This window comes from Streptomyces sp. NPDC028910, from assembly GCF_055564955.1.
This window is the reverse complement of record NZ_JBVHVF010000039.1, coordinates 1-47,041: the sequence shown is the minus strand read 5'-3', so window position 1 is coordinate 47,041 and position 47,041 is coordinate 1. Positions and strand designations below refer to the sequence as shown.

Annotated in this window: 38 protein-coding genes; 14 read left to right on the top strand and 24 right to left on the bottom strand. The window is 71.8% G+C overall.

The features are described from left to right. Positions 1 to 159: 159 nt before the first annotated feature. Positions 160 to 561 carry a cobalamin B12-binding domain-containing protein gene (locus ACZ4TV_RS31905; protein ID WP_362394998.1) on the bottom strand — a complete coding sequence of 134 codons (402 nt, stop codon included), beginning with the start codon at positions 559 to 561 and terminating at the stop codon, positions 160 to 162. A 173-nt stretch (positions 562 to 734) separates the two neighbouring features. Here ACZ4TV_RS31905 and ACZ4TV_RS31900 point away from each other — a divergent pair, with 173 nt between their 5' ends. Together ACZ4TV_RS31900 and ACZ4TV_RS31895 are read left to right on the top strand one after the other, a co-directional pair. Next, the gene (locus ACZ4TV_RS31900; protein WP_468138677.1) at positions 735 to 1,517 is read left to right on the top strand and encodes an esterase/lipase family protein; all 783 of its coding nucleotides are present in this window, start codon (positions 735 to 737) and stop codon (positions 1,515 to 1,517) included. A 220-nt stretch (positions 1,518 to 1,737) separates the two neighbouring features. Further along, the gene (locus tag ACZ4TV_RS31895) at positions 1,738 to 3,246 is read left to right on the top strand and encodes a M23 family metallopeptidase (protein ID WP_468138675.1); all 1,509 of its coding nucleotides are present in this window, start codon (positions 1,738 to 1,740) and stop codon (positions 3,244 to 3,246) included. A gap of 80 nt (positions 3,247 to 3,326) precedes the next feature. Here ACZ4TV_RS31895 and pcrA read toward each other — a convergent pair whose 3' ends face one another. Together pcrA and ACZ4TV_RS31885 are read right to left on the bottom strand one after the other, a co-directional pair. Then, entirely contained in the window at positions 3,327 to 5,861 is a 2,535-nt protein-coding gene (pcrA, locus tag ACZ4TV_RS31890) for a DNA helicase PcrA (RefSeq protein WP_468138674.1), read from the bottom strand. Beyond that, the gene (locus ACZ4TV_RS31885) at positions 5,845 to 6,192 is read right to left on the bottom strand and encodes an ArsR/SmtB family transcription factor (RefSeq protein ID WP_468138673.1); all 348 of its coding nucleotides are present in this window, start codon (positions 6,190 to 6,192) and stop codon (positions 5,845 to 5,847) included. Before ACZ4TV_RS31885 ends, pcrA begins: the two co-directional genes overlap by 17 nt. A 128-nt stretch (positions 6,193 to 6,320) precedes the next feature. On the opposite strand from ACZ4TV_RS31885, the gene ACZ4TV_RS31880 reads away from it, so the two are divergent. Together ACZ4TV_RS31880 and ACZ4TV_RS31875 are read left to right on the top strand one after the other, a co-directional pair. Beyond that, entirely contained in the window at positions 6,321 to 6,674 is a 354-nt protein-coding gene (locus ACZ4TV_RS31880) for a hypothetical protein (protein WP_468138672.1), read from the top strand. Positions 6,675 to 6,816: 142 nt separating this feature from the next. Beyond that, entirely contained in the window at positions 6,817 to 7,866 is a 1,050-nt protein-coding gene (locus ACZ4TV_RS31875) for a C40 family peptidase (protein WP_468138671.1), read from the top strand. A gap of 9 nt (positions 7,867 to 7,875) precedes the next feature. Here the strand turns inward: ACZ4TV_RS31875 and ACZ4TV_RS31870 are convergent, their stop codons facing one another. From ACZ4TV_RS31870 to ACZ4TV_RS31860, 3 genes are all read right to left on the bottom strand, one after another. Further along, entirely contained in the window at positions 7,876 to 8,979 is a 1,104-nt protein-coding gene (locus ACZ4TV_RS31870; protein ID WP_468138670.1) for an alpha/beta hydrolase, read from the bottom strand. 68 nt (positions 8,980 to 9,047) lie between these two features. Beyond that, positions 9,048 to 9,743, bottom strand: a complete 696-nt coding sequence (locus tag ACZ4TV_RS31865) for a LuxR C-terminal-related transcriptional regulator (protein ID WP_468138669.1) — start codon at positions 9,741 to 9,743, stop codon at positions 9,048 to 9,050. Continuing rightward, positions 9,740 to 11,044, bottom strand: coding sequence for an ATP-binding protein (locus ACZ4TV_RS31860; RefSeq protein WP_468138668.1), 1,305 nt, complete (start codon positions 11,042 to 11,044; stop codon positions 9,740 to 9,742). The genes ACZ4TV_RS31865 and ACZ4TV_RS31860 overlap by 4 nt, the downstream gene beginning before the upstream one ends. A 131-nt stretch (positions 11,045 to 11,175) precedes the next feature. On the opposite strand from ACZ4TV_RS31860, the gene ACZ4TV_RS31855 reads away from it, so the two are divergent. Together ACZ4TV_RS31855 and ACZ4TV_RS31850 are read left to right on the top strand one after the other, a co-directional pair. Beyond that, positions 11,176 to 12,528: a PspC domain-containing protein gene (locus ACZ4TV_RS31855; RefSeq protein ID WP_468138666.1), complete on the top strand. Its 1,353-nt coding sequence runs from the start codon at positions 11,176 to 11,178 to the stop codon at positions 12,526 to 12,528. Then, positions 12,515 to 12,739, top strand: coding sequence for a hypothetical protein (locus tag ACZ4TV_RS31850; RefSeq protein ID WP_468138665.1), 225 nt, complete (start codon positions 12,515 to 12,517; stop codon positions 12,737 to 12,739). Before ACZ4TV_RS31855 ends, ACZ4TV_RS31850 begins: the two co-directional genes overlap by 14 nt. Here the strand turns inward: ACZ4TV_RS31850 and ACZ4TV_RS31845 are convergent. The 4 genes from ACZ4TV_RS31845 to guaA form a co-directional block, all read right to left on the bottom strand. Further along, a complete protein-coding gene (locus ACZ4TV_RS31845) occupies positions 12,685 to 13,200 on the bottom strand; it encodes a TQO small subunit DoxD (RefSeq protein WP_468138663.1) in 516 nt (171 codons plus the stop codon). The genes ACZ4TV_RS31850 and ACZ4TV_RS31845 overlap by 55 nt on opposite strands. Positions 13,201 to 13,218: 18 nt before the next feature. Next, entirely contained in the window at positions 13,219 to 14,475 is a 1,257-nt protein-coding gene (locus ACZ4TV_RS31840) for a hypothetical protein (RefSeq protein ID WP_468138661.1), read from the bottom strand. Between the two features lie 128 nt (positions 14,476 to 14,603). Further along, positions 14,604 to 15,380: a class II aldolase/adducin family protein gene (locus tag ACZ4TV_RS31835; RefSeq protein ID WP_468138659.1), complete on the bottom strand. Its 777-nt coding sequence runs from the start codon at positions 15,378 to 15,380 to the stop codon at positions 14,604 to 14,606. A gap of 125 nt (positions 15,381 to 15,505) precedes the next feature. Beyond that, positions 15,506 to 17,092 carry a glutamine-hydrolyzing GMP synthase gene (guaA, locus tag ACZ4TV_RS31830; RefSeq protein ID WP_468138658.1) on the bottom strand — a complete coding sequence of 529 codons (1,587 nt, stop codon included), beginning with the start codon at positions 17,090 to 17,092 and terminating at the stop codon, positions 15,506 to 15,508. 295 nt (positions 17,093 to 17,387) lie between these two features. Between guaA and ACZ4TV_RS31825 the strand changes: the two genes are divergently transcribed. Beyond that, entirely contained in the window at positions 17,388 to 17,651 is a 264-nt protein-coding gene (locus ACZ4TV_RS31825) for a chorismate mutase (RefSeq protein ID WP_468138656.1), read from the top strand. A gap of 313 nt (positions 17,652 to 17,964) precedes the next feature. Here ACZ4TV_RS31825 and ACZ4TV_RS31820 read toward each other — a convergent pair whose 3' ends face one another. The 7 genes from ACZ4TV_RS31820 to ACZ4TV_RS31790 all read right to left on the bottom strand — a co-directional run bounded on the left by ACZ4TV_RS31820 (position 17,965) and on the right by ACZ4TV_RS31790 (position 32,047). After that, positions 17,965 to 19,602 (bottom strand): peptidase, encoded by a 1,638-nt coding sequence (locus ACZ4TV_RS31820; RefSeq protein WP_468138655.1) that lies wholly within the window; start codon positions 19,600 to 19,602, stop codon positions 17,965 to 17,967. A 167-nt stretch (positions 19,603 to 19,769) separates the two neighbouring features. Next, positions 19,770 to 21,602: a GMC oxidoreductase gene (locus ACZ4TV_RS31815; RefSeq protein WP_468138654.1), complete on the bottom strand. Its 1,833-nt coding sequence runs from the start codon at positions 21,600 to 21,602 to the stop codon at positions 19,770 to 19,772. A 9-nt stretch (positions 21,603 to 21,611) separates the two neighbouring features. Beyond that, complete coding sequence (locus tag ACZ4TV_RS31810; protein ID WP_468138653.1) at positions 21,612 to 23,240, bottom strand: succinic semialdehyde dehydrogenase; 1,629 nt, start codon at positions 23,238 to 23,240, stop codon at positions 21,612 to 21,614. Between the two features lie 93 nt (positions 23,241 to 23,333). Next, on the bottom strand, positions 23,334 to 24,968 hold the full coding sequence (locus tag ACZ4TV_RS31805) for a serine/threonine-protein kinase (RefSeq protein ID WP_468138652.1): 1,635 nt from the start codon (positions 24,966 to 24,968) through the stop codon (positions 23,334 to 23,336). 125 nt (positions 24,969 to 25,093) lie between these two features. Further along, positions 25,094 to 27,607, bottom strand: a complete 2,514-nt coding sequence (locus tag ACZ4TV_RS31800) for a protein kinase (protein WP_468138651.1) — start codon at positions 27,605 to 27,607, stop codon at positions 25,094 to 25,096. 79 nt (positions 27,608 to 27,686) lie between these two features. After that, complete coding sequence (locus tag ACZ4TV_RS31795) at positions 27,687 to 29,618, bottom strand: serine/threonine-protein kinase (RefSeq protein WP_468138679.1); 1,932 nt, start codon at positions 29,616 to 29,618, stop codon at positions 27,687 to 27,689. A gap of 722 nt (positions 29,619 to 30,340) precedes the next feature. Then, on the bottom strand, positions 30,341 to 32,047 hold the full coding sequence (locus tag ACZ4TV_RS31790) for a glycerol-3-phosphate dehydrogenase/oxidase (RefSeq protein ID WP_468138649.1): 1,707 nt from the start codon (positions 32,045 to 32,047) through the stop codon (positions 30,341 to 30,343). Positions 32,048 to 32,277: 230 nt separating this feature from the next. Between ACZ4TV_RS31790 and ACZ4TV_RS31785 the strand changes: the two genes are divergently transcribed. Both ACZ4TV_RS31785 and ACZ4TV_RS31780 read left to right on the top strand, forming a co-directional pair. After that, positions 32,278 to 33,507, top strand: a complete 1,230-nt coding sequence (locus ACZ4TV_RS31785) for a nucleotide sugar dehydrogenase (RefSeq protein WP_468138648.1) — start codon at positions 32,278 to 32,280, stop codon at positions 33,505 to 33,507. Positions 33,508 to 33,623: 116 nt separating this feature from the next. After that, the gene (locus ACZ4TV_RS31780) at positions 33,624 to 34,097 is read left to right on the top strand and encodes a hypothetical protein (protein WP_468138647.1); all 474 of its coding nucleotides are present in this window, start codon (positions 33,624 to 33,626) and stop codon (positions 34,095 to 34,097) included. A 92-nt stretch (positions 34,098 to 34,189) separates the two neighbouring features. Here ACZ4TV_RS31780 and ACZ4TV_RS31775 read toward each other — a convergent pair whose 3' ends face one another. The 4 genes from ACZ4TV_RS31775 to ACZ4TV_RS31760 all read right to left on the bottom strand — a co-directional run bounded on the left by ACZ4TV_RS31775 (position 34,190) and on the right by ACZ4TV_RS31760 (position 38,846). Next, the gene (locus tag ACZ4TV_RS31775; RefSeq protein ID WP_468138646.1) at positions 34,190 to 35,314 is read right to left on the bottom strand and encodes a GuaB3 family IMP dehydrogenase-related protein; all 1,125 of its coding nucleotides are present in this window, start codon (positions 35,312 to 35,314) and stop codon (positions 34,190 to 34,192) included. Between the two features lie 240 nt (positions 35,315 to 35,554). Further along, positions 35,555 to 37,063: an IMP dehydrogenase gene (guaB, locus tag ACZ4TV_RS31770; protein WP_468138645.1), complete on the bottom strand. Its 1,509-nt coding sequence runs from the start codon at positions 37,061 to 37,063 to the stop codon at positions 35,555 to 35,557. 181 nt (positions 37,064 to 37,244) lie between these two features. Further along, on the bottom strand, positions 37,245 to 37,874 hold the full coding sequence (locus ACZ4TV_RS31765) for a sigma-70 family RNA polymerase sigma factor (protein WP_030389108.1): 630 nt from the start codon (positions 37,872 to 37,874) through the stop codon (positions 37,245 to 37,247). 360 nt (positions 37,875 to 38,234) lie between these two features. Beyond that, positions 38,235 to 38,846, bottom strand: coding sequence for a response regulator transcription factor (locus ACZ4TV_RS31760; RefSeq protein ID WP_003948568.1), 612 nt, complete (start codon positions 38,844 to 38,846; stop codon positions 38,235 to 38,237). Between the two features lie 378 nt (positions 38,847 to 39,224). Between ACZ4TV_RS31760 and ACZ4TV_RS31755 the strand changes: the two genes are divergently transcribed. Continuing rightward, on the top strand, positions 39,225 to 39,551 hold the full coding sequence (locus tag ACZ4TV_RS31755; protein WP_468138644.1) for a WhiB family transcriptional regulator: 327 nt from the start codon (positions 39,225 to 39,227) through the stop codon (positions 39,549 to 39,551). Between the two features lie 127 nt (positions 39,552 to 39,678). Here ACZ4TV_RS31755 and ACZ4TV_RS31750 read toward each other — a convergent pair whose 3' ends face one another. After that, entirely contained in the window at positions 39,679 to 40,578 is a 900-nt protein-coding gene (locus ACZ4TV_RS31750; RefSeq protein WP_468138643.1) for a LysR family transcriptional regulator, read from the bottom strand. An 89-nt stretch (positions 40,579 to 40,667) separates the two neighbouring features. On the opposite strand from ACZ4TV_RS31750, the gene ACZ4TV_RS31745 reads away from it, so the two are divergent. The 3 genes from ACZ4TV_RS31745 to ACZ4TV_RS31735 all read left to right on the top strand — a co-directional run bounded on the left by ACZ4TV_RS31745 (position 40,668) and on the right by ACZ4TV_RS31735 (position 42,940). Beyond that, positions 40,668 to 41,354: an MOSC domain-containing protein gene (locus tag ACZ4TV_RS31745; RefSeq protein ID WP_468138678.1), complete on the top strand. Its 687-nt coding sequence runs from the start codon at positions 40,668 to 40,670 to the stop codon at positions 41,352 to 41,354. A 31-nt stretch (positions 41,355 to 41,385) separates the two neighbouring features. Beyond that, on the top strand, positions 41,386 to 42,159 hold the full coding sequence (locus tag ACZ4TV_RS31740) for an SDR family NAD(P)-dependent oxidoreductase (RefSeq protein ID WP_468138642.1): 774 nt from the start codon (positions 41,386 to 41,388) through the stop codon (positions 42,157 to 42,159). Between the two features lie 73 nt (positions 42,160 to 42,232). Next, on the top strand, positions 42,233 to 42,940 hold the full coding sequence (locus ACZ4TV_RS31735) for an ester cyclase (protein WP_468138641.1): 708 nt from the start codon (positions 42,233 to 42,235) through the stop codon (positions 42,938 to 42,940). Between the two features lie 88 nt (positions 42,941 to 43,028). Here the strand turns inward: ACZ4TV_RS31735 and groL are convergent, their stop codons facing one another. Next, positions 43,029 to 44,657: a chaperonin GroEL gene (gene groL, locus ACZ4TV_RS31730; RefSeq protein WP_468138640.1), complete on the bottom strand. Its 1,629-nt coding sequence runs from the start codon at positions 44,655 to 44,657 to the stop codon at positions 43,029 to 43,031. A 136-nt stretch (positions 44,658 to 44,793) separates the two neighbouring features. Next, a complete protein-coding gene (gene groES, locus ACZ4TV_RS31725; RefSeq protein WP_007265952.1) occupies positions 44,794 to 45,102 on the bottom strand; it encodes a co-chaperone GroES in 309 nt (102 codons plus the stop codon). 395 nt (positions 45,103 to 45,497) lie between these two features. Here groES and ACZ4TV_RS31720 point away from each other — a divergent pair, with 395 nt between their 5' ends. After that, a complete protein-coding gene (locus ACZ4TV_RS31720) occupies positions 45,498 to 46,892 on the top strand; it encodes an FtsW/RodA/SpoVE family cell cycle protein (RefSeq protein ID WP_468138638.1) in 1,395 nt (464 codons plus the stop codon). Positions 46,893 to 47,041 lie beyond the last annotated feature (149 nt).

The window sequence follows — 47,041 nt, the reverse complement described above, 5'->3', positions numbered from 1 at the left end:
AGCTGGATGGCCCGGGCGGGGCCGAATGTGCCGCCTGCGGCTCAAAGACCTGGGGCTCCGCCCCAGACCCCGCGCCTCAAACGCCGGCGGGGCTGGATGTGCCGCCGCGCGGCAACCAGCCCGCCAAGGGATCCGCGGGCGGAGCCCCGGTGGCGCGGCCTACTGGCGGACGTTGCCGCGGACCCAGTCCACGATGGCTGTCGTCGTCGCGCCCGGGGTGAAGATTTCGGCCACGCCCTTCTCCTTGAGGGGGGCGATGTCGTCCTCCGGGATGATGCCGCCACCGAAGACCTTGATGTCCTCCGCGTCGCGCTCCTTGAGGAGTTCCAGCACGCGCACGAAGAGCGTGTTGTGGGCGCCGGAGAGGATCGAGAGGCCGATCGCGTCGGCGTCCTCCTGGATCGCGGTGTCCACGATCTGCTCGGGGGTCTGGTGGAGGCCGGTGTAGATGACCTCCATGCCCGCGTCCCGCAGCGCCCGCGCGATCACCTTGGCCCCGCGGTCGTGGCCGTCGAGACCCGGCTTGGCCACCACCACACGGATCGGACCGGTCACACCCATCGCACTGCCTCCCGAGTGAACGAACGTTAAGTACAGCATCGCGCACGCCGCCGTTTCGCGGTTGACCACGAGGGGGAAATCACACGTGGGACGGCATTGCGCCACCGTGCCGACAGCCGCACGGCACGGTGGCGCGACTGCCGCGGTCCCCAGAGGCTCAGGGGAGGCCGTCGATGGGGCTGTCCATACCGATGTCCATGCCCTTGTCCGGCGCCGCGCTGCGGGCCGGCGCTCTTGAGGTGGTGGTGCTCGGCGGGCACCTCCTCCTCTATCCCACCGGAGTGTGCCAGGAGAAGGTCACGGCCCGCACGCCCGCGACCCGCCCACCCGTCCTCCTCCTCCACGGGTTCACCGACAACCGGTCGGTCTTCGTCCTGCTGCGCCGCGCCCTCGGGGCTGGCGGCCGGCGGCACGTGGAGGCGTACAACTACTCGCTCCTCACCCTCGACCTGCGCGTCACCGCCCGTCATCTCGCCCGGCGCGTAGAGGAGCTGTGCGAGCGCACGGGCCAGGAGCGGGTGGATCTGGTCGGGCACAGCCTGGGCGGACTGGTCGGCCGGTACTACGTCCAGCGCCTCGGCGGCGACGCCCGCGTGCGGACCCTCGTCACGCTCGGCACCCCGCATTCCGGCACGCGCGTCGCCCCCTTCATGAACGCGCACCCGCTGGTGCGGCAGATGCGCCCGGACTCCGAGGTACTGGCCGAACTGGCCGCGCCCGCGCCCGGCTGCGCCACTCGATGCGTGGCGTTCTGGAGCGAGTTCGACGCGCTGATGACTCCGGTCAGGGCCGCGCGGATCGAGCATCCGGATCTACGCGTGGAGAACGTGCAGGTCACCGGCATCGGGCACCTTGCGCTACCCGCTCACCCCGCGGTGATCGCGGCCGTCCGGCGCGCCCTCGACGGGCCCGGCCTCACCGCCGTCGCGAGCTCGGACGCCGCCTCCGTGGCCTAGCCGTCCGACGGCCGACAGTCGAACGAATTTCGAACTCAAGGCCAAGGGTGCGTCTTTAGGCGACCGAAAGGCGGCCGAATGCCCGGTTCCGGGGATCTGGAAACCCGTCGAAGATTGTCGTTGCGAGTAACCGCCGGGTACAGTCACGCCACTGCTCTCCTCCGGTGAACTTCGAGTTCCCGGCCACCCAGGCCCCACTGCCGAGGCGAAAGAGAAGTTGGTGAACGACCGCCCCTCGTCGGGCCAGTACCCGGATCCCGGGTATGACGGCCTTGCCACCACCACTTTCGCTGGTGACTCGACCTACGTTTCCTATGAAACGCAGGGCCAAGGGGTCAATTACGCCGCCTACGGCTCCTACGAGACCGGCGCGTACGACACCACCGCGTGGACCTCGCAGGACAGTTATCTGTCCACGATCCCGGCCCAGCCCGTCCCCGAGGACACCACGGGGACCTGGGACGCGAGCGCCTGGAACACGCCGAGCACGGACTACTCCGGTTACACCGAGTACCAGCCGGCCTCCTTCGGCTACGACGCGTCCGCCGAGCAGACCGGGCACTGGGCGATGCCTGGCTACGGCACCACCGGCACCGAGACCGGCGCCTACGACGCCACCGCCTGGAACACCGTCACGCAGACCCCGGCCGCCCAGCCCGAGGCCGCTTACTCGTACGAGTACCAGCCCGCGCAGGAGCAGTACGCGTACGAGGCGCCCTCCGCCGGCTATGCCTACGAGGCCCCGGCCGTCGTCATCGACCCTTCGGTCCAGACCGACACCTACGGCGAGACCGCCGTCTTCGAGGTGCTCTCCGACGAGACGCCCGATTCGCCCGAGGCGTCTGAGGCAGCCGAGGTGCACGGGGCTCACGAGGTGCACGAGGTCCACGACCTCCCCACCCAGGCCATGCCCGTGACCTCCACTCCGCGCTCCGCGCGCCGGACCGCCGCCAAGGCCGGCGCCAAGGGCAACGCCAAGGCGGGCAACAGCCGGCGCCGCAGCCCGGCGAAGCGTTCCGCCCTGCTGACCGTGGCCGTGCCCTCGGCCTGCGTGATGGGCGTCGCGGGCGTCGCGGCCGCCTCCGTCGGCGGACTCACCGGCACGGAGAAGTCCTCCGAGGACACCACGACGATGGCCGCGCCCGACCCGGCCTCGGTGAAGCCGGTCGCGGCGAACACCAAACTCGACACCCAACTGGTCGCGCTCAGCGCCGACGCGGGCGATTTCGCGGACCGCGCGAGCCGCACGCAGGAGCGCATCGACCTGCGCCAGCGCCAGGAAGAAGAAAAGAAGAAGAAGGCGGAGGAGGCCGCGGCCAAGGAGGCCGCCCGTCCCAAGTTCGCGCTCCCCGTCGCGCAGCAGGGCCTCAGCGCCAGCTTCGGACAGTCCGGCGGCATGTGGATGTCCGTGCACACCGGCATCGACTTCCCGGTCTCCTACGGAACCCCGGTCATGGCCGCCACCGACGGCACCGTGCGCACCCAGTACAACAGCGCCTACGGGAACATGGCCATAGTGACCGCGCCCGACGGCACCGAGACCTGGTACTGCCACCTCAGCTCGACCAAGATCCGCGGCGGCAAGGTCAAGGCGGGCGACGTCATCGCGTACTCCGGCAACTCCGGCAACTCCACCGGACCGCACCTCCACTTCGAGGTCCGGCCCGGCGGCGGGTCCGCGATCGACCCCCTGGCGTGGTTCCGCAACCACGGCCTGGACCCGAGGTAACGCGCCGCCCGGCAACGCGAACGGCCGGGCAACCGCCCGGCCCCACGGCCGCCCGGCCCCACGGCCGCCCCGCCTCCGCCCTACAGCTTCTGCACCGGCGCGTAACGCAGCAGCAGCCGCTTGGGCTTGTCGTCGCCGAAGTCGATGGTGGCCTGCGCGTCCGCGCCCGCTCCCTTGACCTCCATGACGGTGCCGAGCCCGAACTGGTCGTGCGTGACCCGGTCCCCGACCAGCAGGGCGATGACCGGCTTGTCGGCGGCCCGTCGCGTCGCGAATCCGGACGGCCCCGACTTCGTACGCGACGAGGACAGGAACGACTCCGGGGAGGTGCCGAACGTCGCCTTCCCCGCACCGGACGACCCGTACGACCCGGACGACCCGTACCCCGAGCCCCGCATCGGCCCGGCCGGCTTCTGGGACGCGCCCGTCCGCTTCCACTGGAGGTACTCCACCGGAATCTCCTCCAGGAACCGCGACGGCGGGTTGTACGAGGGCGTGCCCCACGCACTGCGCATGCTCGACCGGGTCAGGTACAGCCGCTCGCGCGCCCGCGTGATGCCCACGTACGCCAGGCGGCGCTCCTCCTCCAGCTCCTTGGTCTGGCCCAGCGCCCGCATGTGCGGGAAGACCCCGTCCTCCATGCCGGTCAGGAAGACCACCGGGAACTCCAGGCCCTTGGCTGTGTGCAGGGTCATGAGCGTGATGACGCCCGTGCCCTCCGTGTCCTCGTCCGGGATCTGGTCGGAGTCGGCGACGAGCGCGACCTGCTCCAGGAACTCGGCCAGGGTGCCCGAACCGGGAGCCGGGGCGCCGGTCTCGGCCGCCTCGACGACCGCGGCCTCCCGCGCCTGCTCGAACTCCAGCGCCACCGCCGCCAGCTCCTGGAGGTTCTCGATCCGCGTCTCGTCCTGCGGGTCGGTCGAGGCCTGCAGTTCGGCGAGGTAGCCCGTACGCTCCAGCACCGCCTCCAGCACCACCGCCGGGCCCGCGCCCGAGTCGACGATCGTGCGCAGCTCCTCCATCAGCACGTTGAACCGCTTCACCGCGTTGGTGGAGCGGGCGGCCATGCCGAAGGCCTCGTCCACGCGCCGCAGCGCCTGCGGGAAGGTGATCTTCTCGCGCATCGCGAGGGCGTCGATCATCGCCTCGGCACGTTCGCCGATGCCGCGCTTGGGCACGTTCAGGATCCGCCGCAGCGGGACGTTGTCCTCCGGGTTCGCGAGGACGCGCAGGTACGCGAGGACGTCGCGGACCTCCTTGCGCTCGTAGAAACGGACGCCGCCGACGACCTTGTAGGGCAGCCCGACCCGGATGAAGATCTCCTCGAACACGCGCGACTGCGCGTTCGTCCGGTAGAAGATCGCGACGTCGCCCGCCTTGGCCTCGCCCGCGTCCGTCAGCCGGTCGATCTCGTCGGCGACGAACTGTGCCTCGTCGTGCTCGGTGTCCGCGACGTAGCCGGTGATGACCGCGCCCGTACCGGCCTCGGTCCACAGGTTCTTGGCGCGGCGGTTCTCGTTGCGCTCGATGACGGCGTTGGCGGCGGAGAGGATCGTCTGCGTCGAGCGGTAGTTCTGCTCCAGCAGGATCGTCGTCGCGTCCTTGTAGTCCTCCTCGAACTGGAGGATGTTGCGGATGGTCGCGCCGCGGAAGGCGTAGATCGACTGGTCGGCGTCACCCACCACGCACAGCTCGGCCGGGGGCAGGTCCGGGTATCCGGTGCCCACCAGCTCGCGCACCAGCGTGTACTGCGCGTGGTTGGTGTCCTGGTACTCGTCGACCAGCACGTGCCGGAAGCGGCGCCGGTAGTGCTCGGCGACGTCCGGGAAGGCCTGGAGCAGGTGGACCGTGGTCATGATGATGTCGTCGAAGTCGAGGGCGTTGGCCTCGCGCAGCCGTCCCTGGTACATCGCGTACGCCTGGGCCAGCGTCTTCTCGAAGCCGTCCACGGCCTGGTCGGCGAAGGCTTCCTCGTCGATCAGCTCGTTCTTCAGGTTCGAGATCTTGGCGTTGAAGGCCTTCGGGGGGAACTTCTTCGGGTCCAGGTCCAGGTCGCGGCAGACGAGCGCCATCAAGCGCTTCGAGTCGGCCGCGTCGTAGATCGAGAACGAGGACGTGAAGCCGAGCCGCTTGGACTCGCGGCGCAGGATGCGGACGCAGGCGCTGTGGAAGGTGGAGACCCACATGGCGTTGGCGCGGGGGCCGACCAGGCTCTCGACGCGCTCCTTCATCTCTCCGGCGGCCTTGTTGGTGAAGGTGATCGCCAGGATCTGACCGGGGTGGACGTTCCGCGCGGACAGCAGGTGTCCGATGCGGTGGGTCAGCACCCGGGTCTTGCCGGAGCCGGCGCCGGCCACGATGAGCAGCGGAGAGCCCGCGTGCACCACGGCCGCGCGCTGCTGCTCGTTGAGCCCGTCCAGGAGCGTCGCCGGGTCGATGACGGGCCGGGGGGCGCCGTCCCGGTAGTACGCGTCCCCGCTCATGGGTACGTCGAACCGCCCCCCGAAGAGGTCGTCCGCGCCCGCTTCCGGGGCGGCGTGGTCCTCGGGCGGCGGCGGGACCTCGTCGGAGGGGGTGAGGTCCGCCAGGAAACTGTCGTCAAAGAGGCTGCTCATCGCATTCCGAGTCTAGGGGGCGGGACCGACAGCCCAGCACAAGTTTCAGGAGACCGGGAAAGCGCACTTCCAGGTCGTCGCGGCGCAGTGCGAGGTAGAGCCTGCGGCCCTGGGGGCGCTGGCAGATCACGCCGCTCTCGCGCAGCGTCCTGAGGTGGTGCGTGACGCTCGACCTGGGCAGGTCCGGTACGACCTCGCCGCAGAAGGCCTCTTCGCCGGAGGCGAGCTTGCGGACGATCTCCAGTCGTACGGGATGCCCGAGCGCCGCCAGGACCTCGACCAGCTCGATCCGGTCGGCGGCGGGGTGGGTGAGCTCAGCAGCAGCGGCCATGGTCCAACTGTACGCAGATCTCGTACGGACATCGCCGCACCGTACCGAGATCTCGTACAGTCACGTCAAGGTGCTGCCCGTCCCGGCCCGCCCGGGGGCCGCCGCCGGCCTCCCCGTACGCTCGGCGCATGACCGTCCTGATCAATGTCTTCGTCGGCCTGCACATCATCGGCATCGCCTCGCTCCTCGGCGGCTTCCTGACCCAGATGAAGGCCATGGGCGCCGGCACCGCCCGTTTCGTGCCCGCCATGCTGCACGGCGCCCTGACCATGCTGGTGACCGGTGTGCTCCTGGTGGGCTTCAACGAGATGGACGGCACAGCCGTCAACAACATCAAGATCGGCGTGAAGCTCGCGATCCTCTTCGTGATCCTCGCCCTCGTCTACGTCAAGCGTGACGAGGAGCGGGTGGAGAAGGCGCTGTTCGGCGCGGTCGGCGGACTGACCGTGGCCAACGTCTTCATCGCCGTTCTCTGGCACTGATCCACACCGGACCGGTCTGCACCGGTCCCGGGCGACCACCTCCGGTCACATCAGGCCACTTACGATCATCTCGTCATCTGCCCGTTACCTGCGGGTCTAGCGTCCTCCTCCAACACCGACAGAGGAAGGACGTGAGGCCCCCGTGGCCAGTCATCGAAAGCCCAGGCAGCGCCCGCTCTCCGGCGGCACGGTACGGACGACCGCCGCCCTCGCCCTCGCGGGCGCTGCCACCGCCACCGCCTTCGAAGGCACCTCCCAGGCCGATCCCCGGCCCACCCCGGCGCAGGTCAAGTCGGAGGTGGACCGGCTCTACGAGGAGGCCGAGGCGGCGACCGAGCGGTACAACGGGGCGAAGGAGAAGGCCGACGAGGCCGAACGCGCGCTGACCGGCCTGCGCGAGGAGACCGCCCGCAAGACCGACCAGCTCAACACCGCCCGCAGCGCGCTCGGAACGCTGGCCGCCTCCCAGTACCGCAGCGGGTCCCTGGGCACCGCCGTACAGCTCGCGATGGCCGCCGACCCGCAGGAGTACCTCTCCCAGGCCTCCTTCATCACCCGCGCCGGGGACCGCAACGCCGCCGGGATCAGCACCGTACGCCGCCGGCTCGACGAGGTCGGAAGGCTGCGGGAGCAGGCCGCCGGGAAGCTCGCCGACCTCCGCTCCCGGCGGGACGAACTCGCCCAGCACAAGGCCGTGATCGAGGGCAAGCTCACCACCGCCAAGCGCCTGCTGGCCAAGCTCACCGCCGAGGAGCGCGCCGCCTACGAGGCCCGGTCGGCCGGTGCCTCGCCCGCCGCCCCGAAGAGCAGCACGCCCCCGCCTCCGCCGCCGCCTGCCGACGGCTCCCGCGCGGCCCGCGCCGTGGCCTTCGCGCACGGCGCGATCGGGAAGCCGTACGTCTGGGGCGCGACGGGCCCGGGCTCCTTCGACTGCTCGGGCCTGACCCAGGCGGCCTGGCGCTCGGCGGGGGTCTCCCTGCCCCGCACCACCTACACCCAGATCAACGCCGGCCGGCGGGTGTCCCGCGACCAGCTGGCCCCCGGCGACCTGGTGTTCTTCTACTCCGGGGTCACCCACGTCGGCCTCTACGTCGGCAACGGCCAGATGATCCACGCCCCGCGCCCCGGCTCGACGGTCCGGCTGGCCCCGATCGACTCCATGCCCTGGGCCGGCGCCTCCCGCCCTGCGTAGCCCGCCCGGCTACGGAGCCTTGACCAGCTGGCTCAGCCAGCCGAAGGTCTGCGGCAGCTGCTTGGACCACGATTCGAGGTTGTGGCCGCCGACGACCTTCTCCGCGTGCACCACCGTCGGGGCCTTGGCCAGTCCCTTGAGGTCCATGCCGGAGAGGTAGCCGTCGTGTTCGGCCCCCGACATCCACAGCGCGACGGCCGGCGGCTTGGGCGCGGTCTGGAGCACGTGCTTGAGGTTGTGCGTGCGGCGCAGCTCCGGATCCTGCGCGACCAGCGAGGAGGGCTCCTGGCCCGGGTCGTTGTAGCCGGACAGGGAGACGGCCGCGCTGTAGCGGTCCGGGTGCATGATCGCCAGCTTGGCGGCGCAGTAGGCGCCGGCCGAGTAGCCGGCCACGCCCCAGGTGCGCGGCTCGTCCGACGTCCGGAAGTTGTCGACGACCATCTTGCGGACGTCGACGCTGAACCAGCTGTCCGCGTTGACCTTGCCGGGGAGGTTGGCGCAGCCGGTGTCGGCCTTGCCGAGCAGCATGGCGCGCGGCGAGACCAGGATGAACGGCTGCACCTTGCCGCTCTTCATCAGCGGCTCCAGCACCTCGTGCACCTTGAGCCCCTGGAACCAGGACTTCCCCGTCCCGGGGATGCCCGGGATCAGCTCGACCACCGGGAACTTCTTGTCCTTGTAGGCCGGGTCGTCGTACTGCGGCGGCAGCCACACCAGGACGTCGCCCTTGACCCCGGAGATCTTGCCGTCGAGCTCGGTCTGCTGGACCCGCCCGCCGAGGCCCTCCACCGGCTGGAACTGCTGGCGCACCTTCGGCGCCTCCCCGGCCTTCTTGCCGCCGAGCCCGTCCGGGCCGAGGTCGGGGGCCGCGGTGACGTACGTGCCGGTGCCGAGCAGATCGCCCCAGGAGGCGTAGAAGTGCTCGGCCCTGTTCACGGCGACGAACACCACCGCGATGGCGGTGACCTGCGCGAAGACCACCATCAGCGCGCGCACGGCGGTGCGCACGACGGCGGGCCCGCGCACCTTGCTCCACACGGCCAGCGGAAGGATGACGGCGATCGCGGTCAGCGCGATCACCGTCACGAAGAAGGGAGTACCGGTCAAGCTCATCACGCCAGCCTAGAGGCGGCCTTCCCGCTCCCGGTTGCCAGGTCCCTGCGGTGTGGATCACACCGCGCTCACACCAGCCTGCGGGCCGTCGCCCAGCGGGTCAGCTCGTGCCGGTTCGACAGCTGGAGCTTCCTGAGCACCGCCGACACGTGCGACTCCACCGTCTTCACGGAGATGAAGAGCTGCTTGGCGATCTCCTTGTACGCGTACCCGCGCGCGATCAGCCGCAGCACCTCGCGCTCGCGCTGCGTGAGCCGGTCCAGGTCCTCGTCCACCGGCGGCGCGTCCGTCGAGGCGAAGGCGTCGAGCACGAAGCCCGCCAGCCGCGGCGAGAACACCGCGTCCCCCTCCTGCACGCGGAAGATGGAGTCGACCAGGTCGGTGCCGGTGATGGTCTTGGTGACGTACCCGCGCGCACCGCCGCGGATCACCCCGATGACGTCCTCGGCGGCGTCCGACACCGACAGGGCCAGGAACCGCACCGGGTGCTCGGCCGACGCCATCAGCGGGGCGCAGCGCCGCAGCACCTCGACGCCGCCGCCGCCGGGCAGGTGCACGTCGAGCAGGACCACCTCGGGCCGGGTGGCGGTGATGACGGTGACGGCCTGGTCGACGTCGGCGGCCTCGCCGACGACCTCGACCCCGGTCCGGGCGGTGTCGCCGATCTCGGCCTGTACGCCCGTGCGGAACATCCTGTGGTCGTCGACGAGCACCACCCGTACACGCCGGGACTCGGTCGTGGTCTCCTCGGTCATGTCGGTCATGCTGCGTTCGCCGCCCTCTCCATCTCCAGCTCGACTTCCGTGCCGCCGTCGGGCGCGGACCGCAGCCGTGCGGTCCCGCCGTTGCGCTGCATCCGGCCGATGATCGATTCTCGTACGCCCATGCGGTCATCGGGTACCGCGTCGATGTCGAAGCCCGGTCCCCGGTCCCGTACGGACACGAACACCGTCCGCCCCTCCACCTCCGCGTACACCTGCACCGGTCCCCCCACGCCACCGTACTTGGCGGCGTTGACCATCGCCTCGCGCGCGGCCTGGATCTGTGCCGCCAGCCTGTCGTCGAGCGGGCAGTCACCGACGACCACGACCTCGATCGGGACGCCGTGGTGGTCCTCCACCTCGGCGGCGGTCTTCTTCACGGCCTCCGCCAGGGTGGCCGGTTCCTCGGCCTCGTCCTTGCCGGTGCCCTCGGGCTTGTAGAGCCAGTTCCGCAGTTCCCGTTCCTGGGCGCGCGCGAGGCGGCGCACCTCTCCGGCGTCCTCGGCGTTGCGCTGGATCAGGGTGAGGGTGTGCAGTACGGAGTCGTGCACGTGGGCGGCGACCTCGGCGCGCTCCTGCGCCCGGATGCGCATCAGGCGCTCCTCGGAGAGGTCCTGGGTCATCCGGATCAGCCAGGGTCCGGCGAGCAGCGCGACGCCGACGAGGACGGCCAGGGTGGCGGTGAGGACGTTGCCGAGCTGCGCGGCGGAGCCCCGTACGACGATGAAGACGGTCAGGCCCACACCGACCAGGGCGACACCCGCGAGCGCCCGGGCGGCCTGGAGGAGGCGCCCGTGCCGCCCGGCGGCCTCGGTCCAGTGGGCGCGGCGGGCGTTGTCGGCCTGCCGCCATACGAGCACCACCCCGGCCCCGACCAGCAGCGTCGGCCACACGTACCGGCCGGAGGCACCGCCGAGCTGGACCTTGGAGATGAAGATCCCCGCGCCGATGAACAGGGCGATCAGCGCGGTGATCTGCCCGTGGCCGGGTTTGCGCAGCCGGCGGCTGCCGTCGGGGAGGGTCTCGAAGAAGGAGCGGTGGCCGGCGCGGCCGCCGACGCCGAGCGGTACGAAGACCCAGAACGCGGCGTACAGCAGCACGCCCAGCCCGTCGCCCCACATGAACAGGCCGAGGAAGGCGAGCCGGACCCAGCCCACGGGCAGCCCGAGGTGCCCGGCGAGACCGCGCGCGACGCCGCCGAGCATCCGGCCGTCGGCGCTGCGGTACAGCTTGCGCTGCGGCACGTCAGAACCCTGTGGGACCTCGGGTGCCTGCGGGGTGCGGGGAGCGGCGGCTACGGGCATGTCACCTAGGGTCACACGCGCGCACGCGGCCCGGCATCAGGGCATCCCCCCAGTTCTGCCCCCGGGATATCAGGGTTGTGCCAGGGTCGGGCCGGATGCCGGGCGCCGTCGCGGCCCGTCACCATGGACCCATGACCGACGTACACGACGCCCCGCCAGGGCGTCCCCCCGGACGAAGCCCGGGTGAGGGCCCCGGGGCCCCTCAGGGCGCCGGCCCCCGGCCGCCCCTGCGCCGCAGCAAGCGCGACAAGGTCCTCGCGGGCGTGTGCGGCGGCCTGGGCCGGTACTTCGACCTGGACCCGGTGATCTTCCGGATCGTCCTCGGTGTCCTCGCGGTCACCGGCGGCGTGGGTCTGATCTTCTACGGCTTCGCCTGGCTGCTGCTCCCCCAGGAGGGCGAGGACGACAGCGAGGCGAAGAAGCTGCTGACCGGCCGGGTCGAGGGCGCCACGCTGGCGGCGGTGTTCGCCGCCCTGGTGGGCTGCGCGCTGTTCCTGTCGATGCTGGACAACGGCGGCCTGGCGGTCTTCTCGGTGCTGGTGATCCTGGCACTGGGCGGGGCCTCGTACTGGTCGCAGCGGCGGCGCCAGACCCATCCGCCCGAGGCGCAGGCGCCCGCGCCGGGCGCCACCGCTCACCGGACCGCGCACTCGCCCGCCCCGCCCGAGACGAAGGCTCCGCCCACCCCCGGCGGCCCCTCCTGGTGGCGGGACCCGCTGGTCAAGGACGGCACCACCGGCCCGGTCGGAGCGACGGGGTACCTGTGGGGGCCCGACGACGCGGCCACCGACCCGGCGGTGGCCGGCGGCGTGCGGGAACCGGCCGTGAAGCCCACCGCGCCGGTCCGCCCGCGTGGCGGCATCGGCGGCCGCGTCTTCGTCCTGGCCCTGCTGGCCGGGATCGCCGGGGCCGCCGCCGACTGGGAGGGCCGTCCGCTGGGCGAGGCCCTGCAGACCGGGCTCGCCGCCGCGCTGATCGTCTTCGGTCTGGGCCTCGCGGTCAGCTCCCTGCTGGGCCGCACCGGCTTCGGCACCATCGTGCTGGCCGTGTTCACCTCGGGCCTGCTCGCGGTCGCGGCCGTGCTGCCCCGCGAGATCGGCACCGACTGGCGGGAGGTCACCTGGCGTCCGGCCGCGGTGGCCGACGTACGGCCGCAGTACGAGGCGGGCAGCGGGCTCGCCACCTTGGACCTGAGCCGACTGGACGTGCCGAAGGGCACCACCCTGACCGTCGGGGCCTCCCTCGACGCGGGCCGGCTCAAGGTGGTCCTGCCCCGGGAGGTCACCGCCCGGGCCGACATCACCATCCGCCGGCTGGGCGACGTACAGCTGCCCGGGGACCGGGCGGACCGGATCGAGACGGTCCGGGAGCAGAACAGGCGGGCGACCCTGTCGCCCGCCGCCGGCACCGAGGCCGGCGGGACGATCGAGCTGCACCTCAGCGCGGGTATCGGACAGGTGGAGGTGGCCCGTGCGGCGTCATGAGTTCCAGCCGGGACGGCTGATCGCGGGGCTGGCCCTGCTGGTGGCGGGCGTGCTGTACCTGCTGGACACCACCGGCGAGGCGGACGTGCCCTGGTTCGCGGTCATCCCGATCACCCTGGGCGGGCTCTCGCTCGCCGCGCTGGTGGGGATGGTGACCTACGCCGTACGCCGGGACCGGCGCGACCGGATCATCGAGTCGAGCGACAGGTAGGGCGCCCCGGCGAGGATCAGCGGGGTCCAGGCCACCATGTAGATCAGGTCGTTGCCGTAGTAGTACGGGGTCACCGCCCACGACACCGTGAGCCACAGGCTGAGCGAGATCAGCGCTCCGCCGACGGCCGCGACACGGGTCAGCAGCCCGGCCAGCACCCCGAGGCCGACGAGGATCTCCGCGATGGCCAGGCCGACGGCGAAGCCGACGGGGGAGTTCAGCGCCAGGTCCACCAGCGACGGGATCGCCGAGGTGTCGCGCACCCCGCGCATCTGGTCGCCGATCGATCCTTCGCCCGTGGCGGACAGGAACGCGGAGTCGGTCAGTTTGTCGAGCCCCGCGTACACGAAGGTCGCGCCGAGAAAGACGCGCAGGGGCAGCAGCGCGTACCGGGCGGCCAGCTCACGCGGCCCCGCCGCGTCGCGAGGGGCGTCGGTGTCAGGAACATCGGTTCGGGTCACGGGTCATGTGTACCCCGTTCACTCGGCAACATCGATGATGCAGCGGTTGGATTCCACCCCGGCGGCGGTGACCACCTGGATGTCGATGCGCCCCGGTTCCACTTCCGCCGGGACCGGCACCGTCAGGACGGCGTCGGAGGGGTTGGTGAACCCGCCCGGCACCGGGACCAGCGGCACGTGCACGTGCACCGCCCCGATCCGTACCACCAGCCGGGCCAGCATCTCCGGCGTCTGCGCCCCGGGCGGCACGAAGCCCACGCCCCGGATCTCGATGTCGTCCCCGGGGCGGACGGCCGCGTCCAGGTCCCCGGGCTCCCGTCTGCGCACCACCGACAGCACCAGCGGGCGGCTGCCCTCGGCGTACTTCGCCGCCAGGTACACGGCGGCCGACAGCGCCACCAGCAGGGCCAGCGCCCAGGGCAGCTGCGGCAGCCGGTCCGGGAAGCGGGCCAGCGACGCCACCGCGTAGGCCAGCACCACCGTCGAGACGAGCACGTACTGCGCGTCCGGGAAGCTCCCGCGGCCCGCGTCGTCCGTCAGCAGGTCCACCCCGCGCGGCCGGTCGGCCGGCAGCTTCTGCAGCCGCTGGCCCATGATCCGTACGGAGACCACCCGGCGCACCAGCACCGCCACCGCCGAGGTCATCGAGACCACGGCCAGCAGCGGCAGCGCCCGGTCCAGTGCGAGGCCCGCGTACAGCGCCTGCCGCTCGGGGCCGGGGGCCGAGGCGGCCAGCCGCAGCGCGGGCAGCAGCGTGGCGAACGCCGTCAGCACCAACCAGGCGCTGGGCACCGCCTTCGAAGTGGACAGCCGGTTGTCCTCGCCGACCAGCGGGGCCAGCAGCCCGCCGCGCACCGACTGGGCGCGGGCCGCGACCGTGAGCAGTCCGGCCAGCACCAGGGCGGCCAGCAGCCCGGCGGTGCGCGCCGCGGACCAGCCGGTGCCGAGCGCGGCGGCGACCTGGACCAGCAACAGGACGCCTGCGGCGATCCACACGGCGAGGACGGCCCGCCGCGAGAACAGGTACAGCCAGGAGTTCCCGGCCTCCCGGCCCCGGTCGGCGACGGTACGGGCCGACAGGGTCAGCTCGTCGGAGACCCACTGGCGGGAGGCGCCGAGCGAGTGGGCCACGGCGGCCGGCACTCCCTGCCCGGAGGCGAACTCGTCGCGCTTCTCCAGGAACGCGGCGACCGCGCGCCGGTGCCCCTCACGTGCGCACTCCTCGCAGGTGCAAGCGGTGGTATGGGTACCTCTGGACATCTCTTGGACAGCCACGTACGTGCCGCCTCTCTGAACTACGGTGCGATGCCAGCGAATTGTGCACCACTGCGGCAGTGCTCCGGATTGCGCACGATGTCAGAGCAGGTGATTAACCGTTCATGATGTTGACGCCACCTCCCGGGTCACTCTGCGTCACCCTGCTGGCGCAGCGGCTGGTAGCTCACCCAGGCGGCCAGATCGGACCCGAACCGCTCCCGGGTCGCGACCGCGGCGCGGTGCTCGATGAGCACCGGTTTCCCGGCCGCCCGGGCGATGAGCTGCACCTGCGCCGCCCGCTCCGCCGCGATGAACCACCAGGTCGCGGCGTCCACCGAGTCCCCGACCGTCAGCAGTCCGCGGTTGCGCAGGATCAGTGCCTTGTACGGGCCCAGCGCGAGCGCGATCCGGGCAGCGTCGACGGCCCCGTCCCCACTGAACTCGTCCAGCAGCGCGTGGTCCTCGTAGAAGGCGCAGGCCTCCTGGGTGATCGGGGCCAGCAACTCGCCCAGGGCCGCGAGGGCGCGCCCGTACGGGGCCTGCGCGCGGACGACGGCCACCACCTCGGGGCGCTCCCGGTGGACCGCCGCGTGCACAGCGAAGGCCAGCTCGTTGACCCGGCGCTCCCCCCGGACCACCCGCCCGTCCCCGTCGACCAGCAGCAGGTCGTCGGCGGTGAGCGTGCCGAAGGCCCGTCCGAAGGGGTTGACCCAGTAGCAGTCCTCGAACTCGGGATCCCGCGCGGTGACCTGCCCGGCGACCCCGTCCTCGTACCCCAGCCGCCCCAACAGCCGCAGCGCCTCGGCGAGGCGCTCCTTGCGGTGGGCGCGGGCCGCCTCGGCGCTGTCGTGCACGGGCGGCATCTCGAAGCAGAGCCGCTCCACGGGCACGGGCACGGGTACGGGCACGGGCTGATCCGGCATGGGCGCTCCTTCGGCGGCTCGGCTCGCGGCGCAAGGTACCGGCGCCCCTGCCAACTGGCCAGAGGAACGGCGAAGCCGCCGCCCGGGAACAACGGGGCGGCGGCTTCGTCACCTACCGGTGGGGACTACTCCCACTCGATGGTGCCCGGGGGCTTGCTCGTGCAGTCCAGGACCACACGGTTCACCTCCGGCACCTCGTTGGTGATGCGGGTCGAGATCCGTGCGAGCACCTCGTACGGCATGCGCGTCCAGTCCGCGGTCATCGCGTCCTCGGAGGACACGGGGCGCAGCACGATCGGGTGGCCGTAGGTGCGGCCGTCGCCCTGGACGCCCACGCTGCGGACGTCCGCGAGCAGGACGACCGGGCACTGCCAGATCTCGCGGTCCAGGCCGGCCGCGCTGAGCTCGTGGCGGGCGATGGCGTCGGCCTCGCGCAGCAGGTCCAGGCGCTCCTTGGTGACCTCGCCGACGATGCGGATGCCCAGGCCGGGGCCGGGGAAGGGCTGGCGCTGGACGATCTCCTCCGGCAGGCCGAGCTCCTGGCCGACCATCCGGACCTCGTCCTTGAACAGCTGGCGCAGCGGCTCGATGAGCTCGAACTCGATGTCGTCGGGGAGCCCGCCCACGTTGTGGTGGGACTTGATGTTCGCGGTGCCGGTGCCGCCGCCGGACTCGACGACGTCCGGGTACAGGGTGCCCTGCACGAGGAAGGCCACGTCCGCGCCGCCCTCGGCGATGATCTCGGCCTGGGCCTGCTCGAAGACGCGGATGAACTCGCGGCCGATGATCTTCCGCTTGGTCTCCGGGTCGGAGACCCCGGCGAGAGCGTTCAGGAAGCGCTCCTGCGCGTCGACGACCTTCAGCTGCACACCGGTGGCGGCGACGAAGTCCTTCTCGACCTGCTCGGTCTCGCCCTTGCGCATCAGGCCGTGGTCGACGTAGACACAGGTCAGCTGCGAGCCGATGGCCTTCTGCACGAGGGCCGCCGCGACCGCGGAGTCCACGCCGCCGGAGAGGCCGCAGATGGCGCGCTTGTCGCCGACCTGTTCGCGGATGGCCGCGACCTGCTCCTCGACGATGTTGCCGGTGGTCCAGGTGGGGGCCAGGCCGGCGCCGCGGTAGAGGAAGTGCTCCAGGATCTGCTGACCGTGCGTGGAGTGCATGACCTCGGGGTGGTACTGCACGCCGTACAGCTTCTTCTCGTCGTTCTCGAAGGCGGCGACCGGGACGACGTTCGTCGAGGCGGTGACGGTGAAGCCCTCGGGGGCGGCGGAGCAGGCGTCGCCGTGGGACATCCACACCGACTGGTTCTCGGGGGTGCCCTCGAAGAGGGTGGAGCCGGACTTGGACACGGCCAGCGGGGTGCGGCCGTACTCGCGGGCGCCGGTGTTGTCGACCTGGCCGCCGAGGGTGGTCGCCATCAGCTGGAAGCCGTAGCACATGCCGAAGACGGGGACCCCGGCCTCGAAGAGGGCACGGTCGAGCTGCGGGGCGCCCTCCTCGTACACGGAGGACGGGCCGCCGGAGAGGATGATCGCCTTGGGGTCCTTGGCCAGCATCTCGTCGACGGGCATCGAGCTCGGCACGATCTCGCTGTAGACCCGTGCCTCGCGGACGCGGCGGGCGATGAGCTGGGCGTACTGAGCGCCGAAGTCGACGACGAGAACCGTGTCCGGGGCGCTGTCGTGGGCGGCGGAGGGTGCTTCTGGCACGGGACGGCCTTCCGGCGGAAGAGGTGGCTGTTTTGTCAATTCTAACGGGGCCGACACACCCCTCTTCGTCTCACCATCCGAATCGGCTTGGCCCGGAGGGACGCGGAAGGTAATCTTCCGTTCCATGCGCAAGCAGCTGAGCTTCCTCTTTACCTATGGCACCGGCCGGTCCGGTCGCCATGGGTCATCGTGATGCTCGCTTGAGCCGCTGACTTCCCAGAGCGCCCCGGTCCGACAGGACCGGGGCGCTCTGGCGTTTCCGCTCCTGTCGGCACGATCCACAGGAGACAGGACCATGACCACGATCACCACCACCCCCGAGCAGCTGATCGCCGACTGCCGGATGCGCATCGACGCGCTCGACGACCGGATCATCGGCCTGATCCAGGAGCGGATGGCCGTCTCGACGGTCATCCAGGACGCCCGGATCGCCTCCGGCGGCCGCCGGGTGCACCTGTCCCGCGAGATGGAGGTGCTCTCGCATTGGAGCGACGCTCTCGGAAAGCCCGGCACCGCCCTCGCCATGACCCTGCTGGAGCTGTGCCGGGGCCGCGTGTGACGGTCGTTCGTCACTCTTTCGGACCGTGACCGCCCTCGGGGCCCTTCGTTGGTGAGGTTGTCCGCGGCAGCCAGCCGCGGAACCGCGACACCACGCGTGGCTCCGCTGGAGCGATGAGACGTACGCCCCGTGGAGCGTGCGTCGTGGGACCTCGCTCCTTCGCGTGATCGGACGGCAGGGGACAGCAGCCCGATCACCCCGTAGAGGACGGCCGGCCCTGGGGACGCCCCGGGCCGGCCGTTCTTCGTCGTGGCCCGCACGCGGCGACCGCGCGCAGGACGATCAGGCGGTTACGCGGATACGCGTGACGCGGTCACGCGCGCCCGGCGGCCCTGCGGCGGAACGCCAGGACCAGCGCGCCACCGGCGGCCACCAGCACCGTGCCGCCGAGCGCGAGCGTCCCGGCGGAGGTGCCGGTGGAGGCGAGGCCACCGTTCGGCTTGGCGGAGGCGCCGCTGCTCGGCGTGGCCGAGGCGGTCGGGGTGGCCGAGGCGGAGGCGCTCGGGCTCGGCGTGGCCGAGGTGCTCGGGCTCGGCGTGGGGCCGCCGCCCTTCGCGTTGATCACGAAGGCCGCCTTGTTGTTGGCGTGGTTCGGGTCCCACCGGTGGCCCTGGGCGCCCGTCGGCGTCCACTGGCCGACCGACACAGCGCCCTTGGCGTCCTCGACGACCTTCTCGATCTTCAGCTCGAACGGGTAGGCGAACTTCTCCTTCTCACCGACGACGTGGCCGGTGGAGCAGAAGTAGCGCGGCGCCCCCAGGGCCTGCTCGCGGTGGCTGCCGTCCGCGTTGACCCCCTTGCAGTCGGCCGGCACCTTCGTGACCTTCACGCCCGCCGGGATCACGATGTCCGTCAGGGCGACGTCCTCACCGGAACGCAGGTGGGCGACCCACGCCGGGCCGTTGTTCTGGAAGCCGAAGTCGGCCTTCACCGTCTCGCCCGCCTTGCCCTTGAGGGAGACGGCCGCGGCCACGAGGTCGGCGGTGTTCTTCGTCGTGAAGTCGAACTCCTGGACGTTGTTCCAGGGGTCGAGGTCACCCGACTGCGCAGAGACCTTGGCCGGCCGCGCCTGCGCGGTCAGCTTCTGGCCGCTGGAGGCCCCGCGCAGTTTTGCGGTCTTCGGCTGGTCGCCGGAGGCGTACACCGCGTAGGTCAGCCCGTCGATGAAGGCGTGCGGGGCGGCCTTGAGGGTCAGCGGGCCGTTGACCGCGTAGACCGTGTCGGGCTCGTACTCGCCCTCCAGCAGGCACTGCACCGTGCTCCAGCCCTTGTCCCACGGCCGGTCGGCGCCCGTGTCATCGGAGTAGGAGCAGTTGTCGTACTGCTCCACCAGGCCGATGCCGCGGGTGGTGCGCACCTCCAGCACCACGCCGTGGACGGAGTCCGTGCCCTCGTTGGCGAAGACGATCGGCAGGGCCTGCTTGTCGCCGGGCTTCTGCTCCGCCTTGAGCTTGGCCGGCTCCAGCACCAGGTCGGGGCCGCCGACGCGCACCTTGGTGGTGGCGGCCTTGAAGGTGGCGCCCTCCGCCTTGCCGGTCACGGTCAGGTCCGCGGTCGCACCGACCTTGCTGCCCTTGGCGGCGCTGAGGTCGAGGTCGACGACGGTGGTCTCGCCCGCCCAGAGCGCCCAGCGCTTGCAGGTCACGGCCGCGTCGGTGAGCGTGCAGTCCGAGCCCTGCTGCTTGGCGAGCGCGACGTCGGCGACGCCCTTGAGCGCGCTCAGGTCGATCGTGAAGGTGCTCTGGCGGGTGAACGTCCGGGTGGAGTCGTTGACGATCCGGATCTCGACCGAGGTCTTCTGCGGCTCGCCGCTCTGCCCGGGGTGCGGGCGCAAGCCGGTCTCGGCCGGTCCGGCCAGGGTGAAGACGGGGTCCGCGGCGTGTGCGGGAGTGGTGGCGAGCCCCAGGGCCACGAGGCCGCAGGCGGCCAGCAAGGAGATGCGCTTTCTCATGCAGCCGTTGACTGACGAACATCAGTCGCAGTTGCACACTTCACCGTGTGATCGACACCACAGCCCGGTCCGGCGGATTCCGGTACAACCATCAAGGCTGAACATCTGTCACCTATGTGCCGTGGTGGGGTACCGCGCTCGGAGGGGGAGCGCGGTACCCCACCCGGTCAGAGGTCCCGCTTCGGCGGGACCTCCGGGACCGCCATGAACGGCAGCCGCAGCGCGCCGAAGGCCTCCTTCGCAACCGCCGGCCGGACCGGCTCCACCGCGTCCAGGCGGACGTAGGCCGCGCCCTGTTCGGGCCGGGGGTCCCGCTCGCCCTTGTTCGGCCAGTACGACATCGCGCGCTCCGCCTGCGCCGTGATCGTCAGTGACGGGTTGACCCCGAGGTTCGCGGAGACGGCCGAACCGTCCACCACCGATATGCCCGGGTGCCCGTAGAGCCGGTGGTACGGGTCCACCACGCCCTCGCGCGCCGACGCCCCGATCGGGCAGCCGCCGAGGAAGTGCGCGGTCAGCGGGGTCCCCATCAGCTCGCCGATGTTGCTGCCCGGGAAGCCGTTGATCTCCTCGGCCAGCAGGGTCGCGGCCTGTGTGGCCTCCACGATCTGGACGGGGTTCGGCGCGCCGTGGCCCTGGCGGGCGGTGAGCAGGCCCTTCCCGATCCCGCCCGGCTTGCGGTACGTGGTGAGGGAGTTGTCCAGCGACTGCATGACCAGGCCGATGATGGTCCGCTCCGACCAGCGCCGGTTCGACAGCGAACGGGCCAGCTGCACCGGGTGCTTCACGGTCCTGGCCAGCCAGCCGCGGACCCGGTGCTTGCTGTAGGGGACCTGAAGGACGGTCATGAACCCCATGGCGTTGGAGCCCTTGCCGTAGCGGACGGGCTCGATGTGGGTGTCGGCGTTGGGGTGCACGGAGGAGGTGATCGCCACGCCCCTGGTGAAGTCGGCGCGCTGCTCCTTGCCGGGGCCTGCGCCGTGCCGCCTGCGGTAGCGGCGGTCGTCGGTCTGCGCGCCGACCAGGCCCTCTGAGTTGGTCCGGGTCAGCTCCCCGAGCCGCTCGGAGAGCCGCGGGAGTTCGCCGCGGTCCTTCATCGTGTGCAGCAGGGTCTGCGTGCCGTACGTGCCCGCCGCGAGGACGACGTACCGGGCGCGCAGCACCTTGGCCCGGCCGGTGCGGCGGCGGTCGGTGGGCACGGTGCGGACGCGGTGGCCGCCGTCCGGGTGTTCGGACAGGGCGGTGACGGTCGTCAGGGGGTGGATGACGGCGCCGGCCCGCTCGGCGAGGTACAGGTAGTTCTCGTTCAGGGTGTTCTTCGCGCCGTGCCGGCAGCCGGTCATGCACTCGCCGCATTCGGTGCAGGCCTTGCGGGCGGGGCCGGCGCCGCCGAAGTACGGGTCGGGGACCTCCTGGCCGGGCCGGACCCGCGGCGCTCCCCCGGCGTCGTCGCCGTCGCCGAAGAAGACGCCGACCGGGGCCATGTGGAAGGAGTCCGCCACGCCCATCCTCTCGGCGACCGCCTTGAGGTGGACGTCGGAGGGGGTCATGGTCGGGTTGAGGCGCACCCCGAGCATCCGCTTGGCCTGCTCGTAGTACGGGGCGAGTTCCTCGCGCCAGTCGGTGATGGACGCCCACTGCCGGTCCTCGAAGAAGGCGGTGGGCGGCACGTACAGGGTGTTGGCGTAGTTGAGCGAGCCGCCGCCCACGCCGGCGCCCGCGAGCACCATCACGTTGCCGAGCAGGTGGATCCGCTGGATCCCGTACAGCCCGAGGGCCGGGGCCCACAGGTAGTTGCGCAGGTCCCAGCTGTTCTTGGGCAGGCTCTCGCGGGTGAAGCGGCGCCCTGCCTCCAGGACGCCGACCCGGTAACCCTTCTCGGTCAGGCGCAGGGCCGAGACCGATCCCCCGAAGCCCGATCCGATGACGATGACGTCGTAGTCGTACGGGTCCTCGGGTGCGGCTTGTGCGTCGTCGTCCTGTGCGTCGTCGTACGGCACGGATACCCCTTAGCGCAGTCGGAGGGCCTTCATGACCTGGAGGCTGCGGGTCATGAACGCCGCGTACTTCTCGTCGTCCATGCCCAGCGAGGGCGCCATCGGGAGCAGCCGCTGGTGGGCGACGGTCTGGGCCTCGGTGTACTTGAGGATGCCCTCGGAGCCGTGGCGGCGGCCGAGGCCGGAGTCCTTCATGCCGCCCATGGGCGCCTGGGCGCTGCCGTAGGCGGGGGCGTAGCCCTCGTTGATGTTGACGGTGCCGGTGCGCAGGCGGGCGGCGACGGCGTGGCCGCGGCGGGCGTCCTTGGTCCAGACGCTGGAGTTCAGTCCGTAGGCGGTGGCGTTGGCCTCGGCGATCGCCTCGTCCTCGTCGGTGAAGCGGTAGATCGAGACGACCGGGCCGAAGGTCTCCTCGCCGCACACCGCCATGGGCGCCTCGACGCCGTCGAGGATGGTGGGCTCGTAGAAGAGCGGGCCGATGTCGGGGCGGGCGGTGCCGCCGGCGACGAGGGTGGCGCCCTTGGCGACGGCCTCGTCCACGTGCCGCTGTACGGTCTCCAGCTGGCGCTCGCCGACCAGCGAGCCCATGTCGGCGCCGTAGGCGAGGGAGGCGCCGAGCCGCATGGCCTTGGTCCGGGCGGCGAAGCGGGCCACGAACGCGTCGGCTATCGAGGCGTGGACGTAGAGCCGCTCGATGGAGATGCACAGCTGGCCGGCGGAGGAGAAGCAGGCGCGGACGGCGCCCGCGGCGGCCTTTTCGATGTCGGCGTCGTGCAGGACGAGCATGGCGTTCTTGCCGCCCAGTTCGAGGGAGACTCCGACGAGGCGGGCGGCCGCGCCCTGGGCGACCTCGCGGCCGGTACGGGTCGAGCCGGTGAAGGAGACGTAGTCCGCGTACCGGACCACCTCGGGGCCGACGACGGGGCCCTCGCCGAGGACGATCTGGAAGACCTCGGCGGGCAGCCCGGCCTCGATCAGCAGGTCGCGGGCCCACAGCGCGGTGAGCGCGGTTTCGGTGTCGGGCTTCATGACGAGGGCGTTGCCCGCCACGAAGGCGGGCAGCGCGTCGCCGACCGACAGCTCCAGGGGGTAGTTCCAGGGGGCGATCTGCCCGACGACCCCGCGCGGCTGGCGCAGCTCGGTGACCTTGGTGAGGGTGGGCATGGCGCCCGTGTGGCCCTTGGGGCGCAGGTACGAGGGGGCCTTGCGGCCGTAGTGGCGGGCGGCGACGGCGACCGCCTGGACCTCCTCGTGGGCGTGCAGGCGGGCCTTGCCGGTCTCCAGCTGGATCAGGTCGAGGACCTCGGCCTGCCGGGCCAGGACCAGGTCGTGGAAACGCAGCAGGACCGCCGCCCGCTTGCGTACGGGGACGGCCGCCCAGGCGGGCTGGGCGGCGCGGGCCCGGTCGAAGGCCTCGGCCACGTCTTCGGGAGTGGCCTCGGGAAGCTCCGCCAGCCGGTCCCCGGTGAAGGGGGTGTGGTTGGCGGTGCGACCGGAGCCGATCACTCCGCGGGTCAGCCGGGCGACCAGGTCGGGGGTCACCACGTCGGCGGCGGTGCGGGCACCGGCCGGGGCGGGGGCGACCGGGTTGGTGGGCTGCGGTGCGGTCCGGGGGGCGGCGGGGGCCTGCGAGTCCGTCATGCCGGTGAGCGTATTGCGCCGGACAGGCTTTGGGTACCCGCCGGTAACCGGATTTTGCCTTGTCCGCCAGCGATCACTGGCGCGGTGACGGAATCAGGGCTTCCCGGCGGGCGGCTCCCAGCCGCTGAGCACGATGTCGAACTGCTGCTCGGTCGTGGCCCAGTCGGCGACAGGACTCGACATGTAGATGGCGTACTCCGTGCCGTCCGGGGCGACGTACATCTGTTCCTTGGCCCGGCGCGGACCGGGGTGGTTCTGCTTCTCCGTCCAGGTGAAGTCCCAGAGCGCGGCCCGGGTGCTGTCCCGGAAGGTGTTCTGGTTCAGCCGCACCTTCTTGTAGTCGGTCCGATTCCGCACCTGCTTCTCCAGGTCGAGCAGGTGCGCGTACGGGTCCTGGTAGTCCGGGGTGGAGTCGGCCGCGATCCGGATGAAGTGCTTTCCGTTGTCCGGGGTGTAGTCGATCTGGTCGCCGTTCGCCTGGCGCGTCCAGCCGTTCGGGACGAACAGGGTGAAGCCGGCGATGGGGTCCGTGACCTTGTTGTAGCCGGCCGGCGGGGCCGCCGCCCGCGGCTTCCCGTCGTCGCCCGACTGCCCGCCCGACTGCCCGCCCGTCGAACTCGTGACCTTGTCGTCCGCCCCCGAGTCCCCGGTGTACTTGAGGATCCCGAACACACCACCGCCGCCGAGCAGCGCCGCCACCAGCGCCACCACCGCGGCGCGCTTGAGCCAGCCACCGCCCTGGTCGGCGGGCGCGGGCGCGGACACGGGCGCATCCGGCAGCGGGGCCGTCTGTGCGACCTCCCCGTGCCGGGCAGGCTCCTCGGGCGGCTCCTGCGCCGGTGCGAGCTCTTCCGACGTGACCGCGCGCGTGGGTACGTACGCCTGGGCCGCCTTGGGGACCCGGCCCTCCATCGCCTCGATCAGCATCCGCTCCGCCTCCGCGGCCGAGGGCCGCTCGGCCGGATCCTTGCGCAGCAGGGCCGTGATCACCGGCCCCAGGGCACCGGCCTGCCGCAGGGCCGGCGGCTCGTCGTTCACCACGGCCTGCAGGCTGGAGATGGGCGACGTGCGGCGGAACGGCGAGCGGGCCTCCACGGCCGTGTAGAGCGTGGCGCCGAGCGACCACAGGTCGGAGGCCGGGTCGGGGGACCCGCCGGTGACCCGCTCCGGAGCCAGGTAGTCGATGGAGCCGACGATCTCGCCGGTGCGCGTGATGGAGGAGTCCCCCTCGATCGCGGCGATGCCGAAGTCCGTGAGCAGCACCCGGCCGTCCTTGGCGAGCAGCACGTTGCCCGGCTTCACGTCCCGGTGCAGTACGCCGACCGCGTGCGCCGCGCGCAGCGCGCCCAGCACGTGCAGCCCGATCCGGGCCGCCTCGCGGGGCTCGATCCGCCCGGCCGCCTTGGCCGCCTCGGCGAGCGAGGGGCCGTCGATGTACTCCATGACGATCCACGGCCGGTCGTCGTGCCCCAGCACGTCGTGGACGGTGACGACCGCCGGATGCTGGATCCGGGCCGCGGCCCGGGCCTCCTTCTGCGTCCGGGCGTGCATGACGTCCCGGTCGGCCTGGGCGACGTACAGACCCGCCGTCAGTTCCTTGACGGCGACGGTCCTGTGGAGCAGCTCGTCATGCGCGCGCCACACCTTGCCCATGCCGCCGCGGCCGATCGGCTCGACGAGCCGGTACCGGCCCGCCAGCACGGCGCCCCCACCTGTCTGCTGTTCCACGAAATCCCGCCGCTCTCTGCACTTCAGGCCAGATTACGGAGCCCCCGGGTGCTGCCGGAACCGCCGGGGCGCCGAAAGACGGCACTGTGACGCAATCGCCGTAGTGATCCCCCGTCAGTACCGCCTCACCCACCGGACTTGTAACTGGCCGTGGCCTTCTCGAAGACCTCGGTGACCTTGGACTGTTCGTCCTCCGGGCCCGTGACCAGGACGACGTGGTAGCTGCCGCCCAGCGCGACGACGAAGTTGCGGGCGTAGACGTTGCGACCGGTCCCGTCGATCCACGTGTACCGGCCCGTGGCGCGGAGTTGCTGCCCGACCTTGGTGGTCTTGACGTCGCCGACGGTCGACCAGGTGGACGTGCGGTACGGGGTCAGCTCCGGCTCCTTGTCCTTCTGGTACGCCGCCGGGTCCGGATTGCCCTGGACCTTGTCCCGGCCGGGGACGACGGTCAGCACGAACTGCCCGTCGGTGTACCGCACCTGTCCGGCCTCGTTGATCCCGCGGCGCTCCCAGCCGTCGGGGACGGCGATCTCGAAGTGCTCCGGGTCCTGTTGGGTGGTGTAGCCGGGCGGGGCGGGAGCGGGCGCGGCCGGTGTTCCGGCGGGTGGCGCGGCCGTCTGGGGCGCGGGCTTGGACTCGGGCGTGCCGGTGGGGACCTGCGAGGGGCTCTGCTTCGGCCGGGTCGGCGCGGCGCCGGGCTGTTCCCCGGACTCGGCGGCCCGGGGCATGAACAGCATTGCGTACGCCACGGCGGCGGCGAGGAGGACCAGGATGCCGATGAGCAGCGTCAGGCCGAGGGCGCGCGGCTTGCGGGGGGCCGCGGGATGGCGGTGCCGCCCGTGGATCTCACCGCGGCGGCGTACGACGGGCAGTCGCGCGGGATCCGCCGGCGCCATCGGGAGCACGCCGAACCCGGCGTCCGGCTCGGGGGCGGACCGTACGAGCGACCGCAGCCAGCCGCGGAGCTCCTCGAAGTCGGGCCGCTCGGTGGGGTCCTGACGCAGCAGCGACTCCACGACCGGGCGGAGCGCGCCGCACTCCTCCGCGAAGGCGGGCGGCTCGGCGCAGACCATCTCGACGAGCTCCGCCACGCTGTCCTCGGGGTACGGGGCGTGCCCCTGCACGGCGCGGAACAGGAGCGCGCCGAGCGCCCAGAGGTCGGTGGCGGGCCCGACGGGGGGCGCCAGCTGCCAGTGCCCGTGCACGGGGCCGGCCTGCTCGGGGGCCCACCGCTCGGTGACGGCCCCGACGACGGCCATCCGCGTCTGCCGGGCCCGCTCGGCGTCGAGCCCGGTCCGGGGGACCGGCTGCGGCGGGCCCTGTGGTGACCGGCCAGGGGTGTCGGCGTGGCGGTAGCCCTGCGGCAGGGCGAGCTGTGCGGGCAGCGCGGGCCGGGCGGGCGCCACCGGCGATCCGGCCTGCGGCTGCGGCTGCGGCTGCGGCTGCGGCTGTGGCTGTGGCTGTGGCTCCGGCTGCGGCTGCGGCTCCGGGCCCGGTCGCGGCTCGGCCTGCGGCAGAGCCGACGGCTGAGGTTCCTGCGGGGCCGGCAACGCCGGGCGGCGGGGGGTCGCACCGTGCCAGGGGGCGGCGGCGCCCGTCTCCGAGCCGCCGTACGGGTACGAGTACCCCTGCGGCAGGGTCGATCCCTCGGGCCTGCGCTCCGGCACGGGCCCGGCCCCGGCCACCGCCCCGGGCTCGGCCTTGCGCTGCTCGGTGACCCGGGCGGCGGCCGCCCGCGCCCCGGCCCGGTAGGCGGCGATGGCCCCGGCCCGCGCGGCGGCCTGGACGTCGGGCCGCTCCTGCGGACGCCCGGGGGTGATGTGATCGGTGTACCGCGGCCCGGTGTCGTACCCGGGAGCCACGAGCGGCGCGTATCCGGCATCCGGCCGCGGGGAGGGCGCACCGGCGTCCTGGCCCGGGTCCCCGGCATCCGGCCCCCGGCCGAACTCGTAGCCGTTCCTGGGCGCCTGGCCCACGGGGCCCGCGTCGGAAGCACCACCGTCCGGGGCAGGGGCAGGGGCCGCACCCCATCGCGACGCGTCGGAGACGGGCGCGTCCGGGACGGGGACGGGGTCGTACCCGCACAGGGCGTCCTCCGCCGCGCCGGCCGCCAGGCCGGTCAGCACGACCCGCCCGTCATCACACACCAACACCGTCCGGACGGTGATGTTCCGGTGCGTCCAGCCGTGCGCGTGCAGCACCCGCAGCGCGGTCAGCACGTCCGACGCCACCTCGGCCGCCCGGTACGGGCTCAGCGGTTCATCGGCGATCAGCGCGGCCAGCGGCCTGGCCGGGACCAGTTCGCTCACTATCCACAGCGACTCGCCCTCGGCGAAGACGTCGAAGACCTGGTCCAGCCGCGGATGGTCCGGGATCGAGGCCGCCGCCTGCGCCGCCTCGATCGCGCGCCGCACGGCCGGCAGGTCGGCGGGCGAGCGGCGCGCCGCCGCCGGGACGGCCCACGGCCCGTCCATCAGCTCCGCGTCCACGACCTCCGGCAACGGCACCTGCCGAACCAGGACTTCCTGCCCGCTGCGCGTGTCGAAGGCCCGCGTCTCGACCAGCTCGTACGCGTCGGACGGCGGCAGCGGCAGGCGGTAGCGGCCGGCCAGGATCCGGCCCGCGTACTCCTCCACATCGCCTCCCCCGAGTGCGGCGGGCCCCCCATGGCCCCGCCTGACACGATACGTCGCCAGGGCCGCCCGCGTCCCGGGGTCAGCCGAGCGGCTGGAAGGTCTGGAAGGCGATGTCGCGCATCTGCGTGCACTCGGGGCCGTCCCACTGGTCGGCGGCGCAGCTGATCATGATGGCGTAGCCGTGCTTCGGGTCCACCTTGAACCCGCGGTTGAGCACACGGACCTTCATGCCGTTCTGCTCCCGCTCGAACTCCCAGTCGGCGACGGTCGGATAGCCCCTGTAGTCCACCGCGTCGATGCGGATCTGCCGGTAGGCCTTGCTGCTGCCCGCCACGGAGGGGGCCAGCGCGGCCCAGGCGGCGCGGGCGTCGTCGCCCGGGCTGGCGTTGAAGTCGACCTGGATGCGCGGGAAGTCGCGGGCCCGGCTGTAGATGGCGCCCGAGTTCTCGCCCGCCGTGCCGAGGTGCTTGAAGCCCTCGGGCATCACCATCGAGAAGTGGAACCCGAAGTCCGTCACCAGGGCGTATCCCGCCGGGATCGCGCCGCCGGGTCCCCCGGAGGTGGAGCCCTGTCCCTGGCTGGCGGCCGGGGTCTGCTGCCCCTGGCCCTGCTGACCACCGGTGCCGGCGCTGCCGTTGGCGCCCTGTTCACCGGTGTTCGGCGAGGGCTTCGGAGAGGTCTGGCCGCCCCCGCCCGGCGTCTGACCGGCCGATGCGCCCGGGGTGGCCTGGCCGCCCTTGCCCTCGTCCTTCGTGCCCTTGTTGTCGTCGCTGAAGGCGTAGGCGATCAGCGAGCCGACCACCGCCAGCACCACGACCAGGGCGGCTATCGCGAGCGCGATGGTGCGGCGCGGCATCACGTCCGTGAGCGGCGCCACGACGTGGGGCTGCCTGGACTTCGGCGGCTCGGCGGCGGAGACGGCCGTCGTGGCCACCGCGGCTGCGGCCGTCGCGGCCTTGCGGGCCGACTTCAGCGCGGCGCGGGCGCGTTCGCGCTGCTCGCGCTCGCGCCGTTCGCGTTCCTTCTTCGCCGCCTTCTCGGCCGCCTTCTCGGCGGTGGCCTGCTCCGCGGCGGCCTTGGCGTCGGCCAGCGATATCTGCCGGGTCTCCTCGGCGACCGGGGACGCGACGGGGGCCTGCGCGGGCTCGGGCGCCGCGAGTACGGCGGTCAGCATCGCCCGGGCGCGGCCGTCGTCGAGGCGGCGGTCCGGGTCCTTGGCGAGCAGCCCGTAGATGACCTCGGTCAGCGGGCCGGCGTTCTTCGGCGGGTCCACGGGCTCGGTCATCACCGCGGTGAGGGTGGCGAGCGCGGACCCCTTGTCGTACGGGGGCACGCCCTCGACGGCGGCGTACAGCAGGCCGCCGAGCGACCACATGTCGGCGGGCGGGCCGGGCTTGTGGCCGCGGGCGCGCTCGGGGGAGATGTAGGAGGGGGCGCCCACGAGCATGCCGGTGGAGGTGACGGAGGGGTCGCCCTCGACCTGCGCGATGCCGAAGTCGGTGAGGACGACACGGCCGTTGCCGGCGATGAGCACGTTGGACGGCTTGACGTCCCGGTGCAGGATGCCCTGGCCGTGCGCGGCGCGCAGGACGTCGAGCACGGCGAGGCCGACCTCGGCCGCGCGGTGCGGGGTGAGGGGGCCGTTCTCCCGTACGAACTCGGCGAGCGAGGGGCCCTCGATGAGCTCCATGACGATCCACGGGCGGCCGTCCTCGTCGACGACGTCGTACACCGTCACGGCGCCGCCGCTGCGAATCCGGGCAATGGCCTTGGCCTCGCGGAGGGTACGGGTGATGAGGCGGCGCTTCTCGTCCTCGTCGACCCCGGTGCTGAAGCGGAGCTCCTTGACGGCGACCGTCCGGCCCAGGGTCTCGTCCTGGGCCCGCCAGACGGTGCCCATCCCGCCCTTGCCGAGCACGGCCCCCAGCCGGTACCGCCCGGCCAGCAAGCGCCCCTTGTCCTCCCCGTCCCCGGCCGCCCTCGCGGCCGCGGCCTTGACGGCGGCCGCCATGGCATCCGCCTTCTCGACGACGGGATTACCCCCGGCCGAAGCCTTGCCCAACACCCCCACGGACCCCGCCTTCGCAGCCGCAGGCTTCACGTCCTCAGGCTCCGCCACAGGCGACCCGGCACCGTCAAGCTCCGCCGCAGACGCCCCCGCAGGCCCAGCCTTGCCCGCCCCCGCCTCCGCAGCCGCAGGCTTCACGTCCTCAGGCTCCACCGCAGACGACCCGGCAGCCACAGCTTCCACATCGTCAAGCTTCGCCGCAGGCGCCCCGACAGGCGCAGCCTTGCCCGACCCCGGCTTCGCACCCGCAGGCTTCGCGCCCTCAGGCTCCACCGCAGGCGCCCGGACAGCCACAGCTTCCACACCGTCAGGCTCCGCCGCAGGCGACTCGGAAGGCGCAGCCTTGCCCGGCCGCAGCGCCGGCTCCGCAGGCTTCGCGTCCTCAGGCTTCGCCGCAGGCGACCCGGCAGGCGACCCGGCAGGCGACCCGGCAGCCGCAGCTTCCCCATCGTCGGGCTTCGCCGCAGGCGACCCGGCAGGCGTCCCGTGCTCCGGCTTCGACATGCGTCCCCTCTGCGATCGTGCCGCTGCTCCGCCTGCCCCAGCGGCTGAGCGACCCGGCGGCCGGGGCTCGCGATAACCCGCCCCGGCAGAACCCTCATTGTTCCTCACTCCGCAACGGACGGACCCCCCGGGTCCACGGTTCCCCTTTCCGCATCCCGGAGTTACAACGGAACGATGTCGGGCGCCCCCAGCCGCGCCGCATCCGCCGTCTGATCGTCCGGCTGACGCTGCGATTCCCGCTCCGCCTGGACCCGCTTCTCGTAGTGCTCCACTTCCTTCGCGATCTGCTGCTCGTCCCACCCCAGCACCGGTGCCATCAACTCCGCGCACTCCCGCGCCGACCGCGTTCCGCGGTCGAAGGTCTCGATCGAGATCCGCGTCCGCCGCGTCAGCACGTCGTCCAGGTGCCGCGCCCCCTCGTGCGAGGCCGCGTACAGGATCTCCGCCCGCAGATAGTCGTCCGCCCCGGACACCGGCTCCCGCAGCCGCGGATCGGCGGCGATCAGGTCCAGCAGTTCCTCCGTCAGCGACCCGTACCGGTTCAGCAGGTGCTCCACCCGCACCACATGGAGCCCCGTCCGGGACGCCATCCGCGCCCGCCCGTTCCACAGCGCCCGGTACCCCTCGGCCCCCACCAGCGGCACGTCCTCCGTCACGCACTGCGCCACCCGCTGGTCCAGCCCGTGCACCGCCTCGTCGACCGCGTCCTTCGCCATGACCCGGTACGTCGTGTACTTGCCGCCCGCGACCACCACCAGCCCCGGCACCGGGTGCGCCACCGTGTGCTCGCGCGACAGCTTGCTCGTCGCGTCCGACTCCCCGGCCAGCAACGGCCGCAGGCCCGCGTACACGCCCTGGACGTCATCGCGCGTCAGCGGCACCGCCAGCACCGAGTTCACGTGCTCCAGCAGGTAGTCGATGTCCGCGCTCGACGCCGCCGGGTGCGCCTTGTCCAGGTCCCAGTCGGTGTCCGTGGTCCCCACGATCCAGTGCCGCCCCCACGGGATGACGAACAGCACGGACTTCTCGGTCCGCAGGATCAGCCCGGTGCTCGAATGGATCCGGTCCTTCGGCACGACCAGGTGGATGCCCTTCGAGGCCCGTACGTGGAACTGCCCGCGCTCCCCGATCAGCGCCTGGGTGTCGTCCGTCCACACCCCCGTGGCGTTCACGACCTGCTTCGCGCGGATCTCGTATTCGCCGCCGCCCTCCACGTCCCGCACGCGCGCGCCGACCACCCGTTCGCCCTCGCGCAGGAAGCCGGTCACCCTCGCCCGGTTGGCGCAGTGCGCCCCGTACGCCGAGGCCGTCCGCACCAGTGTGGCGACGTACCGCGCGTCGTCCATCTGGGCGTCGTAGTACTGCAGGGCCCCCACCAGCGCGTCCTTGCGCAGCGCGGGTGCCACGCGCAGCGCGCGCTTGCGCGACAGGTGCCGGTGCACCGGCAGGCCCCTCCCGTGCCCGCTGGAGACCGACATCGCGTCGTACAGCGCGACGCCCGAGCCGGCGTACAGCCGCTCCCAGCCCTTGTGCTGCAAGGGGTACAGGAACGGCACCGGCTTCACCAGGTGCGGGGCGAGCCGTTCCAGCAGCAGGCCGCGCTCCTTCAGCGCCTCCCGTACGAGGGCGAAGTCGAGCATCTCCAGATAGCGCAGGCCGCCGTGGATCAGCTTGCTCGACCGGCTGGAGGTGCCCGAGGCCCAGTCCCGCGCCTCCACCAGGCCCGTCGACAAGCCCCTGGTCACGGCGTCGAGCGCGGTGCCGGCGCCCACCACGCCCGCACCCACCACCAGCACGTCCAGCTCCCCCTCGGCCATCCGGGTGAGGGCTTCGGCCCGCTGCGCCGGCCCCAGTGTCGCTGTCCTCACGGCTGCCTCCCGTTGGTGCGGATGAGATCCCGCTCACATGCCCCGCTTCATGATTCTGACCGCCCGCACCCACATCAGCCACCGCCTGTGGACAACACAACGGTGGCGTTCACCCCAGAATCCGACATATCTGTCATATATACGCCTAGTCTGACATTGCGCCAGCTCCCCTGTGCCCCCGGAGGACTTGCGCGGCAGCCCCCTCATGTCAGGGAAGGGACGGCACCCCCATGCCCGCAGATCTCGCCGTCATCGGACTCGGCCATCTCGGCCTCCCTCTCGCCCAGGCGGCCGTCGCCGCCGGGATCGAGACGGTCGGCTACGACAGCGGTCCGGTCACGGACTCCACCCTCACCGCCGCCGAGATCCGCCGCATGTCGGCGGCCGGCTTCCGGGTCACCACCAACCCCGCCGAGCTCGGCCGGGTCCGCACGGCCGTCATCTGCGCCCCCACCCAGCTCGGCGCCGATCGTGCCCTGGACCTCTCCGCCGTCGGCGAGGCCGGCCGCGCGCTCGCCGCCCGGCTGCGCCCCCACACCACCGTGATCCTCGAATCCGCCGCCCACCCGGGCGTCACCGAGGACTACCTCCGCCCGATCCTCGAAGCGGGCTCCGGGCTGCGGGCCGGCCGGGACTTCCACCTGGCCTACTCCCCCAGCCGCCTCGACCCGGGCAACCGGACGCACGGCATCTCCAACACCCCCAAGGTGATCGGCGGCCTCACCCCCGCCTGCACGGAGTCCGCGCACGCCTTCTACGCCCGCCTCACCGAGAAGGTCGTCCGCGCCCGCGGCCTGCGCGAGGCCGAGACCGTACAGCTCCTCGAAACGAACTACCGCCACGTCAACATCGCCCTCATGAACGAGATGGCGGTGCTCTGCCACGACCTCGGCGTCGACCTGTGGGACGTGATCCGCTGCGCCGAGACCAAGCCGTACGGCTTCCAGGCCTTCCGCCCCGGCCCCGGCGTCGGCGGCCACGGCGTCCCCCTCGACCCGAACTACCTCCCCCACACCACCCGCACCCCCGGCCACCCCCTGCGCATGGTCGGCCTGGCGCAGGAGATCAACAACCGGATGCCCCAGTACGTCATCCAGCGCTCCGCCACCCTGCTGAACGAGCACGGCAAATCCGCCCGCGGCGCCCGCGTCCTCCTCCTGGGCGTCACCTACAAGCCCGACCTCGCCGACCAGGAGGGCTCCCCGGCCCGCGAGATCGCCAGCCGCCTCCTCGACCTGGGGGCCCTGATCAGCTACCACGACCCGTACATCACGGGCTGGCGCGTCAGGGACCAGCCGGTCCCCCGCGCCGAATCGTTGTACGAGGCCGCCGCGAACGCCGATCTGACGATCCTGCTCCAGCACCACCGCACCTACGACCTGCAAGGGCTCGCGGTGAAGGCCCAGCTGCTCCTGGACACCCGAGGCGCCAGCCCGGTGGGCGCGGCCCACCGTCTCTGAGGACCGGGAAATCCCCCCTGTGGATGTCCGGCACGGCTGCTAGCCTGCGGCGTCACTTATCTCGCACTTATGACCCACGGGCACACGTGCGCCCGAATCCCTGGGGGGATTTCCCGATGAGCCAGAACTTCCAGCCGCCCGCGCCCGACTCCTTCACCGAGGCACCCGCCGCCCCGGCCCCGGCCCGCGCCGGCAACCTCGGCCTCGGCCTCGTCGCCGCCGCCGTCGCGGCCCTGGTCACCGCCGGCGTCTACGGCGCGATCATCGGCGCCAGCGGATACCAGATCGGGTACGCCGCCGTCGCGGTCGGCGCCCTGGTCGGCTTCGCCGCCGGCAAGCTGGGCGGTCCGAACCCGGTCCTGCCGGTCGTCAGCGCCGTGCTCTCCCTGGCCGCCATCTTCGCGGGCCAGCTCTTCGGCATCGCCTGGATCACGGCGGAGGCCCTCGGTACGACCACGGTCGACGTGCTCGGCGTCGGCGTCTCCGGACTGGTCGAAGCCTGGAAGGAGGTCTCGGGCCCGATGACCTTCCTCTTCCTCGCCATCGGCGGCTACGCGTCCTTCCAGACGGCCCGCAAGACCGGCAACTGACGGCCCCGGCTCCCGGCGAGGCCGCCGATACGCGGGAGGGCCGGCACCCCCTCGGGTGCCGGCCCTCCCGCGTACGTACGGGACAGCGGTCGTCAGCGGCTGTGCTGCGAGTCCGCGACCGTGACCTCGACCCGCTGGAACTCCTTGAGCTCGCTGTAGCCGGTGGTGGCCATCGAGCGGCGTAGCGCGCCGAAGATGTTCATCGAGCCGTCCGGGGTGTGCGACGGGCCGGTGAGGATCTCCTCGGTGGTGCCGACCACGCCGAGGTCGACCTTCTTGCCGCGCGGCACGTCCTCGTGGACCGCCTCCATGCCCCAGTGGTACCCGCGGCCCGGCGCATCGGTGGCGCGCGCCAGCGGGGAGCCCATCATCACGGCGTCCGCGCCGCAGGCGACGGCCTTCGGGATGTCGCCCGACCAGCCCACGCCGCCGTCCGCGATGACGTGCACGTAGCGGCCGCCGGACTCGTCCATGTAGTCGCGGCGGGCCGCGGCCACGTCCGCGACGGCGGTCGCCATCGGGACCTGGATGCCGAGCACGTTGCGCGTGGTGTGCGCGGCGCCGCCGCCGAAGCCCACCAGGACGCCCGCGGCGCCGGTGCGCATCAGGTGCAGGGCCGCCGTGTAGGTGGCGCAGCCGCCCACGATGACCGGGACGTCGAGCTCGTAGATGAACTGCTTGAGGTTCAGCGGCTCGGCGGCGCCCGAGACGTGCTCGGCCGACACGGTGGTGCCGCGGATCACGAAGATGTCCACGCCCGCGTCCACCACGGCCTTGGAGAACTCGGCGGTGCGCTGCGGGGAGAGCGCGGCGGCGGTGACGACGCCCGAGTCGCGCACCTCCTTGATGCGCCGGCGGATCAGGTCCGCCTGGATCGGCGCGGAGTAGATCTCCTGGAGGCGGCGGGTGGCCGCGTCCTCGTCCAGCTCCGTGATCTCGTCGAGCAGCGGCTGCGGGTCCTCGTACCGGGTCCACAGGCCTTCGAGGTTCAGCACGCCGAGGCCGCCGAGCTCGCCGATGCGGATCGCGGTCTGCGGGGAGACGACCGAGTCCATGGGGGCGGCCAGGAAGGGGAGCTCGAAGCGGTACGCGTCGATCTGCCAGGCGATCGAGACCTCCTTCGGGTCCCGGGTACGCCGGCTCGGGACGATGGCGATGTCGTCGAACGCGTACGCCCTGCGGCCGCGCTTGCCGCGCCCGATCTCGATCTCAGTCACGTGTGGTGGCCTTTCCTCTGGGTCTGCCCGTCCAGTATCCCCGAACGCCGGGTGCATGCGTCCCGCTGACCGCTGTACGGGACGGCGAGCTCAGCCCCGCCGACCAATCCGGCCGATCCAGCCCCGCAGGCCGATCCAGCCCCGCCGGCGTTTGAGGCGCGGGGGTCCGGGGGCGGAGCCCCCGGCAACGGCGAAGGGCGGGCCCGATCACCCGGGCCCGCCCCCACCTCAGCTCACCTGCTACCCCTTACGGGAGTAGTTCGGCGCCTCGACCGTCATCTGGATGTCGTGCGGGTGGCTCTCCTTGAGCCCGGCCGAGGTGATCCGCACGAAGCGGCCCCGCTCCTGCAGCTCGGGCACGGTCCGGCCACCGACGTAGAACATCGACTGCCGCAGACCACCGACCAGCTGGTGGACCACCGCGGAGAGCGGCCCGCGATACGGCACCTGGCCCTCGATGCCCTCGGGGATGAGCTTGTCGTCGCCGCCCACGCCCTCCTGGAAGTAGCGGTCCTTGGAGAAGGAGCGCTGCTCGCCGCGGGACTGCATCGCGCCGAGCGAGCCCATGCCGCGGTACGACTTGAACTGCTTGCCGTTGATGAAGAGCAGCTCGCCCGGGGACTCCTCGCAGCCCGCGAGCAGCGAGCCGAGCATCACCGTGTCGGCGCCCGCGACCAGGGCCTTCGCGATGTCGCCGGAGTACTGGAGGCCGCCGTCGCCGATGACCGGGACGCCGGCCGCCTTGGCGGCGAGCGAGGCCTCGTAGATCGCGGTGACCTGCGGGACGCCGATGCCGGCGACGACGCGGGTGGTGCAGATGGAGCCGGGGCCGACGCCGACCTTGATGCCGTCGCAACCGGCGTCGATCAGCGCCTGGGCGCCGTCGCGGGTGGCGACGTTGCCGCCGATGACGTCCACGCCGGAGTTCGACTTGATCTTGGCGACCATGTCGCCGACCAGGCGGGAGTGACCGTGGGCGGTGTCGACGACGATGAAGTCGGCGCCCGCCTCGATCAGCGCCTGGGCGCGCTCGTACGCGTCACCGGCGACGCCGACGGCCGCGCCGACGAGCAGCCGGCCGTCCGTGTCCTTGGCGGCGTTCGGGTACTTCTCGGCCTTGACGAAGTCCTTGACCGTGATGAGGCCCTTGAGGATGCCCGCGTCGTCGACCAGCGGCAGCTTCTCGATCTTGTGGCGGCGCAGCAGCTCCATGGCGTCCACGCCCGAGATGCCGACCTTGCCCGTGACCAGCGGCATCGGGGTCATGACCTCGCGCACCTGGCGGCTGCGGTCCGACTCGAAGGCCATGTCGCGGTTGGTGACGATGCCGAGGAGCTTGCCGGCGGCGTCGGTGACCGGGACGCCCGAGATGCGGAACTTGGCGCAGAGCTCGTCGGCCTCGCGCAGCGTCGCGTCCGGGTGCACCGTGATCGGGTCGGTGACCATGCCGGACTCGGAGCGCTTGACCAGGTCGACCTGGTTGGCCTGGTCGGCGATGGAGAGGTTGCGGTGCAGCACGCCGACGCCGCCCTGACGGGCCATCGCGATGGCCATGCGGGCCTCGGTGACCTTGTCCATGGCCGCGGACAGCAGCGGGACGTTCACACGAACGTTGCGCGAGATGAGGGAAGAGGTGTCGATCGCGTCCGGCGACATGTCCGACGCGCCCGGCAGCAGCAGCACGTCGTCGTAGGTCAGTCCGAGCGTGGCGAATTTGTCGGGCACTCCAGTCGAACCGCTGTCAGTCATGACACCTTCCCAAATGGTCTTGCTCAGCGCGGATGTCCATGCTAACGGGATCCCGACGCGTCTCATTCCACGACCAAGGTCAAGCAGAAGTTTCGTCGTTTCCTACGACCGGTGGCGACGGCCGGACCGGCGAGGACCCCCGACCGCAGCCCACCCCGGCGGCCCCGGCGGCCCCGGCGGCCTACTGCTCGGCGAGCGCCCGCAGTCGGCTGAGCGCCCGGTGCTGGGCCACGCGCACGGCCCCGGGGGACATGCCGAGCATCTGCCCGGTCTCCTCCGCGGTCAGCCCGACGGCCACGCGCAGGACGAGGAGCTCGCGCTGGTTCTCCGGAAGGTTGGCCAGCAGCTTCTTGGCCCAGGCCGCGTCGCTGCTGAGCAGCGCCCGCTCCTCCGGACCCAGCGAGTCGTCGGGCCGTTCCGGCATCTCGTCGGACGGCACGGCCGTGCTGCCTGGGTGCCGCATGGCGGCCCGTTGCAGGTCGGCGACCTTGTGCGCGGCGATGGCGAAGACGAAGGCCTCGAAGGGCCGCCCGGTGTCCCGGTAGCGCGGCAGCGCCATCAGGACGGCGACGCAGACCTCCTGCGCCAGGTCCTCCACGAAGTGACGAGCGTCACCCGGAAGCCGCGAGAGCCGGGTGCGGCAATAACGGATCGCGAGGGGGTGCACGAAGGCGAGCAGATCGTGCGTGGCCTGCTCGTCGCCCTCCACCGCACGCCGTACGAGCGCGCTGACGCCCCCGGCACTACCGCCTTTGGCGGCGCCGGTGGGGCCTGTGGCCGCGGGTGACCCCAGGGCCTCGTCGTCGCGCATCAATCCATGGTGCCTTGGCGCCGGAGCATCCGCGGCACCGTGGCCCTTGTTGTGCATCGAAGCGTTATGAGCGGGTGCGCCGGAACCCATCATCTGCGCCCTCCCCTCCCGCTCGGCCGAATCGTCTCCGAGAGACTCCACACCCTCAAGGATGCGGCATCGCGCACGAAGCGAGACGTCCCCCGGATTGTGCCCCGCCAACCCCCGGGTGCGCACCGGGTACGGCGGGACAGGGCTGACCCCGGCGACGACAAGGCGACGAGGGCGGCGCGCCGCCCCGTCCGCCGGTGGCGGACGGGACCGCTCTCGACGATCAGCGGTCTGCGGCGGACCGGGCGGGGCCCGGCCACGACCCGGAGATCAGCGGACCAGACCCCAGCGGAAGCCGAGCGCCACGGCGTGCGCCCGGTCCGAGGCGCCGAGCTTCTTGAACAGCCTGCGGGCGTGCGTCTTGACCGTGTCCTCGGAGAGGAAGAGCTCGCGCCCGATCTCCGCGTTGGACCGGCCGTGGCTCATGCCCTCCAGCACCTGGATCTCGCGCGCGGTGAGCGTGGGCGCGGCGCCCATCTCGGCCGAGCGGAGCCGGCGCGGGGCCAGTCGCCAGGTCGGGTCGGCTAGGGCCTGGGTGACCGTGGCCCGCAGTTCGGCGCGCGAGGCGTCCTTGTGCAGGTAACCCCGGGCGCCGGCGGCGACCGCGAGGGCCACGCCGTCCAGGTCCTCGGCGACCGTGAGCATGATGATGCGGGCACCGGGGTCGGCCGAGAGCAGCCGACGGACCGTCTCCACACCGCCGAGCCCGGGCATCCGTACATCCATCAGAATCAGGTCGGAGCGGTCGGCACCCCAGCGGCGGAGGACTTCCTCGCCGTTGGCAGCCGTCGTCACACGCTCGACGCCGGGCACGGTGGCAACCGCGCGACGGAGCGCCTCTCGGGCAAGCGGGGAGTCGTCGCAGACGAGGACGGATGTCATGACCGCCCTCCGCAGCTGCTGATGCGCGTCACCTTGAGCCTCCAGGCTGGTACGTATCGTCACCTGTGCGGTCGATGCCCCCGGACACCTGTCCGAGAACTTATTGGTTCAACCGCCTTCGCACTCTCAACGATGGTCACTCGAAAGAGTTACGGGTCGGACGGACACCTTCGGCACTCTACGTGAGGAAGCGATCACGGCGCAGGAGCCACGAGCCACCTGTCCTCCATCTGGAGCTATGCCCTATTTGGCGGCTTTCCTTCCGTTTGCTCCATGTCTGAGGCTAGATTCCCAATGAGTCATATTTACATCTACTCCGACAGTAGGTGTGGAGACATGGACCTATCCGCCTCAGTACCGGCACCAAGAGGACTACCAATGGCAGATTTCTCCCGCCTCCCCGGACCGAACGCCGACCTCTGGGACTGGCAGCTGCTCGCTGCCTGCCGCGGGGTCGACAGCTCCCTCTTCTTCCACCCGGAAGGCGAGCGGGGCGCGGCCAGGAGCGCGCGCGAGGCCTCGGCTAAAGAGGTCTGCATGCGATGCCCGGTGCGTTCGGAATGCGCCGCGCACGCACTCGCCGTCCGTGAGCCCTACGGGGTGTGGGGTGGCCTCACCGAGGACGAGCGCGAGGAACTGATGGGCCGCGCACGCCATCGCCTCATCCCCGCGACGAATGCGACCGGACCGATCGCGCCGCACTGAGAGCCCGACGAAACGTCCGAAGGAACGTTTCCTCGAATCACTGCATGTCACCAGCACGCCCGGGCGTGTCGCCGCCCGGCCCCGATGTCACGCGTACGGCCGTACGCACCCCCGCGCGTGCGTACGGTCAGCGCGTGGCGGCCCGCTCCAGCTCGGCCAGGGTCGCGGCCACGGCCGGCACCCGGGCCAGGTCGGGCAGGGTCAGCGCCACGACCTCCCGCTCGACGGCCGGTTCCACGGCCACCGTGCTCACGCCCTTGGCCCGTACGGACTCCACCGCGAGCTCCGGCAGCACCGCGACGCCCAGCCCCGCGCCGACCAGGCCGACGACCGCCGGGTAGTCGTCGGTGGCGAAGTCGATGCGCGGGGTGAAGCCCGCGCCCTCGCACACCTCCACCAGATGGCGGCGGCAGCGCGGGCAGCCCGCGATCCAGGGTTCGTCGGCCAGCTCCGCCATGCCCACGCGTGCGACCCCGGCCAGCCGGTGCCCCTCCGGGACGAGCCCGACGAGCCGGTCGGTCAGCAGCGGCCGCACCACGAGGTCGTCCCACTCCGCGGCGGAGCCGGCCGCCCCGCCGTAGCGGAAGGCCAGCGCCAGGTCGCAGTCGCCCTCGCGCAGCATCTCCACCGAGCGCGGCGGCTCGGCCTCGACCAGCGAGACGCGGGTCCCGGGATGCTCGGCGCGCATCGCCGCGAGCGCGGTCGGCACCAGGGTGGAGCTGCCGCTGGGGAAGGACACGAGCCGGACCCGGCCGGCGCGCAGACCGGCGATGGCCGCGACCTCCTCCTCGGCCGCGGTCAGCCCCGCCAGGATCCCCGCGGCATGCCGGACCAGGGCCTCGCCCGCCTGCGTCAGCCGCATCTCGCGGCCGGTGCGGATCAGCAGCGGCGTGCCGGCCGACTGCTCCAGCGCCTTCATCTGCTGGGAGACGGCGGGCTGGGTGCAGCCGAGCTCGCGTGCGGCGGCGGAGAAGGACCCGGTCCCGGCGACAGCGCGCAGAACCCGGAGATGACGTGCTTCGATCACCCTTCGAGCATAAGCCCTGCTTTGACCGGTGACTGAATATCCCCGGTGACGCTTTGGGGCGGCTCGGCTAGCGTAGGGCCATGGGTCCCATGCGTCTGATCTCCGTGAACCTCGGCCGCGCCACGGCCGTCGACTACACCGACGCGGCGGGCGGGGTGACGGGCATCGGCAAGCGCCCCGTCCCCGGGCCGGTCCGCGTTTTCGCCCCCGGCCTCAAGGCCACCGGCCTCGGCAGCGGCCTGGAGGGCGACGCCGTCTGCGACCGGCGCCACCACGGCGGCGACCACCAGGCCGTCTACGCGTACGCCCGCGAGGACCTGGACCACTGGGAGCGCGAGCTGGGCCGCGAGCTGCCCGGCGGGATCTTCGGCGAGAACTTCACCACCTCCGGCATCGACCTGAACACCGCGCGGCTCGGCGACCGCTGGCGGGTGGGGTCGGACCTCGTCCTCGAAGTGGCCTCGGCCCGGATCCCGTGCCGGACCTTCCAGGGGGCCCTGGGCGAGACCGGCTGGGTCAAGCGGTTCACCAAGGAGGCCCGGCCGGGCGCGTACCTGCGGGTGATCCAGGAGGGCTCGGTCTCCCCCGGCGACAGCATCGAGGTCGTCCACCGGCCGGACCACGACGTGACGGTGGAGCTCTGGTTCCGCGCCTTCACCACCGAGCGCGAGCTGCTGCCGCGCACCCTGGCGGCGGGCGGGGCGATGGAGCCGGAGGCCCACGAGCGGGTGCGTCAGTACGTGGAGAGGTACGCGGCCGGGACCGGGGCGAGATAACGCCGTCATCCGGGGAAGCTAGGTTGCGCCTATGACGACTGCGTTGATCACGGGATCCACGGCGGGCATCGGCGCCGCCTTCGCCCGGCGGCTCGCCGCCCAGGGACACAATCTGGTGCTGGTGGCGCGCGACACCAAGCGCCTCGGCGAACAGGCCACCGAGCTCCACGACCGGCACGGCATCGAGGCCGAGGTCCTGGCCGCCGACCTCGCCACCGAGGAGGGCATCGCGGCGGTCGAGCAGCGCCTCGGCGACCGTACGCACCCGGTGGACCTGCTGGTCAACAACGCGGGCTTCGGCAACAAGGGCCGCTACCTCGAGGTCTCCATGGCCGACGAGCTGACCATGCTGAAGGTGCACGTCGAGGCGGTCCTGCGGCTGACCTCGGCGGCCACGGAGTCGATGCGCCCGCGCGGCCGCGGCGGCGTGATCAACGTGGCCTCGGTGGCCGCCTTCGTGCCCCGCGGTACGTACGGGGCAAGCAAGGCCTGGGTCGTGCAGTTCACCCAGGGCGCGGCGCGGGACCTGGCCGGCTCCGGGGTGCGGCTGATGGCCCTGTGCCCCGGCTTCGTCCGGACGGAGTTCCACCAGCGCGCCGGCATGGGCACGGACAACATCCCCGGCTGGATGTGGCTGGACGCCGACAAGCTGGTGGCCGCCGCCCTGGCGGACCTGGCGCGGGGGAAGACGGTGTCGATCCCCGACCCGCGGTACAAGGCGCTGATGGGCGTGGTGAAGCTGACGCCGCGCGGGCTGCTGGGCGGGATGTCCTCGCGTACGGGGCGCAAGTACGGGCCCCAGTAACTCGCCGGTAAACCGGCCGAATGGGGGAAACCTTCCTAAAATGGACGTGTCCCATCCAAGCCCGGGAGACGCCATGACATTCGTACAGATAATCGATTACAAGACCAGTCGGCAGGACGACCTCAACCAGCTGCTCGACCGGTACGTCTCGCAGAGCCAGGGCAAGCGCACGGTCACCCACAGCATCATCGGCAAGGACCGCGAGGCCGAGAACCACTTCGTGGACGTGGTCGAATTCCCCTCGTACGAAGAGGCCATGAAGAACTCTCAGCTCCCGGAAACGGACAGGATGTTCCAGGAGATGGTGGCCCTGTGCGAGGGGATGCCGACCTTCACCAACCTGGACGTGGTCCGCGACGAGAACCTCAACAAGCTGGTCGCGGACCGGATGTTCGACGAGCTGGCCGTTACGGGGGACCGCTCCATCGCGGAGGAGATCTTCACCTCCGACTACATCGACCACGACATCTTCAAGGCCGACCCCAACGCCCAAGGGATCGACGGCCTGATGGCGGACCTCAACATGTGGCGGTCCGCTTTCGACATGTCCTTCACCAAGGACCAGCAACTCGCCGAAGGCGACTTCGTCACCACACTGTGGACCTGGAACGCGACGCACACGGGCGAGTTCATGGGCCTCGCGCCGACCGGCAAGAAGGTCAGCGCGACCGGCTCGACGACCTTCCGCTGCAAGGACGGCAAGATCGCCGAGGGCTGGTGGCACTACGACATCATGAGCGTGATGCGGCAGCTGGGCCTGATGGAGAACATGCCGACCTGACTCGCACCTGACTCCGCGCTCCCTCACAAGCAACGGGAAGGCCCCGTTCCGCAGATGCGGAACGGGGCCTTCTCAGCGTGGGACTCGATCAGTGGCTGTGACCGTGGCCGTGGCCGTGACCCGCGTCGGCCTCTTCCTCGGCCGGCTTCTCGACGACCAGGGTCTCGGTCGTGAGCAGCAGGGAGGCGATGGAGGCGGCGTTCTCCAGAGCGGAACGGGTGACCTTCACCGGGTCGATGACGCCGGCCTTGACCAGGTCGCCGTACTCGCCGGTGGCGGCGTTGAAGCCCTGGCCCTTGTCGAGCTCGGCCACCTTCGCGGTGATGACGTAGCCCTCGAGACCGGCGTTCTCCGCGATCCAGCGCAGCGGCTCGACGGCGGCGCGGCGCACGACCGCGACACCGGTGGCCTCGTCGCCCGACAGGCCGAGGTTGCCCTCGAGGACCTTGACGGCGTGGACGAGCGCGGAGCCACCGCCGGAGACGATGCCCTCCTCGACCGCGGCGCGGGTCGCCGAGATGGCGTCCTCGAGGCGGTGCTTCTTCTCCTTGAGCTCCACCTCGGTGGCGGCGCCGACCTTGATGACGCAGACGCCGCCGGCGAGCTTCGCCAGGCGCTCCTGCAGCTTCTCGCGGTCCCAGTCCGAGTCGGTGGACTCGATCTCGGCCTTGATCTGGTTGACGCGGCCCGCGACGTCCTCGGACTTGCCGCCACCGTCGACGATGGTGGTGTCGTCCTTGGAGATCGTGACGCGGCGGGCGGTGCCCAGTACGTCCAGACCGGCCTGGTCGAGCTTGAGGCCGACCTCCTCCGCGATGACGGTGGCACCGGTGAGGGTGGCCATGTCCTGGAGCATCGCCTTGCGACGGTCACCGAAGCCGGGGGCCTTGACGGCGACCGCGTTGAAGGTGCCGCGGATCTTGTTGACGACGAGGGTGGAGAGCGCCTCGCCCTCGACGTCCTCGGCGATGATCAGCAGCGGCTTCGAGGCGCCGGCCTGGATGACCTTCTCGAGCAGCGGCAGGAGGTCCTGGATGGAGGAGATCTTGCCCTGGTTGATCAGGATGTACGGGTCGTCGAGGACGGCCTCCATACGCTCCTGGTCGGAGACCATGTACGGGGAGAGGTAGCCCTTGTCGAAGGCCATGCCCTCGGTGAACTCCAGCTCCAGGCCGAAGGCGTTGGACTCCTCGACGGTGATGACACCGTCCTTGCCAACCTTGTCCATCGCCTCGGCGATGAGCTCGCCGACCTGCTGGTCCTGCGCGGAGAGCGCGGCCACGGCGGCGATGTCGGACTTGTCCTCGATCGGGCGGGCGGTCGCGAGGAGCTCCTCGGAGACGGCCTTGACCGCGGCGTCGATGCCCTTCTTCAGGGCGGCCGGGGAAGCACCCGCGGCGACGTTGCGCAGACCCTCGCGGACCAGCGCCTGGGCCAGCACGGTGGCGGTGGTGGTGCCGTCACCCGCGATGTCGTTGGTCTTGGTCGCCACCTCCTTCACGAGCTGAGCGCCCAGGTTCTCGTACGGGTCGTCCAGCTCGACCTCGCGAGCGATGGTGACACCGTCGTTGGTGATGGTGGGGGCGCCGAACTTCTTGTCGATGACGACGTTGCGGCCCTTGGGGCCGATCGTCACCTTCACCGTGTCGGCAAGCTTGTTGACGCCGCGCTCGAGGGCGCGACGGGCGTCCTCGTCGAACTTCAGGATCTTCGGCATGGGAGCGGTTCAGTCCTCTCGTTGCGATCCTCGGCCGCTCACCGCGACCTCCACCGCCTAGAACGAACTACGCCCCTCGCCGCCCGGCATCAGCAGGGTGACCAGGGGCGCAGCTCAAATCAAATCTGGAAGCGAATTACTTCTCGACGATCGCGAGCACGTCGCGAGCCGAGAGGACGAGGTACTCCTCGCCGCTGTACTTCACTTCGGTGCCGCCGTACTTGCTGTACAGCACGATGTCGCCGACGTTGACGTCCAGCGGGAGACGCTGGCCGTCCTCGAAGCGACCCGGACCGACCGCAAGGACGACGCCCTCCTGGGGCTTCTCCTTCGCGGTGTCCGGGATGACCAGGCCGGAGGCCGTGGTCTGCTCGGCGTCGAGCGGCTGGACCACAATGCGGTCCTCAAGCGGCTTGATGGCAACCTTGGAGCTGGCGGTCGTCACGATCCGACCTCCCCCTTCGGAGATCCGGGGTTAACTGTCTGAGGTGGCGACCAGGTCGATCCGTCGTCGCGGGTGCCGGATCTGCCTGTCGCTGTGTTGGCACTCACCAGGGGCGAGTGCCAGGTGCGAGACTATTCCGGCGATTAGCACTCGGTCAAGCGGAGTGCCAATTCTTGCCGCCGGGGGTGTCGCTCCCGGCCAGGTGCGGCCGCGCTGGACGAGGGCGGCGGAGGGTTCGGAAGCAACCACGGGGAGCACTTCGACGTCGTAGACGATATGAAGATAAAGCGCCTCATTGCCGAGAAGCGCCTCATTGCCGAGCAGATCGGGCCCAAGGCCGTTCCCGCCCCCGTTCCCGCCCCCGTTCCCGCTCCCACTGACGGTGGCGGCGTCCCGTGCGCGGCCTGAAACCCCTGACGTCGGCGGGCGCCCGGCGCCGTACCGAGGCGCTGCTCCTGGTCTTCGTCACCGCCATCGCCGTCTTCGGCCACGCCGTCGCGGGCCTCGCCATGAACGACGAGCTGCCGCCCAACCTCCCCGGCTTCACGATCAGCATGACCCTGCTCTCCCTGGTGGCGCACTTGGGCGTGCGCCGCTTCGCGGCCTACGCGGATCCGCTGGTCCTCCCCCTCGCCATGCTGCTGACCGGGCTCGGACTGGTGCTGCTGCACCGTCTCGACCAGGGCTACATCGAGCGCTACAACTCGGACGCGAACGCCCCCGGACAGCTCATGTGGACGGTGGTCGGGGTCGCCGCCTGCATCCTGGTGCTGGCGCTGCTGCGCGACCACCGGCTGCTGCAGCGGTTCATCTACATCACGATGGCCGGCGCGCTGGTGCTGCTGATCGCGCCGGCCTTCTTCGGCGCGGACACCTACGGCGCGAAGCGCTGGATCATCCTCTTCGGCTTCTCGCTGCAACCGGGCGAGTTCGTGAAGATCATGATCGCGATCTTCTTCGCCGGGTATCTGGTCATCCACCGGGACTCGCTGGCGCTCACCGGCCGGAGGTTCCTGGGCGTCCGGCTGCCCCCGATGCGCCAGCTCGGTCCCATCGTCACGGTGTGGATCGTCTCCATGCTGGTGCTGGTCTTCGAGCGCGACCTGGGCACCTCGCTGATCTTCTTCGGCGTCTTCGTGGTGATGCTCTACGTCGCCACCGAGCGCACCAGCTGGATCGTGTGCGGCCTGCTCATGGCGGCGGTGGGCGCCTTCGCGGTGGGCTCGACGGAACCGCACGTCAAGGCGCGCGTGGCGGCCTGGCTGAATCCGCTGTCGGTCTACTGGGAGAACCCTCCGGCGGGGGTCACCTCGGAGCAGTCGGCGCAGGCGCTGTTCAGCTTCGGCTCGGGCGGCATGTCCGGCACGGGCCTCGGGATGGGCCACCCGGAGCTGATCAAGTTCGCGGGCCGCAGCGACTTCATCCTGACCACGGTCGGCGAGGAACTGGGCCTGGCCGGTGTCATGGCCGTACTGATCCTCTACGCGCTCCTCGTGCAGCGGGGGCTCCGCATGGCGCTCGGCGCCCGCGACCCCTTCGGCAAACTCCTGGCGGTGGGCCTCGCCTCGGCGCTGGCCTTGCAGGTCTTCGTGGTCGCGGGCGGCGTCACGGGCCTGATCCCCCTGACGGGCAAGGCGCTGCCCTTCCTGGCCAAGGGCGGCTCGTCCCTCCTGGCCAACTGGATCATGATCGCGCTGCTCCTGCGCATCAGCGACAGCGCGGAACGCCAACGCGAAGCCGACACCCACGCCCCGGCCGAAACAACGATCACGCCGCGGGTAGGGGTGTAGGTGCGGGGCGGGGGCTTCGGGGGGCAGGGCAGACGGGATGCACGCCTGTACGGCGGTGGGGGGGGGGGGGGGGGGGGGGGGGGGGGGGGGGGGGGGGGGGGGGGGGGGGGGGGGGGGGGGGGGGGGGGGGGGGGGGGGGGGGGGGGGGG

Bases quoted from the DNA above. Each gene is read 5' to 3' on its own strand.
- ACZ4TV_RS31905 (WP_362394998.1), bottom strand. From the start codon at position 561: ATGGGTGTGACCGGTCCGATCCGTGTGGTGGTGGCCAAGCCGGGTCTC.
- ACZ4TV_RS31900 (WP_468138677.1), top strand. From the start codon at position 735: ATGGGGCTGTCCATACCGATGTCCATGCCCTTGTCCGGCGCCGCGCTG.
- pcrA (WP_468138674.1), bottom strand. From the start codon at position 5,861: ATGAGCAGCCTCTTTGACGACAGTTTCCTGGCGGACCTCACCCCCTCC.
- ACZ4TV_RS31885 (WP_468138673.1), bottom strand. From the start codon at position 6,192: ATGGCCGCTGCTGCTGAGCTCACCCACCCCGCCGCCGACCGGATCGAG.
- ACZ4TV_RS31880 (WP_468138672.1), top strand. From the start codon at position 6,321: ATGACCGTCCTGATCAATGTCTTCGTCGGCCTGCACATCATCGGCATC.
- ACZ4TV_RS31870 (WP_468138670.1), bottom strand. From the start codon at position 8,979: ATGAGCTTGACCGGTACTCCCTTCTTCGTGACGGTGATCGCGCTGACC.
- ACZ4TV_RS31865 (WP_468138669.1), bottom strand. From the start codon at position 9,743: ATGACCGACATGACCGAGGAGACCACGACCGAGTCCCGGCGTGTACGG.
- ACZ4TV_RS31860 (WP_468138668.1), bottom strand. From the start codon at position 11,044: ATGCCCGTAGCCGCCGCTCCCCGCACCCCGCAGGCACCCGAGGTCCCA.
- ACZ4TV_RS31855 (WP_468138666.1), top strand. From the start codon at position 11,176: ATGACCGACGTACACGACGCCCCGCCAGGGCGTCCCCCCGGACGAAGC.
- ACZ4TV_RS31835 (WP_468138659.1), bottom strand. From the start codon at position 15,380: ATGCCGGATCAGCCCGTGCCCGTACCCGTGCCCGTGCCCGTGGAGCGG.
- ACZ4TV_RS31825 (WP_468138656.1), top strand. From the start codon at position 17,388: ATGACCACGATCACCACCACCCCCGAGCAGCTGATCGCCGACTGCCGG.
- ACZ4TV_RS31820 (WP_468138655.1), bottom strand. From the start codon at position 19,602: ATGAGAAAGCGCATCTCCTTGCTGGCCGCCTGCGGCCTCGTGGCCCTG.
- ACZ4TV_RS31810 (WP_468138653.1), bottom strand. From the start codon at position 23,240: ATGACGGACTCGCAGGCCCCCGCCGCCCCCCGGACCGCACCGCAGCCC.
- ACZ4TV_RS31795 (WP_468138679.1), bottom strand. From the start codon at position 29,618: ATGGCGGCCGCCGTCAAGGCCGCGGCCGCGAGGGCGGCCGGGGACGGG.
- ACZ4TV_RS31785 (WP_468138648.1), top strand. From the start codon at position 32,278: ATGCCCGCAGATCTCGCCGTCATCGGACTCGGCCATCTCGGCCTCCCT.
- ACZ4TV_RS31780 (WP_468138647.1), top strand. From the start codon at position 33,624: ATGAGCCAGAACTTCCAGCCGCCCGCGCCCGACTCCTTCACCGAGGCA.
- guaB (WP_468138645.1), bottom strand. From the start codon at position 37,063: ATGACTGACAGCGGTTCGACTGGAGTGCCCGACAAATTCGCCACGCTC.
- ACZ4TV_RS31765 (WP_030389108.1), bottom strand. From the start codon at position 37,874: ATGCGCGACGACGAGGCCCTGGGGTCACCCGCGGCCACAGGCCCCACC.
- ACZ4TV_RS31760 (WP_003948568.1), bottom strand. From the start codon at position 38,846: ATGACATCCGTCCTCGTCTGCGACGACTCCCCGCTTGCCCGAGAGGCG.
- ACZ4TV_RS31755 (WP_468138644.1), top strand. From the start codon at position 39,225: ATGGCAGATTTCTCCCGCCTCCCCGGACCGAACGCCGACCTCTGGGAC.
- ACZ4TV_RS31745 (WP_468138678.1), top strand. From the start codon at position 40,668: ATGCGTCTGATCTCCGTGAACCTCGGCCGCGCCACGGCCGTCGACTAC.
- ACZ4TV_RS31740 (WP_468138642.1), top strand. From the start codon at position 41,386: ATGACGACTGCGTTGATCACGGGATCCACGGCGGGCATCGGCGCCGCC.
- ACZ4TV_RS31735 (WP_468138641.1), top strand. From the start codon at position 42,233: ATGACATTCGTACAGATAATCGATTACAAGACCAGTCGGCAGGACGAC.
- groL (WP_468138640.1), bottom strand. From the start codon at position 44,657: ATGCCGAAGATCCTGAAGTTCGACGAGGACGCCCGTCGCGCCCTCGAG.